The sequence below is a fragment of the Brevibacillus soli genome, assembly GCF_044759095.2.
Lineage (GTDB): Bacteria > Bacillota > Bacilli > Brevibacillales > Brevibacillaceae > JBIYSM02.
The window spans coordinates 1-44851 of record NZ_JBIYSM020000038.1 but is presented as its reverse complement, the minus strand read 5'-3'; the positions used below and the strand labels follow the sequence as shown (position 1 = coordinate 44851).

Sequence of the window (44851 nt, the reverse complement as noted above, 5' to 3'; positions counted from 1 at the left end):
TAACAAAAATTACGTTAGGTGTGTTTGCCATTCTCAAAAAGGGCGAAAAAACTAATTGACATAGTACGCTTATACACCAAAAAAACCAGTTAGCGTCCCTAACTGGTTTTTTTGCAGGCTGTTTTGCTGCAGGTCTAGCTGTCCCTTACCTGTTGACATACATTGACGGCGAACAGGATGACACCCACCCCAATCAAAATGGACCCAATAATGGCCCCAATCACCAGACCATGGTTCCCTGTCGTCATCATGATAAACAACGACCCCTGCATGAGCGGCAGACCGATGTTGTGCAGCCAAAAGTGAACGCTGGCCAGCCTGGTCTCTCCCGCTTTCGGATAAGCACGATAAATAAGGCCAACGAGTGCAAGTGAAACCCAACCGAGCAGATTCAAATGCGCGTGTACCGAGGATACCGCAAAGAATTGCAGGATTCCCATTGAAATCCCCATCAAGACAGCGATGACAAAATAGACGACGGCGATCTTCAAACAGCGTGCAGCCATGTTTTCACCTCCTTCTCCACCATTCTACTCGCGTCAGCTTCCAATCATGATGAAACGCAAGGAAAACACCCTCTATTGGAGGATTTGAAGGAAGCCCTTTCTCTCGCGAGGGAGGCAGCTGCCCGCAATAAAACGGTCGAGGAGGTCATGCAGGAGTGAAGCGAACAGCGCCTGACCCGGAGCCGGGCTGGCTGGTCTTACCTGCGCCTATCGGCTGAAGCAGGCAGGTTATCATGCGACCGTCTATGAGGCTTCCAATCGAATCGGCGGCCGCTGCTGGACCCGGCGAGGAGATTTTGCCGACGGCCAGATCGCCGAGCACGGCGGTGAGTTTTGCCGGTGATCATGTCTCCGTTGACTATCAGGGATATCTGAACGGGGCGGTGGAATCCGGTGAAAATGCAGCAGCAGAAATCGCGGCCGACGAGAGAATCGCCCTTAAACAAAAAGCCAGGTAAAACAATTCGCTACTCTCCCGAAATCGTTGTATCATAGAGGGGTGAAGGAGTGATAGCAACGTGATAACGATATTGATCAAACGTCCGCACGAAGATGCAGAAGTCTTGCAGATTGCGGATGCCTCGGAACTGGAAGAGCTCGTAGGAGGCGATTATGAAATCGTCCATGACGACCGCCTGGATGGCTTTCATCTCGTGGTGAACGAGGAGGCTCGTGGTATTCAGGCAAACAACTTTCCCATCTCGTCGGACGGTTTTCTCGACTGGGTGTACGGTCCGTGCGTATTCGTCAAGGCGGACGGTTCGTCGCTGAGTCATGAAGACATCGCTTCCATTCAAGAATACCTTGCTTCGAAGGTATAAAATTCGGCAAAAGACAGCCCCTGCCGCTCTACCAAAATAGAGTGACAGGGGCTCGTTCTTTCTTTATACGACTCGCTTATTTTACACCGCTGCTGCCAAAGCCGCCTGTTCCCCGCTCCGTTTCGTCCAGTTCTTCTACTTCGACAAAATCGGCTAACGGAACGATGGCAAGAACCCCCTGGGCAATGCGGTCTCCTTTCCGAATCAGGTAACTGTGTCGGTCTACTTCATCCTGAATGGTGACGAGCTGTTCGCTCACATCGAGACAAACGGTTCCAACCTCACCGGATGGCGTGCGTGTATTGTCAACCAGCACGCACACCTCGCCGCGGTAACCGGCATCGATCGTTCCCGGTGCGTTGCTTAAACGCAGCTTCGTTTTGGCGCTGATGCCCGAACGAGGCCGAACCTGCAGCTCGTACCCTGCCGGAATGGCGAATGCCAGTCCGGTAGGAATTTTTGCCGATTCCCCCGGCAATATCAAAGCGTCTTCCACTGCCACGAGATCAAATCCTGCATCCATATCGCGAGCGTACCGCGGAATGACCGCATCCGGGTGAAGTCGCTTTATGTGCACCTTTGCGACAAGTCGTTGGTTGGTCGCATTCATCCATACTCTCTCCTCGCTGCCTCTTTTCTCTTACAGGTCGCCCAGATTCAACCCGCTCGATTTGGTGTAGTTGGTCACTTTTTGTTCGAAGAAGTCTGTTTTGGTCTGATTCAGGTTGGCGAAGGTGTCTACCCATTTCATCGGATGCTCCAGATGTTCCGGATACAGGATCTCCAGGTCAAGCGCCTTCATCCGCTGGTTGGCCAGGTATTTAATGTAGCGGTCCAGTATTTCGTTGTTGATGCCGAGGATTTCATTGTTGGTCACGTATTGGCCCCAGCGAATTTCGTGGGAAGCCGCTGTGTGGAACATCTGGCGAATCTCCTCGATCAGCTCCGGAGTAAAAACTTCCGGATTTTCCGCGCGCAATTCGCGGAACATGTTCTGGAACAGCACCACGTGCGTCAGCTCATCCCGCTGGATGTATTTGATCATGGTCGCGGTACCGGTCATTTTGCCCTGGCGAGCGAGCGTATAGAAGAACGAGAAACCGGAGTAGAAATAAAGAGACTCCAGCAGGTAGTTGGCGATAACCGTCTTGACAAAGCTCCGGTCATTCGGGTTGTCGACAAACTCCTGATACAAGTCAGCGATAAATTTGTTCCGTTCCAAAAGGCGCGGGTCATTCCGCCACTCGTCGTAGATGTTCTCCCGCGTCTGCGGCGAGCAGACGGAATCCAGCACGTAGCTGTAAGACTGGGCGTGGATCTCTTCCTGGAAGGTTTGGATGTTTAACAGCGAGCATACTTCCGGAGCCGTGATGTAGTCGGAGATGTTCGGCAGGTTCTCCGTCTGCAGGGAATCCAGAAAGTTCAGGAATGAGATCGTCTTGTCAAAAGCCCGTCGCTCTGCCGGGGACAATGATTCAAACTGCTTCGCATCATTGGCCAAAGGCACTTCTTCCGGTATCCAGAAATTGTTCAGCATGGTGCGGTACAGTTTTGCCGCCCATGGGTATTTGATGCGGTTCCACTCGCGCAGGTTGGTGGTGTTGCCGCCGATCATGCGCTGGGTGCCCCGCTGTCCGTATTCGTTAAAGAGACGTTTTTTCTCCAGTTGCATGGTTCCCTTTCACTCTCCTTGCGTTACAAGCGCATAGACTGCCTACGAGGAGCAGACGACGCAATCTTCCACTTCGACAGATTGGTTGCGGACGTAATAAATCGTCTTCAATCCGTTCTCCCACGCCTGCAGGTACAGGTTCAAAAACTCGGGAGCCGTGATATTCGGTGTAATGTACAGATTGAACGACTGGGCCTGGTCGATGTGACGCTGTCTGGCTCCTGCCGCGCGAATTGACCAGATTTGGTCAATGCGGTGAGCCTCCTTGTAGTAGAATAACGTCTTTTCGTTCAAATTCGGCGCGGTTTGCGGGATGTTGCCGTTCCGCTTTTCCTCCACGAAGAACTTGGCGTACACCGGATCTGTAGAAGCGGTAGAACCGGCGATCAGGCTGGTCGTACCGGTCGGAGCCACGGCAAACGTCCAGGCATTTCGCATGCCGTTTTCTGCCACCTGCCGGCGAAGCTCCGCCCAGCGCTCGCTGCGGTAGTCACGGCGGTCAAAGTACTCGCCCGTCTGCCATTCGCTTCCTTCAAAGACGGCATAGGTGCCTTTTTCCTTTGCCAGTTCCATGGATGCCTTGATCGCATGATAGGCAATCTCTTCGTACAGCTTGTCCGCTATTTCGACGTGCTCTTCGCTCTCCCACTTGATGCCGTTTTGCGCCAGATACTGATGATATCCGCTGGTGCCGAGACCGACAGCGCGGTATTTCTTGTTGGTTACCTGCGCCTGCTTCACCGGATAGTAGTTGAGATCGATCACGTTGTCCAGCATTCGCATCTGGATCGGCACGATACGCGCGATGTCCTCCATCGATTGCACGCGGCCCAGGTTCAGGGAAGAGAGGTTGCACACCACGAAGTCCCCCGGGGTGTAACGCATGACGACTTCGCCATCTTCCAGCTCTTCGCTGACAAACACGGTCGGACTCATGTTTTGCATGATTTCGGTACAAAGGTTTGAAGAGTATACCATCCCTGCATGTTTGTTTGGGTTGGCCCGGTTCACCGTGTCGCGGAAGAAAATGAACGGCGTGCCTGTCTCGAAGCTGCTCGCCATGATGCGCTTCATGATCTCGATGGCTGGAATTTCGGACTTGATGGTGAGGCGAGGTTCATTCACACACCTCTCATAGCGCTCATTGAACTCTTCGCCGTACGAGTCTTCCAGCGAGAAGCCCATCACCTGGCGAACCTCATGCGGATCAAACAGGTACCACATGCCGCGCTCTTTTACGCGCTCCATGAACAGATCGGGAATGCAAACACCCGGGAAGATGTCGTGGGCTTTCATCCGATCGTCGCCGTTGTTGGTCTTCAAGTTGAGGAAATCCAGGATGTCTGCGTGCCAAATGTCCAGGTAAATGGCAAACGCTCCTGCGCGCGTCCCCAGTTGATCCACACTGATGGCAATCTGGTTGTACAGGCGAGTCCACGGCACGACGCCGCCGGATGCGCCCTTGTGTCCGCGAATGGAGGAACCGCGGCTGCGCACTTTGCCCAGATAGATTCCCACGCCGCCTCCGAACTTGGATACCATGGAGGTCGCACTTGCCGTGTTCATAATCCCGGACAACGAGTCGTCCACTGTGTCGATGAAGCAGGAAGACAGCTGGCAGTGCGGCGTACCCGCGTTGGCCAGCGTAGGTGTGGCCACAGTGATTTCCAATTTTGAAAGAATATCGTAAAAATCCTTGGCATGCTTCAGGCGATCTTTCTCCTTCAGCGCAAGGTGCATGGCAATAATCATGAAGCGCTCTTGCGGAAGCTCCATCACGCCGCCGTCAAAGTCTTTGATCAAGTAACGGTCGGCAAGAAGGCGCAACCCGGCGTAGTTAAACAGGTGATCCCGTTCCGGTTTGATGTAGGCACCCAGTTCGACTATTTCCGAATCGCTGTATGTTTCCAGCAGGTATGTACCGTACAAGCCTTTTTCCGTCAGTGTGTGCACGAGTTTGAGAAAATCGCCGTAACCAAAATGTCCGCGATAGCCGCGATTGATGGCGGCGTCCTTGTACAGATCGTACGCGAGCAGCCTCGCTGCGACGAACTGCCAGTCTGGCTGCTCCACGCTTGTCTTCTCCACTGCCGTCTGCATCACGATGCGCTGGATTTCTTTCGTGGTCATTCCGTCGCGAAATTGGATGCAGGCATCCATTTCCAATTCCAGCGGATCACACTGGGGATAGCTTTCGCAAGCGTAACCGATTACTTTTTTCAGCTTGTCAATGCGAAGCTCTTCCGGTTCGCCGTTACGCTTTAGGATTTGAATGGTGCTTACTGCGCTCATAACGCCACTCCCCTATCAAGAAAGGTAAATTCTGTATAAGTCCATCCTGATGACATTTTCATAGTTTACTAGAAGGCACTATATCTAGCAAGACATTAAATTTTTCGACAAAAACAGACACAATATATTGATTTTTTCCGAAAGATTTGTAATACCACAAGACGGGGAAAAAGGGAAGAGGTCAAGTGCCTGGATTTGATGCAAACTTGAATCAGGTTTAGAATTTTCGGGAGAAGGGAGGCAAACCGGTCATGCTCAAAACAAAATGCCTTGAACTTCCACTCATGACGGAACAGCAGATACAGGCTTGTATGGATTTGGCCAACACCGTTTCTTCGCCGCAATGCCGAACCGAATACCTCAAGCGGCGCTTCTCCTCCTACCATTCTGTACTTACCGCCCATGACGAGCAGGGATTAGCGGCGTTTCAATTGATTCAACAGTTTACGAGAAACGATCAGCTGTTTCTATACCTGGGACCGCTGTTCTCCCAGCGAAAGGCGTACCTGCCGATGTTTCTGGCTGCCTTTGACCGGTGGCTGGCAGGGAACCATGGACGCACCGTTCACTTGATGGCGGAAATCCAAAATCCGGAAATTTTGCTCGTGTTTAAAACCTTGTTCTTCCATACGTCATATCCGATTCTTCACACAGCCGCGATCCCCCCTTCCGTACAGGAAACCGCCCGTATTTTTGCGTCCCGGTTTGATCATATCTCCCAGTTGGATACAAGGAATCTGTCGACCCGCGGAGAAGATAGTCTGTATCAATCAAAAAAAGGTACGGAGGACATCCTGGCCTGGATGCGCAGCAGAGGTGTTCATGTGGAACGGGGCGACAGTCAAATTTTGCTGCTCACAGCCGGAGGTTCCCTGCGGGAGCGTCATCGAATCAAAGCCGACCTGCTTCACGGCAAGATGATGCTGCGGCAGTGGCGCCTTTTCCGCCCGATCATGCTGCGCAAGTTTAAGGAGGGAATTCTGCATGGCTGAGATCTACTTCGCCCAAATCAGAGAGGACAGCCGGGTAGAGCGAACGCTGGCCGACCTGTACCGCCCTGCAACTGTTGTCACCATCGGTTCGGGCGGCTGCACCTCCCTGTCCCTCTTGCAGGACGACGTCAAATGCGTGTACGCGGTGGATGCCAATCCGGCGCAGGCTGCCTTGATTGAATGTAAAACAGCTGCGATCTCCACCCTTTCCCGCGAACAGTATCTGGCCTTTATCGGCGAGACCGAAACGGACGACCGGTTGGAGACCTATCGCCGCCTCGCCCCGCTGCTGCCTGATTACGCCCGGGAATACTGGGACCGGCACCTGCCTGACGTCGAACATGGCATCAATCAGTGCGGTGCGACGGAGAGATTTTATCGATTTATCGGCCGCAACATTCGCTATAACCTATACGGCGATGATATCTGGCATGCCCTTTTTGCCTGCAAGACGGTTGAAGAACAAATCGCCTTCCATCAAAAATATTTTACTTCCGAGATCTGGAACACCGCGGTACGTCTTCTCTTGAGCAAAACCACGCATCTGCAGTTCTTTCCCGCCTTTATGTTTGCCCACGCCAACGAGAATGACTTCGGCGCTTTTTTTGCGGCGATGTTTACCCGGGAACTGCACACCAAACCAGTACGAGACAACTATTTCCTGTCACAGCTGCTGTTTTCGACCTATCTGTTCGATCAACCGGAAGGCGTTCCTTACTACCTGAGTGAAACGGGGTATGAGAGGGTGAAGCGAAACCTGCACAAGCTGGTCGTGGTTCCCGCAACGCTGCAGCAGGTATTGCCTGAGCTTCAGGACGTGGATGCGTTTTATTTGTCCAACGTGTTCGACTGGGCCAGTGAAAAGGATCGAGCCTCCATTTGCATGGGGATCCTGCAGGCGGCCTCCGCCGGTGCCGTGGTGCTGTACCGAAACATGCTCTCCAGACATCCGCTTCCTTCCTTTTTCACGGAACAACTGAGGGTGGACGAGGTTCGCTCGGCGGAAATGACTGCCTTGGAACGCTCCATGATGTATCAGCAAATTACGATCGGTGAGTTGCCATGAATTATACCGTTGAACCACTGGGACCCGTAGACAATCAAGCCCTGTTGGAGCTGGCCCGGCTCTCCCATACGGGCAGTGATCAATTTATCGTTGATCGCGCACCCGACTTTTTCGCACTCGGTTGCGAGTGGGGCGAGCCGCGATACTTCGGACTCATGCGTGAAGACCGGTTAATCGGCTGCATCGGTGTGACGAGACAGGTGCGTTTTCTTCACGGACGGGAACAGGATGTCTATTACCTGCACGATCTGCGTGTTCATCCCCACTTTGCTTCCACCCGCGCGTACTACCGCCTGCTCAACCATGTGATGCAGCACCTGCGTGCGCATGCAAACTGGGTGTTTGCCACGGTTTTGGACAGCAATGAGCACCGGCTTGTTCTCACGCGCGGAGGTTCACTGTTACCTTCGGCCGTGCCGATTGGCCGTACAGTTCATTGTGGCGTACCGCTGTTCTTGCCGCTTTCGGGCAATTGGCAAACCATTCGGGCGATATCCCCAAAGACGGCGTGGGATGTTTATGCGGCATGGGCGCGTCCGCTCAACTTTGCCCCCGCTGATCACACGCGCTTTCGTTTCGCGAACGGCATTTTTTTAGGTGCCTATCGTAAAGGACAGCTTGTTGCGGTATGCAAAGTGGTGAATCAAGCGGTCTCACGCAGGCTCGTCTTGTCCAAGCCGCTTCCGCTCTCCTTTCGACTGCTCAATGTGCTCTGCCGTCTTCGTGGAACTCCCCTCCTGCCACAGCAAGGCGGTGTGTTTCACCACGGCTATCTTGCCTATTACGTCTCGGTTGACGGAAGCGACATGAGGCGCGACTTTCTCGCATACCTGTCGCGTTCACACCGAGCCGAATTTACCTATGTCTTTTTCGGACTCCCGAACGAAGCGGCCAGCTCTTACAAGGGTCCGCTCAACATCCGGTTGGGTTCTACCACCTATGCCTATGGTGAAGTCCCGAACGGAATCAGTATGCATTTCCATGAACTGACAATGATATAGGAGGTTGCCCACATGACCCGGTTTGAACAGATCAAGGAACTGACCAGCAAACTGTTTCATCAGCAACAGGTAGAGCTTCACCCTTTGTTTGTCCACATGCGGGAAAACCGCTTTACACCTTTGCAAGCGAAAGCAGCCGCACTTCAAATCTATCATGTCGTGGAGTACTTTCCCCGGTTCCTGTCAGCCATTCTCACAAACATACCCGACTACCGGCTGCGCATGCCGCTGGTCGAAAACCTGTTTGAAGAGCACGGCCGGATGAATGAAAAACGGGTCCACCTGGAAACGTACAAACAGTTTTTGACCGGGATTGGCGTAACCGCTGAAGAGTTGGCAACAAGTGAACCGATCGTACCAGTCATCGCCTACAACCGGGCCATTACCGACCTGTGTCTTCATCACCCCTATGCGGAAGGCTTGGCCGCTCTGGGGGTTATTGAAGAGATCGTCGCCCGTGTCTCCCCGATCGTAGGCAGGTACGCACTGTCCCATTATGAGAAGGAAAAGCAGGATCTTTCCCACTTTACCGATCACGAGACGCTGGATGTGACGCACGCCAACGAGATCTATGAGTTGGCCGCTCGAATCTATGAGGGCGAAAACCGTCCATTGATCGAACGCGGACTCCAGTTGGGTATGTATTACCACACTCGGCTCTACACGGATATTCTCACCCACGTCTCGGCAATTTCATAAAATGCTCACATTCTTCCTATCTTTGGTTTAGCAAATTCCGTACCAGTATGCTATAATCACGTGTGCCAATCAAACAAACTACGAGATAGGGAGGGTGTTTGTACATTGCAAGTACAAAAACCGTATCGCATTCTGCTGTATTACAAGTACACGAAGCTGGACAACTATGAGGAGTACGCAGCTGAACATCTGGAATTCTGCAAGAAGATCGGCTTGAAAGGACGCATCATTGTCGCTCCGGAAGGCCTGAATGGGACGGTTTCCGGAACCGTTGAGCAAACGGATGCCTATATGGAATTCGTTCGTAAAGACCCCCGCTTCGCTGATATCTGGTTTAAAATAGATGAAGCGGACGGCCATGCATTCAAGAAAATGTTCGTCCGCCCGAAAAAAGAACTGGTCACCTGGCGATTTGAAGAAGACGTCGATCCAAATGAAACGACAGGCAAATACCTGACGCCTAAAGAGTTTTACGAAATGCTCCAGCGGGACGATGTAGTGGTCCTCGATGGACGTAACTACTATGAATATGATTTGGGTCATTTCCGCGGCGCGATTCGACCGGAAGTGGAGTCTTCCCGTGAGTTCCCTGAATGGATTCGCGAAAACCTGAGCCAGTACAAAGACAAGAAAGTCCTCACCTACTGCACAGGCGGCATCCGCTGCGAGAAGCTGTCCGGCTTCCTCCTGAAGGAAGGATTCAAGGACGTATACCAGCTGCACGGCGGGGTTGTCACCTACGGTAAAGATCCGGAAGTACAAGGCAGACTGTGGGACGGTAAACTCTACGTATTTGATGAGCGGATTTCCGTGCCGGTCAACCGAACCGATGAAGACGTGGTGATCAGTCATTGCTACTACTGCGGCAAGCCGGAAGACCGTTACGTCAACTGTGCGAACCCATTCTGCAACAAGCAGCACTTCTGCTGCCCTGAGTGCGAAGTGAAGTACAAGCGCTCCTGCTCCGATGAATGCCGTGAGCATCCGCGTAACCGCTATGTAGAAGAAGAAAACGCAAAACTGCAAGCTGCAGGCAAATAAGATGGAAAAAGCTGATCTCAGTTCCTCGAGGTCAGCTTTTTGTATGTTCACTATGATTTTCCCTGTTTATGCGTTTGTATCAAACGCGGGTAATGACATATCGGCTTCCATCCATACCCTGTGTACCCCATCGTTTCTGTCCAAACTCCTCGGGAGACTTCTAGAGACGACCCATACGTGATCTCCTTGATCAGGAACCCCCTTGACGAAGGCATCCCCCAATCCTTTACTTCCCCCCACTATCAGATAGTTTCTCATATATTCCTCCCCGGTTTGAAATTTGGACATCTGGAAAAATTTACTTCTGCCAGATATGACGGTTAGAGGGTGGGTTTAGTTACACCCCCCTGCGGCAACCGATCCTGCAGGAAATTCTCCAGCATTCCGACGTCTACTTCAAACTGACTGTCCTTGTAATACACCGTTGCCTTCGACTCCCCTTTTTTGCCGACAATACGGAGACTGGCCGTACGAATCTCATAACTCCCGTCTTCGCGGAAGTCGCAGGAAGCATCCTTTAACTCCGCTTCCAAAATCGGGGTAATCGTCTGATTCACTGCATCCTGCGTCCCCTGCACCATAGACCGTCCGAGCTGAATGACCTGTTCGGGACTAAATTGAAAGAACAGCACAAGAACCGTACCGAGAATAACGAACAGAGATAAAAGGCGCAGCAAGCTGCGAAACATTACCTGAAACACCACAACGGCCAGCAGGATACAAGCTGCGATGGGCCAGTAGTCCTTTACCAGTTGAAGTATCAGTTCCACCAACATCACTCCTTCACCACTCATTTTGGACAAAAAAAGAGTGAATGTTACCTATTCGGGCACGAATGCCAAAAAAGGGGATGATCTCTATTCTGAAAGTTTGCACTTTCATTTATAATGAAAAAAACAGCGAAGAAAGGTAGAGGTTACAACGTGAACGATCTGCTGCACCGCTTTCCTTTTCCCTTTACAAACGATGTGTATCGTTATTCCAACAATTCCATCCCGTTGGAGCATCCTGTCTGTTTTGAGATCACTCCGGAATATCCGCAGGAAATTGAACGGAAGCGTCAACTGCTGAACGAGTATCACAACCGTTGCTACCAATCCCTGCCGCACACACGGGAAGCCCAGTGGGAAATCGTCGAACTGGTGCTGGATCAGATGGCGCTCTATCATCCCGAATCCTTCCAGGTAGACAAACAAGAGGGGGACTGCTTGTTTCATAACAGGTTGACGGGCGAGACACAGCGGTTTACCATCGGGGACGATTCCAGCCTGCCCTGTGAACCTCTTGATTTTATCGGACGTCATCTGCAAGAGGATTGTATCCTGATGATGCAGCGGGACGGCGACCTCTTTCTTGACGCCGGGCAGCTATGCTTCCCTGCCAACTGGTCGCTGCAGTTCAACACCGGCATGAACTTTTTGCAGATTCACTCACCCATTCCCGGCTTTAACGACCAGGGACTTGCCGACCGAATCCGCGCATTTCTCATGCGGATTGAAGCAGGACAACCGTGGATCCGACGCAACTGGTCGCTCAATGCAGGCAGGCGCCTTGATACCTCACTCGAAACCTTTCACCTCTGGGGACCGGATCGAAAAAAGGTAACGCCGGAAAATGCGGGAGAATTCGTTCATTTGCGGGTCGAGGTGCAAAAGCTGTTTCGACTGCCCCGTTCCAATGGGCTGCTGTTTACCATCCACACCCATTTGATTTCGCTTGAGGAGCTGTCCCGCAACCGAGCCTGGACGGAACAGCTGTACCGTGTTCTGTGCGAGCTTCCTGACTTCATCGCAGACTACAAAGGGATCCTCCTGTACAAGGAGGCCACTCTTTCCTATCTGGAAAACATCCTTGCCCGGGAGGCGTTGTGACAATGAAGAACCCTTCCTTCACTTTTGTGGAAGGCAAACGAAAGTACCTGCTATACACCGATCATACCGGGTCCGAGTCGGTCGAACCGCTCATCCGCACCTTGCTTCACCGGAGGCTGCCGTTTGAATGGCATGTTGCCGAAGGAATGAAGGAAGCAGACATGACTTATTGGCTGTCCTCCCAAACCATTGGAACCTATTTGTATCTGGCAGGAAAAAGGGAGCTGGTAGAGACAGGACGGACAGCGGCATACGAAGCCGGATACAGCGACGACGAATTTCAGACATTGCTCGTCGGAGAGCCCATGACGCGCATTTTCTGTACCGTGTGTGAACAGCTAAGCCTGGTACCAAAGAAGGCGCAGGTAATCTGCGCGCAATGCAAAGCGCCGCTCTCCGTTACGGACCACTTCTCGCCTCGTCTACAGGCGTATCTGGCTTACCGCCCCATATCATTGGAAACCAAGGTGATTACGGAATGAAGCTGAATGTAAGGGTCACGGATATCTGGGAAGAAACACTGTCTGTCAAACGGTTTTGTCTTTCTCCGGCAAACGGGGAACAGCTGCCTCCGTTTTCTGGCGGAGCCCATATTACGACGTACTTGAAATCGGACAACAGCGTTCTTGAGCGGCATTACTCCTTGATCAGCAATCCACGCGACCGCTCTCACTACCAAATTGCGGTCCGTTTGCAAGACAACTCACGCGGCGGTTCCGCTTTTTGGCATCAACGCGTGCAAGTAGGACATATGCTGCAAATCAGCTACCCGAAAAATCACTTTTCGCTCAGTACCCGCGCCAAGCACCATGTCTTGTGCGCTGCAGGAATCGGGATCACGCCGTTTCTTTCGATGATGCAGGACCTCGAGGGAAAGTCGTTTGAACTGCACATGGCAGCCCCCTCCCGGGATGAGTGCCCATTTTATGAACACATCCTGCGGCAGTACCCGTCGCAGGCGAATTTTTACTTCTCACGCGAGGGGCAGCGCCTGACACCTGAATTTCTCTCCGAACAACGCATGGGCACCCACGTCTACGTCTGCGGTCCTGACGCGATGGTCAAGCAGTTTACAGCAGCTGCCCGATCATATGGGTATCCGGCAGGCAACATTCATTTCGAACGGTTTGCACCGCCTGTCATTCAGGAATCGAAGCCGTTTGTGGCACAGCTGAACCAGAGCAATCGTTCAATCACGGTCTCGGAGAACGAGAGCCTGCTTGACGTGCTGCTGCGAGAAGGCGTGAAAGTGCCTTACTCGTGTCGGGTAGGCCGCTGTGGAACTTGTCAACTGGAAGTGCTGGAAGGCGAAGTGGCACATTACGACCTACTGCTTAGCGATGCGGAAAAAGAGAGCCAGCGACTCATTCTTCCCTGTGTTTCCCGCGCCCGCTCTGAACGCATTGTCCTATCCATTTAAAAGATGAACCCGCTGGATGTCTTCCAACGGGTTTCTTCATGTTCTATTTGGTTATTCATTCCCGCGTTTTGCAGGACGAACGGCTCGCGTCAATCAGCTGTTTGACCGACATCCCGAACGCATACAGCGACAGGACAACCAGTAAAACATGCGGCATCATGGGCAGAAGACCCGCTATTGTCGGATTGGCAAATCAAGACAAGGATACACCCGATCATACTGATTCCTTTGGGAAACCAATGGGTATGGAACTGCAATCCAATCCCTCCTTCCGATATGGGGACGATTGCACTCCAGAAAAAGTTACACGAACTCTTAACAAAAAACAGCGCGTTGTTCCCGCGCTGCTGCCTCAAATCTGCAAGGCGTTTTTTTGCGCCAGGTACAAGGCGAATTCTACCGGTTTGCTGATCGCCTGCTTGTAGAGTTGGGGAGTGCCCATCTCCTTAAAAATCTCACGCCCCGGTTTGGGGTTGACCTCGATCAGCCACGCCCGACCATTCACGTCAATGCCGATGTCCAACCCCAACTCCATCATCCGTCCGAAGTGATTTTCGATCGTCTCGGCGGTCTGATGAGCAAGCTGGCCGCAATCCTGCAGGATTTCTTTTGTCCGCTCTTCTCCAAATCGGGGGCGAAGAAACGACTGGGCCGGGACCGCTTTCCCTCCCCCGTGCAGGTTGGAGGTGGCGCTGCGCTCCCCGCCGACACGGATGCCGTACCCCGTGATGCTCCACTCCCCGCTCCCGTTTTTCTGGATCAAGAGCCGCATGTCAACTGTCCGCGTCGGTACGAGATTGAGGAGAAGCCCCTGCTGGACGATAAACTTCTCATTGACCCACCTGTCAATCCAGCGGCAAAGGGAGGGGATTTGCTGAATGACGACGGATCTTTTCGCCCTTTGCCTGTCCCGCCCCAGCAGGTGAAAGCCGTCACTCGTCTTCTCCAGCCTGAGTATTCCTCTGCCGCCCGTACCGTTCAACGGCTTTAGATACAGCAAGGGATGCCGGCCAATCATTTTTTGCAGATTGGCATGGGAATACAGCATCGCCTCCGGCAACCAGCGGTGCATGCGCACATCGCGCCACAGCACCTCATGGACACGCCACTTGTTGGCCAATCGGTTGTTCGCGTACAAAAAGTGATTTTGCTTGCGAAACGCGACGTACTTCCGAAAATGTTCGGACGGCGTGTACCGATAGCGATCGATGACGACATCCGGCCGTTCGAAGATCCTCCCCTGCCAGCTTCCCGGTCCGTTGGGAACGAAACCTCTCACCTGTCTGCCGGACAGAACGTCGTGTGGGGAAAACAAAAACACCAAACAGCCGAGCTCGTTTCCCGCCCGGATCAGGCGGCGAAAGTATGCGGGCTCGGCAAACTTTTTTCCTTCCCGCCAAGTCAGGATGCCGATTGCGGGTCTTTTCATGTCCACACCCTCTCTATCGTTCCTTCCCTGGCAGTGTATTCAATTACGTGCGTCTTGGCACTTCCGCAAGCGTCTCCTGCAGTCGTTTGAGGTCGGATGGCAGAGGCGCCTCTACTTTCATCTGCTCTCCTCCGAACGGGTGAACAAAGTGCAGGACTGCGGCATGCAGAGCTTGCCGGTTAAAATCGGCAGCTTTCCCTCCGTAGAGGGTATCTCCTATCAGCGGATGACCGAGATAGCTGAGATGTACCCGAATCTGGTGGGTTCGTCCCGTGTCCAGATGACACTCCAGTTTTGCCGCCTGGCGGTAACGTTCCATCACTCTGTAGTGGGTGACAGCATGTTCACCGGATGGCGTGACCCTGCGTCTGGCCGGATGGTGACGGTCTTTCCCGATCGGTTGGGTGATCGTCCCCCGTTCGTTCGCCGGGTGACCGTGAACATAGGCAACATAACTGCGCTTGATCGATCGCAAGCGCAAAAGGTCGTCGAGCAAGGCGGAAGCGAGGGCATGTTTGGCGTACAGAACCGCCCCTGACGTATCCTGATCCAGTCGGTGGACATGACGAACTTTTGCCAAAGTGCCTGTTTCCGAAAAATGACCGGCAACGAGATGATCGAGCGTCATGTGGTGATGGCTCTCTGTCGGGTGCAGCAGCAGCCCGGCCGGCTTGTTCACCACCAGCAAATGATCGTCTTCATACAGGAGGTCAAGTCCCCCCCGAACAGGTTCAAGCCCCAACGGCTCCGGTTGACAGACACGCAGACGTATCTCCTGTCCTTCAGCCGTACGGGTATGCTGAGCTGCGGGACTGCCGTCCAGCAGGATCTCTTTGTGCTGAAACAGCAAATGGACCGTTTTTTTCGGCAGCCTCCAGTGCTCGCGCAGCAGCTCGCCGATTGGCTTACCCGCAACTTCCAACCCCAGGGTTCCGACCAGCCACTCTCCTGCCTTCTTCATATCAATCATGCTTGGCTTTCTCCTCTGCTGGGGAAACGGATCAGGCTTGATTCAGGGCATCGCTTACCTGGACGACGCGGTCGAGAAACTGCTCGATCTCCTCCCGGCTCTTGCCCAGTTTGCTGACGAAACGAACCAGTTCCTTGCCTTCACGAAACGCGATGAAGCTGGGTATGCCGAACACATCCAGCTTTTGTCCAAGTTCCGGCAAGGTGTCACGGTTGACGGCAACCATCTCTACCTGTTCCTTGTACTTTTCTTCCACTTCCGGCATGAACGGATCAATCCGATGGCAATCCGGGCACCAATCCGTGTAGAACTTGACCACAACCGGCATTTGTGCGGCAATCGCTTGTTCAAATTCTGCTTCCGTCTTGATTTCTCTCATGGTGGGATCTTCCTTCCTGCTTGTTTTGCTTTAGTGTACCATAATGCCATTTGTTTTGTCCCGCCGTGACGACACTTACATCAGCTGCCCCTGCTCCAGCAGATTGCCGATAAACGCCTCCACAGGACGGGAGAGATGCCGGTCCTTGCGATAGGCCACGACAAGCGTCCGCTTGGGCCGATTGGACAACCGCAAATAGACGGGAGGTGTGATGGATCCCGGTGCCATCGTAATCATTTTCGGGGCGAACGACAAGCCCATCCCGGAAGCCACCAGCGATTGTACCGTCTGGATGTTGCTGCTCTCGAAGACGATCCGCGGGCGAAAACCCGCCTGCTCGCACAAGGAAAGGGAAATTTGCCGGAATCCCTGCCCTTCTTTTAATAAGATGAAGGGCTGCTGGGAGAGCGAGGCCAAATCCACCTCAACCTCTCCGGCAAGCGGATGCGTGGGCGGGACGGCCAGATAGATTTCTTCATGGATGGCAGGAATCGCTTCCAGATTCGGATCGGCAATTGGCATCGTGAGCAGGCTGATGTCTATTTTCCCCCGCACCAGAAGCTGCTCCAGCCTGCTGGACGTTTCTTCCACAAGCTGCAGTTCCACACCAGGGAATTGTTTGGTGAATGCGGGTATGACCCGGGGAAGCACGAAAGCGCCGGTGATGGGCAAACTTCCGACCAATAGCTTGCCGGTCTCGCCGCTTGCATAGGACCGCATCTCCCTCTCCAAACCTTCCGCTTGGTCGACGAGCTCCTGCGCCACCTGGATGAACCGCTGCCCTGCATCGGTCAGTTCCACGTGCTGCGGCAGCCGGTGAAACAGCATCACGCCGAGCATCTTCTCCAGCTTGGCGATCTGCTGGCTAAGCGACGGTTGGGCCAAATGCAGACGTGCCGCCGCCCGCGAAAAACTGCGTTCCTCCGCAACCGCCAGTACATAACGAATTTGTCGCAATTCCATGGTACCTACTCCTTATAGGAATAAACTATACGACTAATAATTATTATATCTTTGACCTATTTCTTTAGCCATGCTAAAACCTAAATAAGATATTCGATCGAAAAGGGAGGATACAAGTATGAAGCCCCGCACCTTGTTTGAAAAGATTTGGGACCAACACGTCATTCATGAAGAGCCTGGCAAACCGAGCCTGCTGTACATCGACCTTCACCTCGTCCATGAGGTTACCTCTCCGCAGGCGTTCGAGGGCCTGCGCCTGGCAGGTCGGAAAGTACGCCGTCCTGACCTCACGTTTGCCACCATGGATCACAACGTCCCGACCGCTGATCGTTTCAATGTAAAGGATCCGATTTCCCGCCAGCAGATGGAAACCCTGACCAAAAACTGCGAGGAGTTCGGCATTCCATTGGCTGACTTGAACAGCCCGGATCAGGGAATCGTGCATGTAATCGGACCGGAGCTTGGCCTTACCCATCCGGGCAAAACGATTGTTTGCGGCGACAGCCATACCTCCACACACGGCGCATTTGGCGCACTCGCCTTCGGTATCGGCACCAGTGAAGTGGAGCATGTCCTGGCGACTCAGTGTCTGCAGCAGTTGAAGCCAAAAACGCTGGAAGTACGCGTCAACGGTGAGCTTCCTTTCGGTGTAAGCGCAAAAGACTTGATCTTGGCGATTATCGCAAAATTCGGAACGGATTTCGCCACCGGCTATGTCATCGAATACACCGGCGAAGCGATCCGCAAGCTGACCATGGAAGAGCGGATGACCGTCTGCAACATGTCGATTGAAGCGGGAGCGCGCGCCGGCTTGATCGCCCCGGATGAAACCACCTTTGCTTATTTGAAAGGCCGCCGCCACGCTCCTCAAGGAGAGGATTTCCTCGCCGCCGTGGAGCGTTGGAAGCAGCTGGCCACCGATCCGGGTGCCGTGTACGACCGTGTAGTTGAAATTGAAGCCAGTGAAATTGCTCCGCAGGTGACCTGGGGAACCAGCCCGGGCATGGGGATCGGCATTGACGGGGTTGTCCCCCACCCTGACTCGTTTGCTACGGCGGCAGAGCGAAAAGCGGCACAGGATGCGCTGGCTTACATGGGGCTTACACCAGGCACTCCCATGAAGGAAATCAAAATCGACCGGGTCTTTATCGGCTCCTGTACCAATGGACGAATCGAGGACCTGCGACGCGCGGCAGAAGTGGCGAAAGGGCGCCGTGTCGCCTCCCACGTACACGCAATGGTCGTACCGGGTTCCCAAGCTGTGAAGGAAAGAGCGGAACAAGAAGGACTGCATCACATCTTCTTGGAAGCCGGCTTCGAATGGCGTGATTCCGGATGCTCCATGTGTCTCGCCATGAACCCGGATATCCTGTCGGAGGGAGAACGTTGCGCTTCTACGTCCAACCGAAACTTCGAGGGACGTCAGGGCCGCGGCGGACGCACTCACCTCGTCAGCCCGGAGATGGCTGCCGCAGCGGCGATTGCCGGACACTTCGTCGATGTTCGTGAATGGAAGCAGGAAGGCATCAACAAGGAGGTATTGCAATGAACCCATTTGTCATCCATACAGGATTGGTCGCCCCGCTGGACAGAGTCAACGTCGATACGGATGCGATCATTCCCAAACAATTTTTAAAACGCATCGAACGCACAGGATTTGGACAATTCCTCTTTTACGAATGGCGTTTTCAAGCGGACGGAACACCGATTGATTCCTTTATCTTGAACCAACCCAAGTACGCTGGTTCCACGGTGCTGTTGGCCCGCAACAACTTCGGCTGCGGCTCATCGCGCGAGCATGCTCCCTGGGCCCTCTTGGATTACGGATTCCGGGCCATCATCGCCCCCTCCTTTGCCGACATTTTTTACAACAACTGCTTCAAAAACGGCATCCTGCCCATCAAACTGAGCGAGGAACAGGTTCAGGAGTTGTTCAACCGGGCAGAAAGCCGCGACCAGTATCAAGTCACGATCGACCTGCAGCAACAGGTCGTAACTGACAATGACGGTCTCTCCTACCCGTTTGAGGTTGACCCGTATCGACGCTATTGCCTCTTAAACGGCTTGGACGATATCGGCATCACCCTGGAACACGAAGACAAAATCGCTGCCTATGAAGCAAAGCAGCGTGAATGGATCGGGAATTGACATGGGAAAAGGCATGGAATGAACTCATTCCGTGCCCTTTTTTTCATTCAGGGGGAGAACCATATGGTATTCGTCATAATAACGCTCCCCGACCTTCAAGGCATGTTTTTCCTCTCCGTACAAGGTAAAACCGATCCGCTCGTACAGCTTGCGGGCAGCGCGGTTAACGGTTACGACAGAGAGCTGCAGCTGCTCCACCGAGGTCCTTTCCCTTATGTATGCGATGACCGCTTCCACCAGTTGTGCGGCAACGCCTTTGCCCCGGGATTCAGGCTTTACGTACAGGGAAACAATCGTCGCCTTATGTATGTTCATCATGTTCCACCCCTTGTTCCGAATAGCATACTCGATCGAGCAGAGACTGTAAATCAGGATTTGACAAAAAAATGGTCGCAAAAAAAAAGGAGCGACTGCCCCCCTATGCCGTCTCTATTTGATTCGCTTGTTCAAGTCCGAACGTACTTATCGCCTGCTGCCGCAGCTTGTATTTCTGGATCTTGCCTGACGACGTCATCGGATACTCGGTGACGAATTGGATATAATGCGGGATTTTGTAGCGGGCGATCTTTCCGTCACAGAACTGACGAACTTCCTCTTCGGTCAATGACTGATCGGGGCGTACCTTGATGCAGGCCAGCACCTGCTCACCGTATTTGGCGTCCGGCACGCCAACCACTTGTACGTCGAGGATCTTCGGATGCGTGTACAGAAACTCCTCGATTTCCCGCGGGTAAATATTTTCCCCGCCGCGGATGATCATGTCTTTCAAACGGCCTGTGATACGGAAGTATCCCTCTTCATCCATCGTGGCCAAATCACCGGTGTGCAGCCAGCCTTCATGGTCAATCGCTTTGGCCGTCTGTTCCGGCATGTTGTAATAGCCCTTCATGACGAGATAGCCCCGCGTGCAAAGCTCTCCCTGTACCCCCGGCGGTAGCGTCTCCCCGGTCGCGGGATCGACCACTTTTACTTCCACCTCATCATGTGCACGGCCTACAGTGGAAACGCGCCGTTCGATGCTGTCTGCCAGACGGGTTTGCGTGATCACCGGAGAAGCCTCTGTCTGGCCGTAGGCGATAGTAATTTCGCGGATGCCCATTTTCTCCTCCACTTTTTTCATCACTTCGATCGGGCATGGGGATCCGGACATGATGCCGGTGCGCAGTGAGCGTAGGTCGCGCTCCGCAAAGGTCGGGTGATTCAACTCCGCAATAAACATCGTCGGTACGCCGTAGAGCGCGGTACAGCGCTCTTCTTCCACCACCGAGAGCACCAGACCGGGATCGAATGTGACGGTGGGAACCATGGTGGCACCCGTCGCCACACAGGCAAGAGTTCCCATCACGCAGCCGAAGCAGTGGAAAAACGGCACCGGGATACAGAGACGGTCCTTTACGCCCAAATTCATGCAGGCGGCTACCTTGATCGCGTTGTTGACGATGTTGTAGTGGGAGAGCATCACGCCCTTGGGGAAGCCGGTTGTGCCTGAGGTATACTGCATGTTGATCACATCGTCCGGATTGAGGGACTTCTGGCGGGCGATTCTCTCCTCATCCGATACTGTCATTCCGCGCTGCAGGAGATCGCTCCACAAAAACATGCCAGGCTGGCGCTCTGCCCCAATGAAGATCACGTTTTTCAAATGAGGCAGACGAGCGGACTGCAGCTGACCCGGATCCGACTGATCCAATTCGGGACAGATCTCCCGGATCATCTCCAGATAGTTCGCATCCCGGTATGAGTCGATCAAGAGCAGGGTCGTCGCTTCCGACTGGCGCAGCAGGTACTCCAGTTCATGGACACGGTAGCTGGTGTTAACCGTGACCAATACACCGCCCATTTTCGCCGTGGCGAATTGCGCCGTGACCCATTCCGGGACATTGGTCGCCCAAATGGCGATGTTTTCTCCTTTTTGGATGCCCAAGGAAAGAAAGCCCTTGGCTGCCTGATTGCAAAGCTGCTGAATTTCTGTAAACGTATACCGCAAATGGCGCTCTTTATACACGACCGCCTCCTTGTCCGGATAGCGGCTGGCCGTCTCGTCCAGCAAATCACCAATCGTAATGGAACGCAGCGTCGTCATAAGACCAGTTTCACCCCTGTTTTCCGACTATTTGTAATCGTTTGTCATGTATCCTTTTCTCTCTTTTGTTAGTTGATTCCTGCTCTTCTAAAAAAAGAAAAAGCGTCCCCAACGGAACGCTCCCCCCTTATTTCACTTCAATCACTCTTACTGCTTCCACCTTGTACGGCAGGTGGTTGCTGTAGGTCAGCTCTACGCGCAGCTCATGTTCTCCCTTGGGCAGCTTTTTCAGCAGAAACTCCGGGCTGTAGACCATCCCGAGCGATTTGCCGTCCAAATACAGATGGGCATGGCCTTCACCGAATACAGGCGTTGCTTTTGGATCAGCCGACTCCTTCACAAAGCGGAAATGCTGCGGATTCAAGTTGACTTCCGCGGTTGATCCGTCCACCTTGACGTCGAGGTTTATGGACGGCTTTTCCGAAGAGAACGGCTTGTTCGCTTCGGACGATGTCAGCACACTTTGTTCATTCGGCTTGTACGAACTTCCCACATCAAGCGGATCCTTCACCAGCAGCACGACGCCTGCTACCAGCACAATGAGAAACACGAGGCCACCCAGGATAACATTCCGCAGACTAATGATCATGACCCTCATCATCTACTCTCCCTTTCGCAAATGCTTGTCACCCGTTTTGTACATGGATACGCGAAAAGAGAAAAAATAGAATCGCTATTTTCAATTTCAACGGTAGTTGATAAATTGCACGTCGATCGGCAGATCTGCCTTGCGGATGGCGGCGATGATTTGCTGCAGCTCGTCCTTGCTTTTTCCGGTTACCCGGATTTGATCGTCCTGCACCAGGGATTTTACCTTTAATCCGGTCTCCTTGATGATGGTGTTGATCTTCCTGGCGTTGTCCTTGTCGATTCCCTGGATCAGCTTGACGCGTTGGCGTACAGTCCCGCTAGCGGCCGGTTCGATTTTGCCAAACTCCAGATTTTTGATCGACACGTTGCGCTTGACCAGCTTGCCCAACAGGATGTCTTTCACCTGACCCAGCTTGTATTCATCGTCGGAGACAACCACGATTTCCTCTTTGTCCAGAGAGATGCTGCTCTTGCTGCCTTTAAAGTCAAAACGGTTTTCGATTTCCTTGACCGCGGTATGGATGGCATTGGTCACCTCGGAGAGATCCACCTTGGAGACGATGTCGAACGAACTCTCTTTGCTCATTACCGCACTCCTTTCCTGGCGTTTTCCTCATTCTAGCAACCCTAAATCGCTTTTACCAAACCGCCGTCGACCAGGAACGATTGTCCTGTGACGTAACTGTTGGCGGGTGATGCGAGAAACGTGACAACGCGGGCGAATTCTTCCGGCTCGCCGTATCGTCCCAGCGGAATGGAGGATTCCACTTGTCTGCGGACCTCGCCAGGTTCGATGTTCAGTTTGCTTGCCCGCATTTGATCGAGCGAAGCGACACGATCTGTTGCAATGCGACCCGGTCCCACCGTGTTGATCAGAATTCCGTCCGGTCCCAGTTCGGCTGCCAGACTTTTCGCCAGTCCCAGGACGCCGGTGCGGAAGGTATTGGACAAAATCAGATTTTCCAACGGTTGCTTGATGGAGGAAGAAGCAAAATTGACGATGCGGCCGAACTGTTGCTTACGCATATGCGGCAATACGGCGCGAATTGCCCGCACGTAGCTGAGCAGGTTCAACTCAAACGCTTCGATCCACTGTTCGTCGGTCAACTGGTCAAAGGTACCGGCCGCCGGTCCGCCGGAGTTGTTTACAAGGATATCGACTCCGCCAAAATGCTTGATGGTTTCGTCCACCAGACGCTGGATGTCTGCGGCTTTGGTGACGTCAATGACGGCTGTCAACGGAGCGCGTCCCGTCGCTTGTTCGATTTCGGTCCGGGTCGCAGCCAATGCCGCTTCATCACGCCCGGAAATGGCAACATTTGCACCCTCTTGCGCCAGCAGCAGGGCAGTTGCCTTGCCCAGGCCTTTGGTAGAAGCAAGTACGATTGCAGTTCGTCCGTTCAGAAGCAAATCCATGAAAAGTCCTCCCCATTGGTTTTTCTATCCACTTACCTGCCTTCATTGTACTGTAATTTCTGAGTTAAGCAAGAAGAAGCGGGGAATCCCCACTTCTTCACTTAGATTTCCGGAGCTGGTATGGCGTTGTTTTCTTTCCCTTTCTTGGCCAGCTTTTTTGCCCGGCGTGCTTCTTTTTTGGCCTGTCGCCACGCGAAAAACCCTTCAAACAACGAATACAGAACAGGGACAAGGATCAGTGTGATGATGGTGTGAAACACCAGACCAAAAATGACGACGGTGGCCAGGGGCGCATGGAAGTCGGAACCTTCGGCGAACGCGAGCGCCATCGGCAGCATTCCCAGAATCGCCGTCAGCTTTGTCATGATGACCGGTCGTATACGGTCCTTCACGCCCTGCAGAATGGCTTCCTGAAGTTCGTAGCCACGGCTTCTAAGCGTGTTCATCCTGTCAATCAGCAGAATGGCGTTGGATACGACGATCCCGATCAACATGGTGATCCCGACAATGGCCATCAGCGTGAAGGTCCGTTGGGTCACCACGAGACCGACTACCACCCCGATGAATGCCATCGGCAGGGTAAGGATGATGATAAACGGGTGGGAAAGTCGTCCGAACTGTGCCACCATTATGATGTAAATGACCGCCATCGCTCCGAGGAAAACGAGCAACCCGCTCATGAGGTTTTGGTTCTGCTGTTTCAGTTCACCGGCAAGCTCCACTTTATAGCCGGCCGGAATCGCAAGGGCTGCCAGCTTTTCATTAATGGCCCGGCCCACCGTCCCAAGATCGGTACCAGCCAGCTCAGCGGAAACGGTTATGACGCGGTCTCCGTCTTCATGGCGCAAAACAGTAGGCGTTTTGCTGTATTTCCAATCTACCAGATCCATGAGAGGCACTTGAGCGCCGGAACGTGATGCAATCATGAGCTGGTTCAACTGGTCAGGATGTTTCATCCACTCTTCGGGGTAAGTTGCCGTCACGTCAAACTCTACTCCGTCCAGCGTCATGGTGGCGATGGTCTGTGCGCCGATAAAGCCGCCGATCTGCGAGAGCAGTGTGCGTTCATCCACTCCCATCCGCTCCATGACATCTTTCTTCGGAAGCAACGTCATTTTCTCCGAACCCTCCGAGAAGTCGTTGCGCACGTTTAAAAGCCCCGGAATACCGGACAGCATCTGCTCCACGTCTTTGGTTACGTTCTCCGCCATGTCCAGTTCTTTTCCGATGATTTGAAGCTGGACGGGGGTACTGCCGCCTTGTCCCCCGAAGGACATCTCCAGCCGTTCCACGCCCTCAATTCCTTTTAATCGGTCGTTTATATCCTTGGTTAATTCGTCCTTGCCGCGGTTCCGATCTGCCTTGCCCACCAGGTTGATATAGATTTCAACGTTGCGCTTGGTCATTTCGAGAAAGACTTCCTTGATCTCCGGAATGTCTTTCAGTTTTGATTCGGCTTGCAGCGCCGCCTGTTTGGAGGACTCAATCGTCGTTCCTCTCGGCAAGGTGAGTTTCGCATAGACAAAGTTTTCGCTGGCATCCAAAAACTCGCCTTGTTTGATGAAGGGTGTCAACGGAATGGCAGCCGCAAACAGCAGGACGGCGAGCAGAAGGGTTTTGATCCGGTGGCGCAGAGCAAGGTGCAACAGGTGCTGGAAAGCCCGCGTGATGCTCCCGCTGAACCCCTTCTGGTTTTCCCCCTCCTGTTCGATCTTTTTGTCACGCTTCAGGAAGCTGTCAGCGATCACCGGTACGAACAGGATGGCAGCGATCGTGGATGCCGTAATCGCAGCGGTGACCGTAAAGGCGATCGTCACGAAAATCGGCTTGAACTCTTCCCCGAAGTCGGCCAGCATCAGCGGCAGGAAGACAACCACCATCGTAATCTGTGAGGACAATACCGGCGTCAGTACTTCTTTTGTTCCAAGAACGATGGCACGGCGAAGCGGCTCACCTTTTTCACGGAAATGGTAAATACTTTCCAAAACCACGATGGCGGCGTCGACGATCAAACCGGCCGACAAGCTGAGGGAAATGAGCGATACCGCATCAATTTCATAGCCGAATATCTTCATGGCGATGAAGGTCATCAGCGCCGAAAGCGGCAGTGTAGTCGCGATGACCAGTGTGACGCGCAGATTTTTCAAAAAGAAAAACAGAATGCCAATGGCGAGGAAACCGCCGAGGGTCACTTCCTTGCTCAGGTTTTTGATGGAGGTTTCTACAAACGAGGCCGTTTCAAAGTGAAGCTTGAATTGATATTTCCCACCGGATTCCCGACTGAGCGCATCCATCTCTTGCTTGACCCGGTCCCATGTTTTGATCACGTCGCTGTCTTCCGAACGCGAGATATACAAGGTTACATAGGGTTGCCCCTGGTACAGGGAAAGGGCGTCCTTGCTCTGGCCCCGGATGTCTTCCACGCTTGCGATTTGGCGAAGCGCAACCGTTCCGCGCGGCGTGAGAATGGCAATTTCACTGATTTGCTGCACGGTTTTGAACGTATTGTCAATTTCCACCACGGTGTTGTACCCGTCGTTTTCCAGCACGCCGACCGCTTGCTTCCAGTTGGAGGATTGCAATTGCCCAATGACGTCCTGCGGTGTCACGTTGTACGCCAAAAGCTTATCCGGCTTAAGCGTTATGGATACTTTGTTTTCGTAATTGTCTTCACGGACCTTTACTTCTTTCACTCCTTCGAGAGCTTCCAAACGGTCCTTGATCGTCGTCCTGGCGAGATTCAGCATCGTTTGCGGGTCGACGCCCACCATGGCCAGCTGGGCCAATTGTGCGTCACCGTAGTTGGCCTGTTCAATGGTCACTGTCGTGATTTCTTTCGGAAAACCGTTTCGCAGCCGGTTTACGATGCTTTCCAGCTTTTGTTTGACTTCGGTCCCTTCCCCTTCTTTAGCCTTGGTCCAGATGCTGACCCACCCTGTCTGGGAAGTGGAACCATACTCGATGATTTCGGGAATGAGCTTGATTTCCTTTTCGATCTTGTTGGTAATCTTTTCTTCCATTTCTTCCGGGGGAAGCGTTCCTCCCGAGATTCTGATTTCCGTCCACGGCAGGTTTGTTTTGGGGACAAAGGATACCTTGAACGACAGCAGGGAACCCACTCCAGCCACTATGATCAAGAAGGTGCTAAGGTAAACGATTAGTTTACGCTGTAGAAAAAAGTGCAGCAGTTTCTCCATCTTTATTCTCCCTTCGCGGTGACTTTTTCACCGTCAACCACGTAGGTGATGCCCGCCCGAATCACCTGGTCGCCCGCCTGGATACCGGATAACACTTCGATTTGGTCATCCATCACCTGGCCTACTTTTACCATCTGTTTCTTCGCAACACCGTCTTTTACAACCAGTACATAGCGGTCGGATTGACTGATTCCGATGCTTTCCAAAGGGACGACCAAACCGTGGATCTGGCGGGGCACTTCCACCTGGGCCAACATTCCTCCGCGCCAGCTTTTCTCTGGATTGGAAACGGTTATTTCCACGCGGTATTTCCCTGTATTCGGGTTGATCACAGGGGAAATAAAGGTTGCCTTTCCGGTAGTTTTGTTCGCGCCTTCTTTTGAAACGAAAACTTCCTTCCCTACCGTAAACTGGTCGATCAGGTCGCTTGCGACATCGACGGTTACCTTTACCTCGGACAGGTCAACCAGGTGAATCACCGGCTGGCCCGGTCCGGACAGTTCGCCCGCCTGCTGGGTTACGTCAACCACTGTACCGGCAAAAGGGGCCGCGATTTTCGTTTCGTTCAGGTTTTTTTTCGCGCGTTCGACTTCGGTTGCCGCCTGTTTGACTGATGCGTCTACCGCGACAATATCCTCCGGCTCGGCGCCTTTTAGCAGATCGTTTAATCGGATTTGCTCGTTCTTCACTGTAATTTCCGCTTGTTCTTTCTGTGAGCGGCGGCTGTCAAGTTCACTTTTGGAGATTGCGCCTCCGGCATACAGCTTTTCCGCCTGTTCTAATTCGCGAACAGCCTCCGTCAAACGCTTGCTGGCGCTTTCCACTTGCAAACGCTGCTGCTGGATGGCTTCGGGCGTCGCCCCTTTTACGGTTTTGGACTTCCTCGCATAGGCTTCCTGCACCTGACCGGCCGCCGCATCAACCGCTTTTTGATAGTAACCCGAGTCAAGCGACGCCAACAGACTGCCCTTGGACACTACATCTCCTTTCTTCACGTTGATGGAAGTGATCCTGCCGCTTGTGCCGAAAGAGAGCACAGCATCTTGTTTGGCTTCCACGATGCCGGTAACCGAAAGCATGATGGGCTTCGTTTGTTTTTGTACCTTATACACTTCCACTACCTTGGTTTTTGCTTCTGGTACTGCTTCTGTTGCACTTGGGTTTGATCCGCACCCTGCAGCCATGAACAATGTCGCAGCCAAAATCAATGAAAATCGTTTTTTCACCATGATTCCTCCAAGTCGTTAACAATCATTTCCAAATGTATTGTGCCAGTTTTTCCCTCTATACGGAAACAGTCAGGGGGTGGAACTTATCCTCCGCCCTGGGACGGAGAGCGGGCTGGCAGCAAGTGGAATCCCCATTTCCTTATTACGTATGATTTTGGCAAAAAATACAAGGTGTAACCGTGAAAATTTATGAATTGTTTATTTATGGGACAAAAAGAAATAGGGTGGCGAGCTTGTAGGAGGGAAATATTTCCAGGCAGAGCGACTCGCGAAGTCCTGCTTAGCGGAGCAAGGAATGGCGGGAAAAAGAAACGCAACCCTGTTCATGCTACGGAGCGGCTGCGGCTTTTGCGGTTCGGTTACATTTGAGCATCCTAAAGGCTTACTTGCATGCAAAAGAGGCAATCCCTCAGTCTGCACGAGACTTATGGGACTGCCCCCCTGCCGCTTGGTTTATCATTGGATGCCTGCCAGCTCTTCCATTTGATCGAGCATTTCCTTGAACACCGCAAGCGCCTCGCGAATCGGCTCCGGCGAAGTCATGTCTACTCCGGCTTTTTTTAACAGGTTCAGCGGATAGTCGGAACCGCCGCTCTTCAGGAAATCGAGATAGCGGTCGACGGCCGGCTGTCCTTCCTCGACAATCTGCTTGGCAAGGGAGGTTGCAGCGGAAAAACCTGTAGCGTACTTGTACACGTAAAAATTGTTGTAGAAATGAGGGATTCTCGCCCATTCCAGATCGATTTCGCTGTCCACCACCATCTCGGGCCCGTGATAGGTGAGGTTCAGTTCGCGGTACATCGCGCTCAAGCTGTCAGCCGTCAGGGGTTCCTCCTGCTCCTCCTTGGCGTGAATCATTTTTTCGAACTCCGCGAACATCGTCTGGCGGAACACGGTGCCGCGGAACTGCTCCAGATAGTAGTTGATCAAATACATCCGCTGCTGTTTATCCGTCGTGGTGTCAAGCATGTGTTTCATCAAAAGCGCCTCATTCAGCGTGGATGCCACTTCCGCGACGAAAATCCGGTAGTCGGCATAAGTGAATGGCTGTGTCTTGTTGGAATAGTAACTGTGGAGCGCGTGACCCATTTCATGAGCCAGCGTGAACATGTTGTTTACGTTGTCCTGATAGTTCATCAGCACGAACGGGTGTGTCGTATAGGCTCCCCAGGAGTAGGCGCCGCTCGTCTTTCCTTCATTTTCGTAAACGTCTATCCAGCCGTTGGAAAATCCCTCTTCCAGCACCTGTCCATAGTCTTCACCGAGCGGGCGCAGCGCTTCTTTGATGGTGGAAACAGCCTGGTCGTACGGAATTTCCATTTCCACTTCCGGTACGATCGGCACATAGAGGTCGTACATGTGCAGCTCGTCCAGACCCAGCATCTTTTTGCGCAGGGAGATATAGCGGTGCATCAGCGGCAGATGTTCGCGAATGGTGGCGATCAGGTTGTCGTACACGGAGACGTCAATGTTGTCGGAGAACAAAGAAGCCTCCAAAGCGGAAGGATGCTTCCGGATACGGGCGTAAAACACATCGCGCTTCACTGCAGCCGTGAGCGTGGCAGCGATGGTGTTGCGATGCTTGCCGTAGGTTGAATAGAGCGCCTCGAACGCCTCCTTGCGCACCCGGCGATTCTTGCTCTCCATGAACTGCGTGTACCTTCCCTTGGTCAGTTCCACTTCTTCCCCTTTTTCGTTGGTAATCATGGGAAACTTCAGGTCGGCGTTGTTCAGCATGCCGAAGATTTTCGACGGGGCGTTTGCCACCTCGCCCACCTGTGCCATAATGGCTTCTTCGGCTGCCGACAGCGTGTGCGGCTTGTGACGGATAATTTCTTCCAGGAGAATACGGTAATGCTCCAGGCCCGGTTCGGACTCCAGCAGCTTTTTCAGGTCTTCCGTCGGGATGGCCAGTATTTCCGGCTGTATGTACGAAATGGCGCTGTACACCTGCGTGCTTACCCCTGTTGCGCGGTCGGTCAGTGCCTGGTAGGTGCTGTTGGCATTGTCTTCGTCGCGGCGCATTCGGGCGTATACGTACACCTGATCAAGGGTTTTGAGCAGTTCGTCCTGAAGGGTCAGCACTTCCAGCAGCTGCTTGCCGGACTGGGCAAGCGTCCCCTGTTTGGACGCAATTTCTTCCGTCATCTGTTTCACTTTTTGCACGTCTTTTTCCCAATCGGCGTCACTTGGGTAAATATCCTCCAGCCGCCATTTATACTCGTTGGGAATTTCGCTGCGTTTGGGCAAGGTTTTGCTTTTATTCAAACGGTAACACTCCTTTGCCTGTTCAAATAATTGGTTGAGACATCCATATGATCATCGTATCGTATTATGCCCGTATCTTCAAATTGTGAAATAAGAAAACCCACCCGGCATTAGCTATTCTCACCACACTCGGCGGTAGCTATCGCTGAGCCGAGTGGGGTCCCGTTTTTCGCCGGGCGGGGCCCCGAAAACACTTTTCTAGCGTCTGTATGGGATGGCCAAATTTATAAATTCTTATACACTGAAAAAGCTGACTTTTTATGCAAAGTCAGCTTCGCCCCACTCCTGTATAAGAAAAACCGATATCCTTCAGCTGTTTGGCCGGCCAAGCATTCCGCCCGTCAAACAGAAAGGGAGCAGACATTCGTTCCTTTACCTGAACCCAATCAAGCTGGGTGCATTCCTTCCATTCTGTAACAAGAATGGCTGCGTCGGCTCCGTTACATGCATCATACGGTGTGTCCGCATAGGTTACATGGGGAAAAATACGCTGTACGCTTGGGGACGCCACTGGATCGTAAGCAGCGACATCCGCTCCCTCCGCCAGCAGCAATGACAGCACCTTTAGGGACGGCGCTTCCCTGATGTCGTCCGTTTCCGGCTTAAATGAAAGCCCGAGAACGGCAATTCGCTTTCCGGACAGTGTTGCAAGCTGATCCCGCATGCGCCTGATGAACCACTCGGGCTGATTGAGGTTTACCTCGCGCACTTTTTCCAGAATCGTCAGCGATACCTCATGCTGTTTGGCCAGTTGCAAAAGCGCTGTCGTGTCTTTAGGAAAACAGGAACCCCCGTATCCTAAACCCGCCTGTAAAAACTCTGGTCCAATTCGGCTGTCCAGGCCCATCCCGCGGGCCACCGTCTTTACGTCCGTCCCCAGCTTGTCGCAGAGCCGAGCCAATTCGTTCATGAATGAGATTCGCGTCGCCAAAAAGGCATTGGACGCGTATTTAATCATTTCAGCATTGGCGCGCGTGGTCAGCACGCGGGGAGCGGAAATGCCGAGATACAGCTGCTCCATCAGCGCAAATGCCCGGTCCGTTTCCGCACCAATGACAATGCGCGACGGTTCCAGAGCGTCTCGCAGGGCGCTTCCTTCCCTTAAAAATTCCGGATTGGAGACGACGTGAAGTTCAGGAAACGATTGCAACTGCTGCGCCACATAGTCGGTCGTGCCTACCGGAACCGTGCTTTTCACCGCAATGACCCGCTCTGCTGGCGTTTTTTCCTGTAACTCGAGAAGATTGTCAACGGCGTTCAACAGAAAGCGAAGATCGGCAGAACCATCCGCACCGGATGGGGTGCCCACGCAAATGAAGACAACGGTTGCCTCATGTGCTGCGTCTTGCAATCGCGTGGTAAAGCGGAGTGTCCCTGTCCCCAGCACACGGGGAAGAGCCTCATCCAACCCGGGTTCGTAAAAAGGAGTCTTTCCTTGCCGCAACTGGATGATCTTGGATTCATCCACGTCAATTCCAGCTACCTGATGCCCCTGCATGGCCAGAGAGACGGCCGTGGTCAATCCCACATAACCCGTGCCGATAACGACAACGTTCATCGGCTCACCTCACTTTCTGCTGATCATTCTCACGTACAGCTTTTCCAGTTCGGCACGCTGCTTTTGAATATCGTGCTGTCTTTCCACTTTTTCTCTGGCTCTTGCTACCAATTCCGGCCAGGTGGAACGCTCAGACAAGACCTGGATGATCATTTCTGCCAGCTTGGAGGGAGAGCGTTCCGGAACGAGGAATCCGGTCTGTTTATGTTCGACCAGTTCGGGAATTCCCGCGTGATAGGTGGAAACAACGGGACGTCCTGTCGCCATCGCCTCCATCAACACGTTGGGAATCCCTTCCTGATTTCCGTTCTTGGCTGTCTTGCACGCGATCACAAAGAGGTGACAGCGGGCAAGCTCTCGCTGTACCACGTCGTGGGGTTTCGCTCCCATCAATTTGACATGCTGCCACAGACCGTACTTCCCGATCAATTGTCTCAGTTTTTGCTTTTCTTCCCCGTCCCCCACAATCGTCAAAGCAGCGTGAGGATAATGGGAATGGACGAGAGCAAACGCTTTTATCAGCGTATCCATCCCTTTCTTTTCTGTCAAACGCCCAACGCTTAACAAGCGAAAACGATCATCTATGACCGGTTGGGGAGGCTGCATGGGAAATTTGCGCAAATCAATCCCGGAACGGATCAGGATGATTTTCTTGGCTGGACAGCCCAGTTGCACTAGCCTTTGTTTCATGTGGTTGCTGACTACGGTAAAGGCATTTCCTTCTCGAAACAACCGCTTCAACTTGATTCGATACATCTGATTTTGCCTCACCCGTTTAGAGGCGTCAAATCCGTGAAAGGACGTAATCAGCGGCAGCCGATTTTTCCGAGCAAATGGCAATAGATCCAATCCGGCGGGACCGTATCGCGCGTGCAGGCATTTGATTCTGTTTCTCCTCAGCCACTTGGACAACCCCGTAAGCTGTCTGAGGACGTAGACGGGGTGATAGGGAAACTGAATGCGATTGATGGGGGGTTGTCTTGTCAGTACCACTGGTTTGATTTGATGGTGGCCCAACAGCTGCTCATAAATAAACGTCTCGCTCTTTGGAAGGAACTTTTTTCGGTAGACAAGGACTCGTCGCATACCGCACCTCCCGCTTTCAGTGGTATCCCTTCTGCTCTTCTGTCATGTCTTCCAGCTGAAGTCGGAGTCCTTGCTCCAAGGTGACACGCGGAGCATATCCCAAACGACTTGCCGCCAGGCTGATATCGGCACAAGTGCGACGGGAATCCCCTGCTTGACTGGGAGCAAATACAAACTTCGGTTCTTGCAGGGTCAGCTTGCCGATCATTTCAATCACGTCCAGGAGGCGAACCTCCCTATCGCCTCCTACGTTAAACACCTCTCCAGATTTGCCGAATTGGGCCGCTAGCAAGTTGGCTTCTACGGCGTCGGAGACATAAGTGAAATCCCTCGACTGCAGACCGTCTCCGTAAATCGTAATCGGCTCATTTTTTAACGTGTGGCGAATAAACCGATGAAACGCCATGTCCGGTCGCTGTCTCGGACCGTACACGGTAAAATAGCGGAGCATCACCACCGGTAACTGATGAGCTTCGACATACACCCGACAGACGTACTCCATGGCCGCTTTTGTTACCCCATAAGGGGAAATGGGGTTTAGCGGCGCTTTTTCATCGGTGTAAGAATCCAGCATCGTGCCGTACACCGATGACGATGACGAGACAACAATGCTTTCCACATGTTTTCTGTTCACACAAGCTTCCAACAGCTGCTGGACAGCCAAAATATTATGGTTGGCGTAATCGGAAAACGCTTTCCCCCAACTGCTGCGAACACCGGGCAAGGCAGCCAAATGGTAGATCGTCTCCACACCCTCCAGCCACTGGTCCCACTTTTCCTTTTGCAGGTCGGCAGAGTGGAAGGTAAATTGGGGATGCGGCCCGATCTGCGACAGGTTCCGCAATTTCAGCGAAACGTCATAATTGTCCAAAAATGCATCGATTCCGACCACCACGTGCCCATCTTGTAAGAGGCGTTTGGTCAAATGAGAACCGATAAAACCAGCACAACCGGTCACCAGCACCTTACTCATTGATTCGTTTCGCCTCCTTTCTTTTCCTTAACTTTTTGATCATGAGATAACCTTTCCTGCGTCCATACTCTGCCCTGTACTTGCGTCCCCAGCGTTTTAAATAATATTCAAACGTTCGTTTACGCAGCCTGTTTCGCTTCCATCGCGTATGACCATCCGTCAACTGCCCATTGTGTTTGGTTCGGTTGTACAGGGGGCGGTCGATCCATTTGACAGGGTATTTTTCAATCAGTCGGAGAATGATACGCCGATCCTCCATGATCCGGCCTTCAAACTGATCTGACGTGTCCCAGCCCCCAACCTTGCGCAAAGCCGAAACGCGATAGGTACGGGGCGCGACCATCCATTTGTTGTACGTTAAAAATTTGTATTTGTTCCGGAACTGTTTGTGCCGGACAAAATACGGATCACTGTACTGCATGTTGTGCACCCGCCAGATCATGATGTTTCCGTAGAACAATGCGGTGTTTTTCTTGTCCTTCGTGATGTGCTCTTTCAATATGGCGAGTGTCCAATCGGGAAGCCAGTCATCGGAATCCAGTTGGACCATGAAAGGAGTATCTACCAGGCTAAGCGCTTTGTTCATCACTTTGGAAATGCCGGAGTTTTGTTCCATCCGGAAGTATTGAATCTGGGGATGGCACAGGTACATTTTCAACATTTCCTTGGTGTTGTCCGTGGATGCGTCATCCATGATCAACAGTTTCCAATCGTTGCAGTCCTGCCGGAGTACACTTTCAATCGCCTTGCTGATAAACCTCGCCCGGTTATAGGTGGGAATCACGACCGTAAACAATGCCATTATAGTTCATCCCTCTTCTTTTCCGACGGAATGATGATCGACGATTTATCACTGAGTAGTAACACACCCTTGTCGTACACATGAGTACCTGCCAAGTATGATGACCTTCCAAATACGCTTTGCGTAATCGGCCAGTCGATATCGTGAAGAGAGCTGTTCTCCAGCAGGATACTGTCCTCAATCCAGGCACAGTTACTCAACTGAACCCCATCCTGTATGGACACGTAGGGACCTATTTTGCAGTTTTCGATACGGCAGCGGTTTCCTACCAGGACTGGACCGGTTATTTCGCAATTGTGTACCACACACTCTTCTCCGACCACGTAGTGATCGCCGATCTCCTGGGAAAGCATCCAGCGGTTTGCTTCCAACCAGCGCTGGATGGTGCCGACATCCGAATATTTCCCGTATGTCACGGTATGAGCGATTTGGTAGCCGCGCTCAATCATCGATTGAATCGCGTCGGTTATTTCGTATTCAGCGCGTGCGGATGGCCGAAGCATCGCGATCGAGTCAAACAGCGGACTTGTGAACAAATAGGCCCCGATGACAGCAAGATTGCTTTTGGGCTGCTTCGGTTTCTCTTCTACCGAAACGATTCGTCCCCCCGCTATTTGCGCGATGCCATAGTCCTGCGGTCGCTCCACTTCACTCAGCATCACGACGCCGTCCGCCTGGGTCTGTTCGAAGGTTCGAGCCAGTTCATGCAAGGAGTCCATCAGCAAATTATCCCCCAAGAGCAGAATAAAGGGTTCATCGTTGATAAACGTTTTCGCCAGCCGTACGGCATGAGCAATTCCCAATGGCTTTTCCTGCTGAATAAAGGTGATGGTAGCCTGAAATTGACTACCATCGCCTATGTATTCAGGAATTTGCAGTTGGGACGGATGAATGACAATTCCAATGTCGTGAACGCCGACTTCCCGCAATTTTCGGATGCAGAAGTGTAAGACCGGATAATTGGCCACAGGGAGGAGGGTTTTTGGCTGTGAATAGGAAAAAGGATGGAGCCGGGTACCTCGTCCAGCACACAATATTAACCCTTTCAATAGGATCACTCCCCAGTTGAGCTTTGCGATACTAATAAGGTATGCGCCACCCTGCTGCCAGACAGGGCTTGCGTCCACAACTCGCAAAGAAAGGGCTTATACCCAACCAGATCGTATCAACTGATCTTTTGGATGTATGGCTGACGTTGACCCCGTTTCTCCATCACAGACGCAAACACCTGAAGATAGCCCTGGGCGGTTGCGTACCAGGAGAACTGCTTGGCTCGAAGCAGCGCCTTCCTCCCCATGTCCATTCGAAGAAAGGGAATTTTCCAAAGAACTTCCCACACCAGCGGAAGCTGACTGCTCCACTCCGCTGGCGGAATCAGGAATCCGCTGCTCTGATGTTGCACGACCTCCGCAATGCCGCCACGAGGCGTGGAAATGACCGGTTTTCCTGAGGCCATTGCTTCCAGATTGACACGACAAAACGGTTCCTGCCAAAGGGACGGTGTAGCCACGATGTCACCAATCTGGTACCAGAGCGGCATCTGCGCGCTGGGCACAAAGTCGACGAAATGAACTTTGTTCCCAAGCGGCTTGGCTAGCTCGTGCAAACGCTTTACGTATGAATTCAAACGGTTCCTGCCGTAGCCGGTTCCTCCGACGATGACGAGGCGGGCATCAGGATCTTTTTCACTTATCTTGCGGAACGCTTTCATCAGGACGTGAACACCTTTTTCCCGCATCAAGCGGCCAGCGTAAAGCAGTACGCGATGGTGGGATTTCAGTCCAAGCTGCCTGCGGAGCTTACGGACCGAGAAGTTGATTTTTGCAAGCTGGTATGGCATCACGTCCACACCCAGGTGGACCGTATGCACCTTGTGTTCAGGAATCTTGTGGTGCTCAATAAAGTATCGACGCAAATACTCACTGTTGGTGATAAAACCGTCCGCGAGACGGCTGGCATGCTGCATTTTCTCCGGGCTGATGATGCCCTCGGAAGCGTAGACGTGGGAATGCATGTTGACTACAATCGGCGTAGTGGGAAAGTGCCTGCGGAGTGTGAGTACATAATGGGGACGATTTTCCACCAGAATGACGTCCGGCTTGCTGTTCTTCTGGAGCTCGCTGATGACTCCCTCAAGGTACGGCTTGGGCCCTTTGTAGGGGAATCGTATGAACTCCCTGTTCTCTTCCGAACTGGAACCGGAATACTCGGGGCACGTTCGCGTGTAGATGGTGATACGGTGATTTGGACCGAACACTTTGCTTACTTCGTCGATGTCATGTTCGACGGAACTGCCCTTTACCGGCGGTACCGAAAACGGACCCGGACTAATTATGGCGATGTGCATCTCGTTCTTTCTCCCACTCTTTTTTAAGGGAAAGCACCACATGATAGAGATGCTGACGCTCTTTTTTATTCTCTTCCTCCATACTTTTCCAGTGCTTCTCCATGGAGGAGAGCGTGTGAGTCAGTTCCGTTAATCTCGATTCCAGAAGCTCCAGTCGTTCCTTCCAGACCGAATCGTCTGTCGTGTGGTTGATCGATTCCATCTGCTTGGTAGACGTGATTCGTTCCACAGCTTCCTCAACGGTGTAGCTGCCGGAGAATACACCGGGCGTCACCCAGTGGGATTGATCCATACGTTTGCGCTTTTCCATGAAATGCATACCTCCAACCTAGAAATTCTCCCTACATCGTATGAATGCAAAGTACAATGGGTACTTGTCAGGGGGAAAGAAAACCGCTGTGAAACCAGGGTTTCACAGCGGTTAACGATAATCGCGGGCAGGAAGGTGACGGCGAAAGCGCAGACTGTAGTGACGGGCCTCCTCTGCACTGGTAATCTGCTGTTTTTGCCATTCCAACAAGATGCGGTCAATATAACGAATATACAGTTTTCCAACGGCGGCTGCCTCACGCAGAGCCGTCACAATCAACTCTTCAGAATAACGGTCTTCCTCTGTCCACATCTGGATCGTCTCCATTTCAAACGGCGACAATGGCCTGCCAAACGCCTGCTCGAACTGTCCGTACAGACCTTCCGTTTGATACGCAGCGCTAGCAGCCGTTTCCGAGAAAGTTTCCGTCAGCGGATCAACGATGCGTGTTGCAGCGAACTGTTCCCGTACATTTTGGTAGAGTTTTCGGTAGAGAGGGCCAAGATTGTACTGCTCATGACGAAGACCGGTTTGCGGATCAACGTATTCGTCAATGCTCAGCCACTCCTCCTTGATCAGTTTTTGCAACAGCTGAATCAGCCGCACCTGTGTAACAGACATGCGCTCTTCCAGCTCCTGTAATGTCGGAAAGCGGTTGCCCTCCTGCTGAAACGATAGCAGATGAATGATCAGCATCATTTCCTCGTCAGCCAATGACATGTGCTTGTATCGTTTTAGCAAGAGATTGGAAACAGAAGTTGCGCCTTCTTGCAACAACTGAAGAATATGCGAATCCATGAATAACGTCCACCTCATTTGTAGATTGGCAAGCGGTGCAGGGACGCAGGCAAAAAGGAAAGCCCTGCTGCCGGCGGCAACAGGGTTTGTGTCCTACGGATACAAGCGGTACAGCATACGCGGGAACGGAATGGTTTCACGCACGTGATCCAGTCCGCAAATCCACGCGATCGTACGCTCCAGACCCAACCCAAAACCGGAGTGCGGCACAGTGCCGTATTTGCGCAGGTCGAGGTACCACTTATACGCCTCTTCCGACAGTTCGTGCTCCTGGAAGCGCGCCTCCAAGAGAGCAGGATCGTCAATCCGTTGGCTGCCTCCAATGATTTCACCGTAGCCCTCCGGGGCGATCAGGTCTGCACAGAGCACCACTTCCGGACGATCAGGATGCGGTTTCATGTAAAACGCCTTGATCTCTGTCGGATAGTGTGTAATAAAGACAGGCTTGTCGTAGTGTTCAGCGATCATGGTTTCATCAGGAGCACCGAAGTCGTCCCCCCACTTGATCTCGCTGCCCTTTTCCTGAAGGAGTTCGATCGCTTCATCGTAGGTAATGCGAGGGAACGGAGCTTTGACGTTTTCAAGCTTGCTGGTATCGCGCTCCAGGGTCTTCAGCTCCGGCTGGCAGTTCTTCAGCACGGACTGAACAATGTGAGTAACAAACTGTTCTTGAATCCGCAGGTTTTCTTCGTGATCGACAAATGCCATCTCCGGCTCAATCATCCAAAATTCGATCAGGTGACGGCGCGTTTTGGACTTCTCCGCACGGAAAGTTGGACCAAACGAGAAGACGCGGCCCAGCGCCATCGCTGCCGCTTCCATGTACAGCTGTCCGGATTGCGACAGGTAGGCGTCTTCGTCAAAGTATTTGGTATGGAACAGGTTGGTCGTACCTTCAGCAGAAGTCGGAGTGAGAATTGGCGGATCCACCTTGTAGAAGCCGTTTTGCTGAAAGAACTCGTAAACGGCACGTATGACTTCGGAACGGATCGCCATAATCGCACGCTGGCGCGGCGTGCGCAACCAAAGGTGACGGTGATCCATCAGGAAGTCAACCCCGTGTTCCTTCAGGGAAATCGGATAATCCTGTGCGATTTGAATGATCTCCACGCCGGTCACGGTCAGCTCGTAACCGCTCGGTGCGCGGTCATCCGCACGGACCACGCCGGTTACGTACAGGGAGCTTTCCTGGGTCAGCTGAGAAGCCCGTTCCCATACCTCTTCGGATACGTCAGCCTTAACCACAACACCCTGAATGAAGCCTGACCCGTCACGAAGCTGCAAAAATTGTATTTTACCGCTGCTGCGCTTGTTGTACAGCCAGCAACCCAGACGTACTTCTTGTCCCACGCGCTGCCCTATTTGGGCGATGGTCGTTAACATCGGTATGTATTCCTCCCTGTTGCCTTATGAACAATAACTTCTTATCAATCGAAACAATTATACTATTGGTCCAACCTGAATTCAACGCATAGAAGCACACTTATGTTAACATAAGATTTATTATGTTTTCTTATGGTGCATGTGAACAGAAATACCCCTCTCTTCCTGGAGAGGGGCATCCGTTATTCCCTTACACGATACGCAGCCCAGCTTCATCTACGGATTTCCGCTCATCTTTTTCAGATTCTCCTGTCGGATCATTATCCGTATCCACAACTTTTTCGATCTTTTCCTGAACGACTTCAGCCGCAACGAACTCCGTGTCGTCCGTTGCTGACTCGGCTTGCGGCAGTTCGACAGCAGTATCCTTGGCAAACGGTTCCGACGTTTCTGATTCTGATTCTGCGACTACCTGTTTGTCAGCAATCGATTCTTCCCCGTAGGTCGGCTTACCCTCTCTGTCATCTGTCTGTTCGGCTTCTTCCTCATCCCATATTTGATCGCCTTGCTCGCCGATCGCGATCCAACTGAGAACCCCTTTGATTTCTGCCGCTCCCTTGCTTCGAACCACGGAAACAACGGCTTTCCATTTGGTCGATTCCTTCAGAACGGCGTAGCATCCCGGGTGATTGGTCATGGCTACCACCACGTATGCCGAACTGCTGTATGCCGTTTCCAGTGGAATGACGAGGTCTGTTGACGCTTCCCGTGCGGCAAGCGTAAACGGAACCAGACCGAACTGCTGGTAAACCTCTGCTAGCGTCTTGTTCGTTTGTACGGGTGAAAATGCCAGCTTTTCTCTCGTAATCGCTTCGCTGGCGACGTGGAGAGAAGTAACGGAAGAGGGGGTCAGCTTGCTTCCATCCACGCTTTTCTCAGCCAGTTTATCCCGCGTAATTGATCCATTTCTTACCTTCTCGGTTGTTACAGAGTTGTTGACGATCTTATCTGAGGTCACCACTCCATCAACCAAGTGGTTGGCGGTAATGGAATTCAGCTCAATTTTGCTGGAATCAATGCTGCGATCCGCCAGTTTTTCTTTCGTAATGGATCCATTGCGCAGTTTTTCAGGCGTGACAGCATTGTTTGCCAGTTTCTCACTCGTAATGACACCGTCTGCCAAGTGATTCGTTATGACGGATCCGATATCGATTTTGGATGCGTCAATACTTCGATCGGCAATTTTCTCTTTGGTTACGGAATCGTTCCTAAGCTTCTCCGTGATGATGGCGTTGTCCTGAATGTGCCTGGTTTCGATCAGGTTGTCGCCTACATGTTTCGACTGCAGAACGTCTTGCGCCAGCTTTTCTGAAGTGACAGCACCGTCTGCCAAGTGATCGGCAGTAACGGCAAACCGATCCAGTATGGCTGAATCCACGCTTGCCTTTGCCATTTTTTCTCGAGTGACCGCTTCGTCCTGAATCTTATCCGTCGTTACGGCGTTTTCGAGAATGTGCCTGGATTGAATGGCGCCTTCGCCGAGATGATCGGAGTGAATTGATTGTATCGCCAGCTTTTCACTCGTTATGGCGGAGTCCTCGATGTGCTCCGGCTTGACGGATGATGCCGCCAGTTTGGAAGAGATGATCGAAGCATCGGCCAGCTTTGCGCTTGTAATCGTTTCGTCCTGAATTTTCTCTGCCGTCACGGCGCTGTCCTGGATATGGGCAGCCATGATCGCGCCATTTTCAATATGGTAAAACTGAACAGCGTTGTTTTCCAGCTTCTCGCTGGTCACCGCACGGTCCATCAAATGGCTTGTGGTTACTGCTTCGACGTCCAATTTTTCTGCATTGATGCTGCGATCAGCCAGTTTTTCCCTCGTTACGCCCTTGTTTTGCAGCTTATCAGTCGTAACGGATCCGTTGAGAATATGACCCGGCTTCACCGCGTTATAGACCAGCTTATCACTGGTGATGACTCCATCCGCCAGATGGTTCGTCGTGATGGAACCGATGTCGATCTTGGCCGAATTGATGCTTCGATCGGCTATTTTTTCTTTGGTTACGGACTCATTCTGCAGTTTTTCGGTGGTAATCGCTCCGTCCTGGATGTGCGTCGTGCCGATGATATGGCTGTTCAGGTGTTCCGTCTGCAGCACTTGTTTGGCCAGCTTTTCCGCTGTTACCGCACCTTCTGTCAGGTGCTCGGCAGTGATCGAGCCGTTCTGCAGTTTGGACGAATCGATGCTTTTATCAGCGATTTTGTTGCGTGTAACGGCTTCGTCCCGCAGTTTTTCCGTTGCAATGGTATGATCCAAAATATGGTTGTTTCGAATGGCCTGGTTGCTGATATGGTTCGGCTGAATGGCTTCGTTGGCCAGTTTCTGACTTGTAACCGCACCGTTTGCAATATGTTCAAGCGCAACGGAAGAAGCCGACAGCTTCGAAGAGGTAATGGAGGCATCAGCCAGTTTATCGGTTGTGATGGCCCCGTTCAGGATTTTCTCCTGCGTAACCGCAAGATCCTGGATGTGACTGTTCAAAACGGAGCCGGTTTCGATATGGCAGGACTGCACGGCGTTGTTATCCAGTTTTTCACTGGTTACCACTCGATCCATCAGGTGGCTTGTCGTGACCGACGCAATGTCCAGTTTGGCCGCATTGATGCAGCGATCGGCCAGTTTTTCCTTGGTTACGGATTCGTTTTGCAGTTTTTGGGTGGAAATCGATTCGTTTTGTATGTGTTCCGTTTTAATGGCGCTCGTCTGGATGTGCTGGGAGTTCACTGCATGATCCACGAGTTTATCGCTGGTAACGACTCCGTTCATCAGGTGAATGGCGGCAACGGATGCAGCGTCCAGCTTGGAAGCGGTAATGCTCTTATCGGCGATCTTCTCTTTGGTAACCGACTCGTTCTGCAATTTTTCAGTGGATATGGCGTTGTCCTGTATGTGATTCGTTTTAATCGCATTGTTTTCAACATGCCGGGTTTGAACAGCGTGATTCACCAGTTTCTCACTGGTAATGGTGCCATCAAGCAAATGAGCCGTCGTCACGGACTGTACATTCAGTTTTTCGGCCGTAACACTGCGATCAGCCAGTTTTTCCTTGGTTACAGATTCATTCAGCAGGTGAACGTTTTTTATCGCCTTTTCCGCGATATGCTCGGAGCCGATGCTGTAGTTCCCGATGTGATGCGCCTGTACCGCATGGTTGCCTAGTTTGTGTCTCGTGATGGCGCCGTCCATGATATGTTCGGTTGAAACCACGCTCTTATCCAGCTTGTTGGAGGAGATGCTGCCATCCGCCAATTTATCCCGGGTCACCGAACCGTTTTGGAGCTTATGAGAGTCGATCGAGTCATCCTGTATATGATTCGGCGAAATCGACTTATCTGTAATGTGACGGGACTGGATAATGTCGTCTGCCAGTTTTTCGCTGGTGATGACACCGTCTGCCAGGTGATCAAAAGTGACGGACCCAAGCTCCAATTTGTTGGAATCGACACTGCGGTCGGCCAATTTTTCTCGTGTAACCGACAGGTCCTGCAACTTGTCTCCGGAAATGGCTTTTACCTGCAGGTGTTCACTCCCGACAATGTTTGTGTTCAGATGGTGCGAATGTATCGATTTTTCCGCGATTTTCTCATTGGTGACCGATCCGCGGGCAAGGTGTCTGTTTTTAATGGCTTCCGTCGCTACTTTTGGTGATGTTACCGAGTTATCTGTCAGTTTCGTGGTGGTAATGCTCTGATCGGTAATTTTGTCGGTCGAAACCGACTCGGTTGCCAGCTTCGAAGTGGTAACAGCATGGTCGGCCAGGTTGTTCGTGTGAATGACGCCGTCTTGTATGTGGCTGTGGCCGATAATTCGTTCATTCAAATGGTTGAAAAGGATGGATCTCTTCGCCAGTTTATCCTTTGTCACTGATTCATCCTGCAAATGCTTAGACTGAATGGATTCATCCATCAGGTGCTGGCTGTAAACACTTCTTCCCGCCAGTTTCTCTTGGGTCACCGAGTAATCCGCAAGTTTGTTGGTCGTTACCTGCTGATCGCCGATTTTCTTGGTTGTGACGGAATGATCGTGCAAATGGCTTGTTTGTACGGAAGAAATTTGCAAATGAGCCGCTCCTACCGACTCTTTTGCCAACTTGTCTGAAGTGATGGACTGGTTGTCGAGCTTTTCTGTCGTAATGGCTCCTGGCGCCAGTTGAACGGAATTGACAGCACCTTCCTGCAGGTGCCGGGTGCTGATTGCATCATCTGCGAGGTGTTCTTCCTTCACGCTGCCCGCAGCCAGATTTTCGCTTTTCACGATCCCTTCCATCAAGTGGTTGTGGTTGATCGATTTGAACTTAATGTGGTGGGCCTCTACGCTCTCTTCTTCCAGCTTGCTGCCCGTCACTGCGCCGTCTCGGATTTTGTCGGTGGTAACCGCCCCGTCCTCCAGCTTCACAGTGTTGATCACGTAGTTGGCCAAATTGTTTGTTAGAATGGCGCCCGTTTTAATCTTATCGGTGGTAATGGCCTGATCCTGAATCAATTCTTCTGTAATGGATTCTGGCTGAATGTGCTTCGTCTGAATGCATCCTTCTGCAAATTTCATGGAATCAATCGTCTTATCAGCCAGTTTTTCCGAGGTGATACTGTTGTTCATCAGCTTTTCTCCAGAGATAGCCCTGTCCTGTATCATATCGCTGGAAATGATATTGCGGTTCAAGTGCTCTGCCAAGATGGAGTACGGCGCAAGCTTTTCAGAAGTGACACTGTAATCGGCCAGCTTGGAGCTGTCTACTGCATAGTCTCTTAACAGGCCGGTATCGATGGTGCCTGGCTTGATCTTGGAAGCATCAATCGCACGGTTGGCTATTTTTTCGTTCGTCACCACCTGATCTGTCAGATCATCAGTGTAGACGAAGCCGAGATCACGTTCATTTTTGCGCTCTTTGATCACTTTTGAAAACTTGGTCTGATTGGAGGTAGCTCCCGATTTCGGCACCATCTTCAACGGAGGATAAATGGCTTTTTTTACCGGAGGAGGGACCGGTGCGGGTGTTTGCGCAGGTGCGGATGAAGAAGGCTGCGGCGGTTTTTCCGCTAACTCGATAAATGAATCATCTTCCAGATTGTCCATCCAGTCCAGCTCCTCCTCGGGCGGATCAATCTGCGAAAAATCATCCAAGGGCTCGTTCTTCTGCTTCCACGTCTTGCCCAATTTTCGGCGGTTTGGTTTTGCCATGCTGTCTCCTTCCCTTCTGAACTCAAATCCATGTCCTCCTGTAACATATTCAAAACACCTATGGTTGGGCACAGCCACTTGAAAAAAAAGTTGCGGCGCTACAACTAAGAAAACCCACCCGGCATTAGCTAGTTTCCCCTGAAAAATTCCTGGGGTAAGTCAAAAACAAAAGGAATTCAGCTCTCTAAATGGAAGTAGTGTTGTCGAGGCAATACATCCAAAAAGAGGGACTGAATTCCTTTCTTCTTAAAGAAATTCAACAGTGCTCCTCGAAAATCCTTTTTGAGGTGAGCGATTATGTTAAAACTTCGTAACGAGCAAATCACATTGTGGGATACCCTTCTCCCTGAACCAATCC

At 52.2% G+C, this 44851-nt stretch carries 40 protein-coding genes and 1 pseudogene; 13 read left to right on the top strand and 28 right to left on the bottom strand.

Going from position 1 to position 44851, the window contains the following annotated elements:
• Positions 1-134 precede the first annotated feature (134 nt).
• Positions 135-506: a cytochrome-c oxidase gene (locus ACE99V_RS15560; RefSeq protein WP_400492080.1), complete on the bottom strand. Its 372-nt coding sequence runs from the start codon at positions 504-506 to the stop codon at positions 135-137.
• Between the two features lie 187 nt (positions 507-693).
• Between ACE99V_RS15560 and ACE99V_RS15555 the strand changes: the two genes are divergently transcribed.
• From ACE99V_RS15555 to ACE99V_RS15545, 3 genes are read left to right on the top strand one after another with little or no spacing between them, the layout of a single operon-like run.
• Positions 694-849, top strand: a complete 156-nt coding sequence (locus ACE99V_RS15555) for an FAD-dependent oxidoreductase (protein WP_400492083.1) — start codon at positions 694-696, stop codon at positions 847-849.
• Positions 833-964, top strand: a complete 132-nt coding sequence (locus tag ACE99V_RS15550; protein ID WP_400492082.1) for an FAD-dependent oxidoreductase — start codon at positions 833-835, stop codon at positions 962-964. The genes ACE99V_RS15555 and ACE99V_RS15550 overlap by 17 nt, the downstream gene beginning before the upstream one ends.
• Positions 965-1024: 60 nt before the next feature.
• Complete coding sequence (locus ACE99V_RS15545) at positions 1025-1327, top strand: DUF3846 domain-containing protein (RefSeq protein ID WP_400492079.1); 303 nt, start codon at positions 1025-1027, stop codon at positions 1325-1327.
• A gap of 76 nt (positions 1328-1403) precedes the next feature.
• Here ACE99V_RS15545 and ACE99V_RS15540 read toward each other — a convergent pair whose 3' ends face one another.
• From ACE99V_RS15540 to ACE99V_RS15530, 3 genes are read right to left on the bottom strand one after another with little or no spacing between them, the layout of a single operon-like run.
• On the bottom strand, positions 1404-1937 hold the full coding sequence (locus ACE99V_RS15540) for a dUTP diphosphatase (protein ID WP_400492078.1): 534 nt from the start codon (positions 1935-1937) through the stop codon (positions 1404-1406).
• 30 nt (positions 1938-1967) lie between these two features.
• Positions 1968-2999 carry a ribonucleotide-diphosphate reductase subunit beta gene (locus ACE99V_RS15535; RefSeq protein ID WP_400492077.1) on the bottom strand — a complete coding sequence of 344 codons (1032 nt, stop codon included), beginning with the start codon at positions 2997-2999 and terminating at the stop codon, positions 1968-1970.
• A gap of 42 nt (positions 3000-3041) precedes the next feature.
• Complete coding sequence (locus tag ACE99V_RS15530; RefSeq protein WP_400492076.1) at positions 3042-5291, bottom strand: ribonucleoside-diphosphate reductase subunit alpha; 2250 nt, start codon at positions 5289-5291, stop codon at positions 3042-3044.
• A 251-nt stretch (positions 5292-5542) separates the two neighbouring features.
• Between ACE99V_RS15530 and ACE99V_RS15525 the strand changes: the two genes are divergently transcribed.
• The 5 genes from ACE99V_RS15525 (at position 5543) to trhO (ending at position 10090) form a co-directional block, all read left to right on the top strand.
• Positions 5543-6283: a hypothetical protein gene (locus ACE99V_RS15525; protein WP_400492075.1), complete on the top strand. Its 741-nt coding sequence runs from the start codon at positions 5543-5545 to the stop codon at positions 6281-6283.
• Positions 6276-7349, top strand: a complete 1074-nt coding sequence (locus ACE99V_RS15520) for a DUF3419 family protein (protein ID WP_400492074.1) — start codon at positions 6276-6278, stop codon at positions 7347-7349. Before ACE99V_RS15525 ends, ACE99V_RS15520 begins: the two co-directional genes overlap by 8 nt.
• Positions 7346-8350: a GNAT family N-acetyltransferase gene (locus tag ACE99V_RS15515; protein ID WP_400492073.1), complete on the top strand. Its 1005-nt coding sequence runs from the start codon at positions 7346-7348 to the stop codon at positions 8348-8350. The genes ACE99V_RS15520 and ACE99V_RS15515 overlap by 4 nt, the downstream gene beginning before the upstream one ends.
• A gap of 12 nt (positions 8351-8362) precedes the next feature.
• Positions 8363-9049 carry an iron-containing redox enzyme family protein gene (locus ACE99V_RS15510; protein WP_400492072.1) on the top strand — a complete coding sequence of 229 codons (687 nt, stop codon included), beginning with the start codon at positions 8363-8365 and terminating at the stop codon, positions 9047-9049.
• A 105-nt stretch (positions 9050-9154) separates the two neighbouring features.
• Entirely contained in the window at positions 9155-10090 is a 936-nt protein-coding gene (trhO, locus tag ACE99V_RS15505) for an oxygen-dependent tRNA uridine(34) hydroxylase TrhO (RefSeq protein ID WP_400492071.1), read from the top strand.
• Between the two features lie 93 nt (positions 10091-10183).
• Here trhO and ACE99V_RS15500 read toward each other — a convergent pair.
• Together ACE99V_RS15500 and ACE99V_RS15495 are read right to left on the bottom strand one after the other, a co-directional pair.
• Positions 10184-10348 (bottom strand): annotated as a pseudogene (locus ACE99V_RS15500) (short-chain dehydrogenase); the annotation flags it as partial.
• A 62-nt stretch (positions 10349-10410) separates the two neighbouring features.
• Entirely contained in the window at positions 10411-10860 is a 450-nt protein-coding gene (locus ACE99V_RS15495; RefSeq protein WP_400492070.1) for a hypothetical protein, read from the bottom strand.
• A 153-nt stretch (positions 10861-11013) separates the two neighbouring features.
• On the opposite strand from ACE99V_RS15495, the gene ACE99V_RS15490 reads away from it, so the two are divergent.
• The 3 genes from ACE99V_RS15490 to ACE99V_RS15480 are packed head-to-tail and all read left to right on the top strand — an operon-like array spanning position 11014 to position 13381.
• Positions 11014-11961: a heme-dependent oxidative N-demethylase family protein gene (locus ACE99V_RS15490; protein WP_400492069.1), complete on the top strand. Its 948-nt coding sequence runs from the start codon at positions 11014-11016 to the stop codon at positions 11959-11961.
• Positions 11962-11963: 2 nt separating this feature from the next.
• Positions 11964-12443, top strand: coding sequence for a dimethylamine monooxygenase subunit DmmA family protein (locus ACE99V_RS15485; RefSeq protein ID WP_400492068.1), 480 nt, complete (start codon positions 11964-11966; stop codon positions 12441-12443).
• Positions 12440-13381 (top strand): PDR/VanB family oxidoreductase, encoded by a 942-nt coding sequence (locus ACE99V_RS15480; protein WP_400492067.1) that lies wholly within the window; start codon positions 12440-12442, stop codon positions 13379-13381. Before ACE99V_RS15485 ends, ACE99V_RS15480 begins: the two co-directional genes overlap by 4 nt.
• Positions 13382-13733: 352 nt before the next feature.
• Here ACE99V_RS15480 and ACE99V_RS15475 read toward each other — a convergent pair whose 3' ends face one another.
• From ACE99V_RS15475 to ACE99V_RS15460, 4 genes are all read right to left on the bottom strand, one after another.
• Entirely contained in the window at positions 13734-14810 is a 1077-nt protein-coding gene (locus ACE99V_RS15475; RefSeq protein ID WP_400492066.1) for a YheC/YheD family endospore coat-associated protein, read from the bottom strand.
• Positions 14811-14853: 43 nt separating this feature from the next.
• Complete coding sequence (locus ACE99V_RS15470; RefSeq protein ID WP_400492065.1) at positions 14854-15780, bottom strand: RluA family pseudouridine synthase; 927 nt, start codon at positions 15778-15780, stop codon at positions 14854-14856.
• A 31-nt stretch (positions 15781-15811) separates the two neighbouring features.
• Positions 15812-16159, bottom strand: a complete 348-nt coding sequence (locus ACE99V_RS15465) for a thioredoxin family protein (RefSeq protein WP_400492064.1) — start codon at positions 16157-16159, stop codon at positions 15812-15814.
• Between the two features lie 75 nt (positions 16160-16234).
• Positions 16235-17122: a LysR family transcriptional regulator gene (locus ACE99V_RS15460; protein WP_400492063.1), complete on the bottom strand. Its 888-nt coding sequence runs from the start codon at positions 17120-17122 to the stop codon at positions 16235-16237.
• Between the two features lie 118 nt (positions 17123-17240).
• Here ACE99V_RS15460 and leuC point away from each other — a divergent pair, with 118 nt between their 5' ends.
• Both leuC and leuD read left to right on the top strand, forming a co-directional pair.
• Positions 17241-18671: a 3-isopropylmalate dehydratase large subunit gene (leuC, locus tag ACE99V_RS15455; RefSeq protein ID WP_400492062.1), complete on the top strand. Its 1431-nt coding sequence runs from the start codon at positions 17241-17243 to the stop codon at positions 18669-18671.
• Positions 18668-19270, top strand: coding sequence for a 3-isopropylmalate dehydratase small subunit (leuD, locus tag ACE99V_RS15450; protein ID WP_400492061.1), 603 nt, complete (start codon positions 18668-18670; stop codon positions 19268-19270). Before leuC ends, leuD begins: the two co-directional genes overlap by 4 nt.
• Before the next feature lie 24 nt (positions 19271-19294).
• Here the strand turns inward: leuD and ACE99V_RS15445 are convergent, their stop codons facing one another.
• The 18 genes from ACE99V_RS15445 to ACE99V_RS15360 form a co-directional block, all read right to left on the bottom strand.
• On the bottom strand, positions 19295-19588 hold the full coding sequence (locus tag ACE99V_RS15445; protein ID WP_400492060.1) for a GNAT family N-acetyltransferase: 294 nt from the start codon (positions 19586-19588) through the stop codon (positions 19295-19297).
• A 100-nt stretch (positions 19589-19688) separates the two neighbouring features.
• Positions 19689-21353 carry an AMP-binding protein gene (locus tag ACE99V_RS15440; protein WP_400492059.1) on the bottom strand — a complete coding sequence of 555 codons (1665 nt, stop codon included), beginning with the start codon at positions 21351-21353 and terminating at the stop codon, positions 19689-19691.
• A 127-nt stretch (positions 21354-21480) separates the two neighbouring features.
• Complete coding sequence (locus ACE99V_RS15435; RefSeq protein WP_400492058.1) at positions 21481-21954, bottom strand: hypothetical protein; 474 nt, start codon at positions 21952-21954, stop codon at positions 21481-21483.
• Positions 21955-22038: 84 nt separating this feature from the next.
• On the bottom strand, positions 22039-22530 hold the full coding sequence (locus tag ACE99V_RS15430) for a YajQ family cyclic di-GMP-binding protein (protein WP_400492057.1): 492 nt from the start codon (positions 22528-22530) through the stop codon (positions 22039-22041).
• Positions 22531-22571: 41 nt separating this feature from the next.
• Complete coding sequence (locus tag ACE99V_RS15425) at positions 22572-23360, bottom strand: SDR family oxidoreductase (protein ID WP_400492056.1); 789 nt, start codon at positions 23358-23360, stop codon at positions 22572-22574.
• A 101-nt stretch (positions 23361-23461) separates the two neighbouring features.
• Entirely contained in the window at positions 23462-26557 is a 3096-nt protein-coding gene (locus ACE99V_RS15420) for an efflux RND transporter permease subunit (RefSeq protein ID WP_400492055.1), read from the bottom strand.
• Between the two features lie 2 nt (positions 26558-26559).
• Entirely contained in the window at positions 26560-27786 is a 1227-nt protein-coding gene (locus ACE99V_RS15415) for an efflux RND transporter periplasmic adaptor subunit (RefSeq protein WP_400492054.1), read from the bottom strand.
• 456 nt (positions 27787-28242) lie between these two features.
• Positions 28243-30054, bottom strand: coding sequence for an oligoendopeptidase F (pepF, locus tag ACE99V_RS15410; protein ID WP_400492053.1), 1812 nt, complete (start codon positions 30052-30054; stop codon positions 28243-28245).
• 268 nt (positions 30055-30322) lie between these two features.
• Positions 30323-31612: a UDP-glucose dehydrogenase family protein gene (locus ACE99V_RS15405; RefSeq protein WP_400492052.1), complete on the bottom strand. Its 1290-nt coding sequence runs from the start codon at positions 31610-31612 to the stop codon at positions 30323-30325.
• Positions 31613-31621: 9 nt separating this feature from the next.
• Positions 31622-32698, bottom strand: a complete 1077-nt coding sequence (locus tag ACE99V_RS15400) for a glycosyltransferase (protein ID WP_400492051.1) — start codon at positions 32696-32698, stop codon at positions 31622-31624.
• 16 nt (positions 32699-32714) lie between these two features.
• Positions 32715-33671 (bottom strand): NAD-dependent epimerase/dehydratase family protein, encoded by a 957-nt coding sequence (locus ACE99V_RS15395; protein ID WP_400492050.1) that lies wholly within the window; start codon positions 33669-33671, stop codon positions 32715-32717.
• Positions 33664-34476 (bottom strand): glycosyltransferase family 2 protein, encoded by an 813-nt coding sequence (locus tag ACE99V_RS15390; protein ID WP_400492081.1) that lies wholly within the window; start codon positions 34474-34476, stop codon positions 33664-33666. The genes ACE99V_RS15395 and ACE99V_RS15390 overlap by 8 nt, the downstream gene beginning before the upstream one ends.
• On the bottom strand, positions 34473-35522 hold the full coding sequence (locus ACE99V_RS15385; protein ID WP_400492049.1) for a glucose-1-phosphate thymidylyltransferase: 1050 nt from the start codon (positions 35520-35522) through the stop codon (positions 34473-34475). Before ACE99V_RS15385 ends, ACE99V_RS15390 begins: the two co-directional genes overlap by 4 nt.
• A 116-nt stretch (positions 35523-35638) precedes the next feature.
• Positions 35639-36820 carry a glycosyltransferase family 4 protein gene (locus ACE99V_RS15380; RefSeq protein WP_400492048.1) on the bottom strand — a complete coding sequence of 394 codons (1182 nt, stop codon included), beginning with the start codon at positions 36818-36820 and terminating at the stop codon, positions 35639-35641.
• Positions 36801-37130 carry a hypothetical protein gene (locus ACE99V_RS15375; protein WP_400492047.1) on the bottom strand — a complete coding sequence of 110 codons (330 nt, stop codon included), beginning with the start codon at positions 37128-37130 and terminating at the stop codon, positions 36801-36803. The genes ACE99V_RS15380 and ACE99V_RS15375 overlap by 20 nt, the downstream gene beginning before the upstream one ends.
• A gap of 111 nt (positions 37131-37241) precedes the next feature.
• A complete protein-coding gene (locus ACE99V_RS15370; protein ID WP_400492046.1) occupies positions 37242-37928 on the bottom strand; it encodes a DnaD domain-containing protein in 687 nt (228 codons plus the stop codon).
• Positions 37929-38021: 93 nt separating this feature from the next.
• Complete coding sequence (gene asnS, locus ACE99V_RS15365) at positions 38022-39311, bottom strand: asparagine--tRNA ligase (RefSeq protein ID WP_400492045.1); 1290 nt, start codon at positions 39309-39311, stop codon at positions 38022-38024.
• Positions 39312-39501: 190 nt separating this feature from the next.
• A complete protein-coding gene (locus tag ACE99V_RS15360) occupies positions 39502-44493 on the bottom strand; it encodes a WIAG-tail domain (RefSeq protein WP_400492044.1) in 4992 nt (1663 codons plus the stop codon).
• Positions 44494-44851: the final 358 nt, after the last annotated feature.

Excerpts from the sequence above, each read along its gene's own strand:
- ACE99V_RS15525 (WP_400492075.1), top strand. The coding sequence starts at position 5,543 with ATGCTCAAAACAAAATGCCTTGAACTTCCACTCATGACGGAACAGCAG.
- ACE99V_RS15515 (WP_400492073.1), top strand. The coding sequence starts at position 7,346 with ATGAATTATACCGTTGAACCACTGGGACCCGTAGACAATCAAGCCCTG.
- ACE99V_RS15475 (WP_400492066.1), bottom strand. The coding sequence starts at position 14,810 with ATGAAAAGACCCGCAATCGGCATCCTGACTTGGCGGGAAGGAAAAAAG.
- leuD (WP_400492061.1), top strand. The coding sequence starts at position 18,668 with ATGAACCCATTTGTCATCCATACAGGATTGGTCGCCCCGCTGGACAGA.
- ACE99V_RS15430 (WP_400492057.1), bottom strand. The coding sequence starts at position 22,530 with ATGAGCAAAGAGAGTTCGTTCGACATCGTCTCCAAGGTGGATCTCTCC.
- ACE99V_RS15380 (WP_400492048.1), bottom strand. The coding sequence starts at position 36,820 with ATGCACATCGCCATAATTAGTCCGGGTCCGTTTTCGGTACCGCCGGTA.
- ACE99V_RS15440 (WP_400492059.1), bottom strand. The coding sequence starts at position 21,353 with ATGACGACGCTGCGTTCCATTACGATTGGTGATTTGCTGGACGAGACG.
- ACE99V_RS15420 (WP_400492055.1), bottom strand. The coding sequence starts at position 26,557 with ATGGAGAAACTGCTGCACTTTTTTCTACAGCGTAAACTAATCGTTTAC.
- ACE99V_RS15370 (WP_400492046.1), bottom strand. The coding sequence starts at position 37,928 with ATGGATTCGCATATTCTTCAGTTGTTGCAAGAAGGCGCAACTTCTGTT.
- ACE99V_RS15435 (WP_400492058.1), bottom strand. The coding sequence starts at position 21,954 with ATGATGAGGGTCATGATCATTAGTCTGCGGAATGTTATCCTGGGTGGC.
- ACE99V_RS15425 (WP_400492056.1), bottom strand. The coding sequence starts at position 23,360 with ATGGATTTGCTTCTGAACGGACGAACTGCAATCGTACTTGCTTCTACC.
- ACE99V_RS15530 (WP_400492076.1), bottom strand. The coding sequence starts at position 5,291 with ATGAGCGCAGTAAGCACCATTCAAATCCTAAAGCGTAACGGCGAACCG.
- ACE99V_RS15560 (WP_400492080.1), bottom strand. The coding sequence starts at position 506 with ATGGCTGCACGCTGTTTGAAGATCGCCGTCGTCTATTTTGTCATCGCT.
- ACE99V_RS15485 (WP_400492068.1), top strand. The coding sequence starts at position 11,964 with ATGAAGAACCCTTCCTTCACTTTTGTGGAAGGCAAACGAAAGTACCTG.
- ACE99V_RS15405 (WP_400492052.1), bottom strand. The coding sequence starts at position 31,612 with ATGAACGTTGTCGTTATCGGCACGGGTTATGTGGGATTGACCACGGCC.
- ACE99V_RS15480 (WP_400492067.1), top strand. The coding sequence starts at position 12,440 with ATGAAGCTGAATGTAAGGGTCACGGATATCTGGGAAGAAACACTGTCT.
- ACE99V_RS15510 (WP_400492072.1), top strand. The coding sequence starts at position 8,363 with ATGACCCGGTTTGAACAGATCAAGGAACTGACCAGCAAACTGTTTCAT.
- ACE99V_RS15460 (WP_400492063.1), bottom strand. The coding sequence starts at position 17,122 with ATGGAATTGCGACAAATTCGTTATGTACTGGCGGTTGCGGAGGAACGC.
- ACE99V_RS15465 (WP_400492064.1), bottom strand. The coding sequence starts at position 16,159 with ATGAGAGAAATCAAGACGGAAGCAGAATTTGAACAAGCGATTGCCGCA.
- ACE99V_RS15470 (WP_400492065.1), bottom strand. The coding sequence starts at position 15,780 with ATGATTGATATGAAGAAGGCAGGAGAGTGGCTGGTCGGAACCCTGGGG.
- ACE99V_RS15395 (WP_400492050.1), bottom strand. The coding sequence starts at position 33,671 with ATGAGTAAGGTGCTGGTGACCGGTTGTGCTGGTTTTATCGGTTCTCAT.
- leuC (WP_400492062.1), top strand. The coding sequence starts at position 17,241 with ATGAAGCCCCGCACCTTGTTTGAAAAGATTTGGGACCAACACGTCATT.
- ACE99V_RS15360 (WP_400492044.1), bottom strand. The coding sequence starts at position 44,493 with ATGGCAAAACCAAACCGCCGAAAATTGGGCAAGACGTGGAAGCAGAAG.
- ACE99V_RS15400 (WP_400492051.1), bottom strand. The coding sequence starts at position 32,698 with ATGCGACGAGTCCTTGTCTACCGAAAAAAGTTCCTTCCAAAGAGCGAG.
- ACE99V_RS15415 (WP_400492054.1), bottom strand. The coding sequence starts at position 27,786 with ATGGTGAAAAAACGATTTTCATTGATTTTGGCTGCGACATTGTTCATG.
- ACE99V_RS15535 (WP_400492077.1), bottom strand. The coding sequence starts at position 2,999 with ATGCAACTGGAGAAAAAACGTCTCTTTAACGAATACGGACAGCGGGGC.
- ACE99V_RS15540 (WP_400492078.1), bottom strand. The coding sequence starts at position 1,937 with ATGAATGCGACCAACCAACGACTTGTCGCAAAGGTGCACATAAAGCGA.
- ACE99V_RS15520 (WP_400492074.1), top strand. The coding sequence starts at position 6,276 with ATGGCTGAGATCTACTTCGCCCAAATCAGAGAGGACAGCCGGGTAGAG.
- ACE99V_RS15375 (WP_400492047.1), bottom strand. The coding sequence starts at position 37,130 with ATGGAAAAGCGCAAACGTATGGATCAATCCCACTGGGTGACGCCCGGT.
- ACE99V_RS15445 (WP_400492060.1), bottom strand. The coding sequence starts at position 19,588 with ATGATGAACATACATAAGGCGACGATTGTTTCCCTGTACGTAAAGCCT.
- asnS (WP_400492045.1), bottom strand. The coding sequence starts at position 39,311 with ATGTTAACGACCATCGCCCAAATAGGGCAGCGCGTGGGACAAGAAGTA.